This window comes from Stenotrophomonas sp. VV52, assembly GCF_002893095.1.
In the GTDB taxonomy this organism is placed as follows: Bacteria; Pseudomonadota; Gammaproteobacteria; order Xanthomonadales; family Xanthomonadaceae; genus Stenotrophomonas; species Stenotrophomonas aracearum.
The window spans coordinates 172200-227367 of record NZ_PKQQ01000002.1 but is presented as its reverse complement, the minus strand read 5'-3'; the positions used below and the strand labels follow the sequence as shown (position 1 = coordinate 227367).

Genomic DNA, 55168 nt, shown 5'->3' with positions numbered 1-55168 from the left:
CAGCGGTTCCACGAAACGGGCATGCCAGTGCGCGCGCACGGCGCTGTCGTGCAGGTCGAGCACCACCGGGCGTCCCTGCGACAGGAACGGCAGCACGGCGTCGGGCGGTGCCAGTTCCAGCGGGTCGGCCAGCAGCATCAGCTGTACTTCGTGGTGCATGGCCAGTGCGGTCCAGCGCGGAATGTCGATGGCGGCCGCGCGCGCAGGATCGGCCAGCACCACCACCCGGGCGCCGGGTCGAAGCACCCGTGCGGCCTGCTGGAGGGCGCTGTCCAGGCCGGCGTCATCGGCGGGCGGCGCCGCATACCAGCGGGTCAACGCGTCGAGCACGCGCAGCACGCCACGGGTGCCACCGGCAGGTGCGATCAGCGCTTCACTGCGGCTGCCGCGCAGGGCGCTGAGGCGGTCGCCCTGGCGCTGCGCCAGCCATGCCGCGACCGCGCCGACGCGGGCGGCCTGCACGGACTTGAAGCGCACGCGGGTGCCGAAGTACAGCACCGGGTCGGTGTCGGCCACCAGCAGGGTCAGGCGTTCGCGTTCGGCCTGGAACAGCTTGGTGTGGGCACGGCCGGTGCGCGCGGTTACCCGCCAGTCGATGTGCCGCGCATCGTCGCCGGGCACGTACTCGCGAGACTCGGCGTACTCCATGCCACGCCCGCGCATCGGCGACGGCGCCTGGCCGGCATGGGCCAGGCGTCCGCGCCGCGCCGGTGCGAGCCGGTGCGCGCTGCCGCGCAGCGCCACCAGCTCGGCCAGGCTCGGCTGCACGCCATCGCCTGCCAGCGCCGTGGCCGAAGTGTCGTCGGGACCGTGCATGCCGGGCTCAGGGCACCGGCACGCGGGCCAGCAGTTCGGCCACCAGGCGTTCGCCGTCCCAGCCTTCGGCCGTGGCTTCGTAGCTGGGCAGCACGCGGTGGCGCAGGACATCGGGCGCCACGCTGCGCACGTCGTCGGGGGTGACGAAGTCGCGGCCGGCCAGCCAGGCGCGGGCACGCGCGCAGCGCTCCAGCGCGATCGAGCCGCGCGGGCTTGCCCCCCAGGCGATGCGACGCGCCAGCGCCGGGTCGTAGCGGGCCGGGTCGCGTGTGGCCAGCACCAGTTCGATCAGGTAGCGCTCCAGCGCGGGCGCCATGTGCAGCGAGAGGATCGCGCGGCGTGCGGCGAACACATCGTCCAGCGGCATCCGCGACGGGGCGGGGGCCGGCGTGCCCAAGGCGTCGCGGGCGCGATCGCGCGCCAGCCGCAGGATCTCGGCTTCGGCGGTGGAGTCGGGGTAGCCGATCCGGACGTGCATCAGGAACCGGTCGAGCTGGGCTTCGGGCAGCGGGAAGGTGCCCTCCTGCTCGATCGGGTTCTGGGTTGCCATCACCAGGAACAGCTTGGGCAGCGCGTAGGTGTGCCGGCCGACGGTGACCTGGCGTTCGCCCATCGCCTCGAGCAGGGCCGACTGCACCTTGGCCGGGGCGCGGTTGATTTCATCGGCGAGCAGGATCGGGTGGAAGATCGGGCCGGGGACGAATTCGAAGCGGCCTTCCTGCGGGCGCCAGATCTCGGTGCCGGTCAGGTCGGCCGGGAGCAGGTCGGGGGTGAACTGGACCCGGGAGAAATCGGCCTCCAACCGCGCCGCGAGGGCGCGGATGGCGGTGGTCTTGGCCAGGCCGGGCGCGCCTTCGACCAGCAGGTGGCCGTCGGCCAGCAGCGCGGTCAGCAGGCGTTCGACCAGCGCGTCCTGGCCGACGATCTCGGCAGAGAGCGCCGTGCGCAGTGCGCGGAAGCCGTCGTGCAGGCGGTCGTGCTCCGGGGTCGGGGCAACGGGCGTGGGGTCGGGTGCGGGCATGGGGGGTGGCAGGTTCATGGGTCCATCTGACCACGCGACAGGCGTAAGGTTCCGCACCCATGATGGCAGGCCCGGCCCGGCTGCGGGATCAAGATTGCCTGAACGCGAAAAGGGCCGCACGGTGGCGGCCCTTTCGCTGTACTCCGGTGGCAGGACTCAGTTGGTCTTGGCCACGCGCAGCACCTTCGGGGTGACGAAGACCAGCAGTTCAGCCTTGTCCTTGTTGCGGCTGCGCTTCTTGAACAGGTTGCCGAGGAACGGCACGTCGCCCAGGAACGGCACCTTGTTGACGCTGTTGCGGTCGGTGAACTCGTACACGCCACCGATCACGACGGTCTGGCCATCGTCGACCAGCACCGCGGTGTTGACTTCGCGGCGGTTGATCGTCGGCACCTGGCCGTAGCCTTCCAGCACGATGTAGCTTTCGACTTCATCCTTCTTGACCGACATGTTCAGGAACACGCGGTTGTCGTTGGTGATGGTCGGGGTGACCTTCAGTTCCAGCAGCACTTCCTTGAACTGCACGTTCGGGGTCGCTGCCTGGCCGCCGGTGCCACCGGTGATGGTGACGTAGCCGATTTCCTTACCCTGCTTGATCACCGCTTCGCGCTGGTTGGTGGTGACCACGCGCGGGTTGGAGATCACCTCACCACGCGATTCCTGCTGCATGGCCGAGAGCTCCACGTCCAGCAGGTAGCCGGCGTTGAGGATCGACAGTGCCAGCGAACCCGGGTTAAGGGTGCTTGCGACCGGCAGGTTCCAGTTCAGGCCACCGGTGTTGATGGTGCGCGGCGGGCGCACCGGCACGGGACCGGTACCGCCACCTGCCGCCCACTCGTTCAGCGCTTCCTGGTACTCGGTGGCGTTCTCGCCGTCGCTGGTGATGTTGCTGTGGTTGGTGGTGGTATTGCCGCTGAAGTAGACGTTGTCGCGGCTGCCGGTGATGCCGAACTTGGCACCCAGCTCACGCGCGAAGGTGTCGGTGGCGATCACGATGCGGCTTTCGATCAACACCTGGTCGACCGGGCGGTCGATCACGCTGATCAGCTCGCGCATGCGCGCGACCTTCTTCGGAATGTCGCTGATCATCAGCGTATTGGTACGTTCGTCGGCCACCAGGCGACCGCGCGAGGACAGGAAGCCGCTGTCTTCCTGCGACGTGCTGCCACCACCGCCACCACCACCGCCACCGCTGCCGCCGCCGATGCCCTTGGCTTCGGTCAGCGCTTTGAAGATCTGCGCGGCGTTGTGATAGTTGATCTGGACGTATTCGGTGACGAGGTCCACGCGCTGGTCGATGGCGATGCGCGCGTCTTCCTTGTCCTGCTCGAACTTGGCCAGCTCCGGCTGCGGCGCGACCCAGATCACGCCGCCTTCGCGACGCTTGTCCAGGCCCTTGGCACGCAGCACGATGTCCAGTGCCTGGTCCCACGGCACGTTGACCAGGCGCAGGGTGACGTTGCCGGCGACGCTGTCGGAGGCCACGACGTTCAGGTTGGACTCTTCGGCGATCAACTGCAGCACGGTGCGCACCGGCACGTCCTGGAAGTTGAAGGTCACCGGCTTGCCGCTGTACCCGCGCTGGGCAACCGCGGCAGCCGCCTGGGTCACCGTGGTCGCGGTGATCGCACCGGTGGCCGGGGCGCTCTTGCGCGGGCTGATCTCGACCACGTACTCATTGCCGGTCTGGTAGGCCAGCGACTCGAACGCGGTGCTGGTGTTGAGCACCAGCTGGGTACCGCCGCCATACGGCTTCGGGTCGATGCGCTGCACCGGGGTGGCGAAATCGACCACGTTGATCGACTTCTGCAGGGTGTCCGGCAGGGTCGCGTTGCCGATGTCGACCACGACGCTGTTGCCCTGGGTGCGAAGGTCCGGGTTGGCGCCGGCACCGTCGAACTGCAGGATCAGGCGGCCGCTGCCGTCTTCACCGCGCTTGAAGTCGATCTTGGACACCGCCAGCGAAGCCGGTGCGACGGCCGGCGTGGCGCCGGCCCCCTGGGTGGTTGCCGCTGCGGCCGGCGTGGCCGCCAGCAGCGTGCCATTGGCCACCATGAGCGCGACTCCCAGCGCGCACAGGTGGATCAGCTTCGGGCGCCGGACGGAGCGCTGCAGCATGGCGTTGGAAAAGGTCATCGTGCTATCCCCATAATCATTCATTGATCTTCAAGCGCGATCGATGCAGGCCGTTCCAGCCAGCCGCCCGCGCCATCCGGCACCAGTTCAATCAGTTCGATCCGGTCTTCGAAGACCCCGGTCACGCGACCATCGCTCTGCCCCATGTAGACACCCGGACGCACCCGATAGGTGACCTTGTCCGGTGCCATCACCAGCGCGACCAGTCCGCCACCGTTGCCGATCGAACCGACCATGTCCAAGGCGTCCAGCGGGAAGGCTTCCAGCGGCTCCTTGCGGCGGTTCGGATCCGGGCGCAGGCCCGAGCCACCGGCCTGGGGGTTGGCCCAGGCGTCGGTGAACGGGTCACGCATGCCCTGTGCGGAGTACTCGAAGGTCTCGAACTGCTGCATGACCGGCAGCGGTTCGAGCGGCGGTGCCGGACGTGCACGCACGTCGGCGGTCCACTTTTCCAGGTTGGGCGCATCGCCGGGCGTGCTGGTGATGCTGCGTGCGCAGCCTGCCAGCAGGACCAGCATCAGCAGGCCACAGAGCCGTGCGGTACGGGCAAGGTTCATGGCTTGCCTCCGTTCGCAGCGGCGGTCTGGGCAGCGGCTTTTTCCTGCGCTTCCATTTCCACGTCGTCCAGGTACCGGTAGGTCTTGACCGTACCGGACAGCTCCAGCGCGCCACTGCGTGCGGTGATGCCGGTCTTGGGGTCCTTGGGCTTGAGGTTGATGTCGTGCATGGTCAGGATGACCACGCGCGGCAGCGAGGCCACGCCGCTGACGAAGGCACCGAACTGGTGGTAGCTGCCCACCATGCGCAGGGCGATCGGCTTCTCGGCGTAGAACTCCTTGGGCACTTCCTCACCGGGCTGGAACAGCTCGTTGACCAGGCCGCTGGACAACGCGGTCTGCGAGATGTCGATGATCAGGTCCGGCATTTCGGTCTTGCTGGGCAGCTGGCGCAGCATCTGCTGCAGCACCTGCTCCATCTGGGCCAGCTGCTGTTTCAGCGGCTCCAGGTTGACCGCGCGGCCCTGTTCCTTCTCGAAGTCCGCGCGCAGGCCGACTTCGGTGCGTTCCAGGGTCTCAAGCTCTTCGCGCTTGCCGCTGATGAGGACGAACCAGGCCAGGACGATGATCAGCAGCGACAGCAGCGCGCAGAAGACGATCTTGGCCTGCTGCGGCCAACTGCCGATGTTGTTGAAGTCCAGGTCCTTCATGTTGACTTTCTTGCTCATGCGGCCCCCTTCTGCGGCGCGCTGGACGCCGCCGGTTGCGTGGCCGGGGCAGGAACGATGCGGCTGCCAGCGGGTGCCGGTGCGGCCGGAGCCGGTGCCGGTGCATCGGCAGGTGCCGGCGCGGTGCCCGGTGCCGGGGCCAGCGGTGCCACGGCCGGCGCGGTGGCCGGTGCGGCGTTCGGGTCGGCACCCGGCGTGACCGCGCTGCCGTCCGGCGCCAGGCCGTCGACCGCTTCGCTCTGTGCCGGCAGCGTCACCTTGACCACGAACACGTACGGCAGTGCCGAGATGTCCGCGACCGGGCCCACCACCTTGTCCTTCTCTTCTTCCGGCTTGCGGGCTTCGATCACCGACAGTTCCGGCTTGGTCATCCAGCCCGAGCTTTCCAGGTTGCGCATGTAGGCGCTGACCCGGGCGTTGGACTGGGTGCGGCCTTCCAGGGTCAGGATGTCGCCTTCCTGCTTCAGCGCGGTCAGTACCAGCCCATCGGGGATGGTCCGGACCAGCGCGTCGAACAGGTGCACCATCTGCGAACGCTTGGCCTGCAGCTGTTCGATCACCTTCTTGCGGGCCAGCAGGCGATCGCGCTGGCGGTCCAGGCGGTCGATCTCCTTGTTCTGCTCCTTGACCTTGGCGATCTCGGTCTGCAGGAACGTGTTGCGATCTTCCTGGCCGCTGATCTGGCGGTCGTAGTAGAACCAGATCAGCGCCGACAGCACGACGCCGGCGATGGCGGCGAAGCCCAGCATGGTCATGAACTCGCGCTGGCGTTGCTTGCGCCGTTCGGCGCGCCAGGGCAATAGATTGATTCTTGCCATCAGTCGAAGCTCCTCAGCGCCAGCCCGGTGGCAATCATCAGCGCCGGGGCGTCCTGGGCCAGGGCATGTGCCTGCACCTTCGGGCCCAGCGTCATCTGCGCCAGCGGGTTGGCCACCACGGTCGCCACGCCCAACTGCTCTTCCACCATTTCCGGAAGGCCGGCCAGCGCCGCGCAACCGCCGGCCAGCACGATGTGGTCGACCCGATTGAACTCGCTGCCCGCGTAGAAGAACTGCAGCAGGCGGCTGATCTGCTGGACCGTGGCTTCCTTGAACGGCTCGAGCACTTCCATCTCGTAGCTTTCCGGCAGCCCGCCCTGGCGCTTGGCCAGTCCGGCTTCCTCGTAGGTCAGGCCATAGCGGCGCATGACCTCGTCGGTGAGCTGCTTGCCGCCGAACACCTGCTCACGGCTGTACAGGCTGCGCCCGCCGCGAAGCACGTTCAGGGTGGTCATGGTGGCGCCGATGTCGACCAGCGCGACCACGCCATCGCTGGCGATCGGCAGTTCGCTGGCCACCAGGGCGAAGGCGTTTTCGACCGCGAAGGCCTCCACGTCCATCACCCGGGCGGTCAGGCCACCGAGTTCCAGCGCCGACTGGCGCAGCTCCACGTTCTCCGAGCGCGAGGCCGCCAACAGGACCTGGACCATTTCCGGGTTGTTGGGGATCGCTCCGAGCACCTCGAAGTCGAGGTTCACTTCCTCGATCGGGTAGGGGATGTAGTTGACCGCTTCGAGCTCGACCTGGGCTTCCATGTCGTTCTCGTCCAGGTCGGCCGGCATCGGGATGAGCTTGGTGATGACCGCAGAGCCGGCCACGGCTGCGGCGGCATGCCGGGCCTTGGTACCGGAACGGTTCACCGCGCGGCGGATGGCCTCACCCACGGCCTCCACTTCCACGATGTTCTTTTCCACCACCGCATTCGGCGGAAGTGGTTCCACAGCGTAATGTTCCACACGGAAACGATTGCCACTGCGGGAAAGCTGCAGAAGCTTTACTGCAGTCGAACTGATGTCGACGCCGATGAGCGGCGACTGGCTTTTTGGGATAAGCCCCACGGTTTCTCCCCTGCCGACGGGCACTTGAACGCATAACCTGCGTCCGCGCATTAATAACGTTTTTTTTGCAAATGGCAACAGCCAACGTCCAAAACGCGCAACAGCGCACGCTTTGCCCGTCCCCTGACGGTCACCGAAATGCTCTCCCCGGGAACAACCCCAGCCGTTCCCTTGCGTAATCTATACTCTGCGGCCACGAAATTCGCAATCGGAATCTGTCACTGATGACTCGTCTTCGACGCTGGCTGCGCTGGATGCTGGTGGTTTTCCTGGTCCTGGCCCTGATCGGCGCAGCGGTCGCCGGCGGCCTGTACTACGCCATTTCCGCGCGGCTGCCGGACGTCCAGACCCTGCGCGACATCGAGATGCAGGAGCCGATGTACGTCTATGCGGCCGACGGCCAGCTGATGGCGGTGTTCGGCGAGTCCAGGCGGACCCCGATCACCATGAAGGAGGTCCCCGAGCGCCTCAAGCAGGCCTTCCTGGCCACCGAGGACGCCCGCTTCTATGAGCACGGGGGGGTGGACTACAAGGGCATCGCCCGCGCGGTCTGGCTGCTGGCCACCACCAACGACAAGCGCGTCCCCGGCGGGTCGACCATCACCCAGCAGGTGGCCCGGCAGTTCTTCCTGAGCTCGGAGTACAGCTACACCCGCAAGCTGGCCGAGATCCTGCTGGCGCGCAAGATCGAGCAGGAACTGAGCAAGGACGAGATCTTCGAGCTGTACCTGAACAAGAGTTTCTTCGGCAACCGGTCCTACGGCGTGGCCGCGGCGGCCCAGTTCTATTACGGCAAGACCCTGGCCGAGCTGGACCTGGACGAGATGGCCTCGCTGGCCGGCATCCCCAAGTTCCCCTCCAGCGGCAACCCGATCAGCAACCCCGAGCGCGCCCGCGAGCGCCGCGACTTCTACGTGCTGCAGCGCATGGCCAACCTGGGCTTCATCAGCCAGGCCGAGGCCGACGCGGCCAAGGCGGTACCGATGCACGCCACTGCGCATGAGCCGCCGGTGCAGGTCGACGCGCCGTACGTGGCCGAGCTGGTCCGCCAGGAAATGATCGCCCGTTTCGGCGGGGACGTGCTCAACAAGGGCTACCACGTCACCACCACCATCAACGCCGAGATGCAGGCGGCGGCGAACCTGGCGGTGCGCGACGGCCTGCTGCAGTACGACCACCGGCATGGCTGGCACGGGGTGGAACAGCAGGTGGCGCTGGGCGCGGGCGACGATGCGGCGGCGCTGGCGGCCCATCTGCGCGGGATCAGCGCCCAGTCCGGGCTGCTGCCGGCCATCGTGGCCTCCACCGGCGCCGACGGCAGCGCCACGGTGGTGCTGGCCAACCGCACCGAGGTGGTGCTGCCGGCCTCGGCGGCCAAGTGGACCAACAAGACCCCGGGCAAGCTGGTCCAGCGCGGCGACATCGTGCGCGTGCGCACCGGCGAGAAGGAAGGCCAGTGGCTGCTGGACCAGATTCCGCGCGGCCAGTCCGCGCTGGTCTCGCTGGACGCCCAGAGCGGCGCGCTGAAGGCGCTGGTGGGCGGTTTCAGCTTCTCCGGCAACAAGTTCAACCGCGCCACCCAGGCGCGCCGCCAGCCGGGGTCGAGCTTCAAGCCGTTCATCTACGCGGCCGCCTTCGACAAAGGCTTCAATCCGGCCTCGATCGTGCTGGACGCCCCGGTGGTGTTCCGCGACCGCCGCGGCAAGACCTGGCAGCCGCAGAACGACGGCGGCGGCTTCCGCGGGCCGATGCGCCTGCGCGAGGCGCTGGTGCAGTCGCGCAACCTGGTGTCGGTGCGCCTGCTCGACGGCATGGGCGTGGAGTACGCGCGCAAGTACATCAGCGAGTTCGGCTTCGCCGAGGCCGAGCTGCCGCCGAACCTGTCGATGTCGCTGGGCACCGCGTCGCTGACCCCGCTGTCGGTGGCACGCGGCTATGCGGTGTTCGCCAACGGCGGTTCGCGCGTGGATACCTGGCTGATCGACCAGGTCAGCGACCGCGACGGCAATCTGGTGTTCAAGGAAAACCCGGCCCGTGCCTGCCGCGAGTGCGTGGGCACCAGCGGCGGTGCGCCGGTCAGCCAGGTGGTGGACGGCTTCAACTTCGGCGCGGCCGCCGCGCCGGCCCCGGCCGGTGCGCCCGCACCCGAGCAGGCCGCCGCGCCGGTGGTGCCGGTCGACCCCAACGCCCGCACCGCGCCGCGGGCGATCGATGCGCGCACCGCCTACCAGCTGGTCTCGATGATGCGCGACGTGGTCCAGCGCGGTACCGGCACCGCAGCCAAGGTGCTCGGCCGCGAGGACGTGGGCGGCAAGACCGGCTCCACCAACGACCACCGCGATGCCTGGTTCTCCGGTTTCGGTGGCCCGTACGTCACCACCGTGTGGGTGGGCCGCGACGACTTCCGTTCGCTGGGCTACCGCGAATACGGCGGCCGTGCGGCACTGCCGATCTGGATCGACTACATGCGGGTGGCGATGAAGGACACCCCGGTGGCGCAGAACGAGCCGCCGACCGGGATGGTGCAGGCCACGCTCAACGGCGCTACCGAATGGGTCAAGGTGGAGGACATGGAGAAGCTCGCCGAGTACGACTTCAACACCCAGACCCAACAGGCCGACGACGCAGCGTTCGACATTTTCTGAGGATCAGGGGCTGTCCAGGTAGCCCCTGATCTCGTCTTCGGCCAGCAGTGTGCGCAACTGCGCGGCCGAAGCGCGCCGCATCGGTCGTTCGTCGATGCTCGACAGTGGTGGCTGGCGCAGTGCGTCGTAGGGCAGCACCGCCACGTCGAAGGTCAGCCCTTCGGCGCTGAACACCCATACCGGTGCATCCAGCGTGCGTTCGCGGTCCAGCCGCAGCCGCCGCATGCGCGACTCGGCAGGGATCCGGTGCTCTTCCAGGAAGCGTTGCACGGCGTCGACGTCATCGCTATGCACCTGCAGCTGCACGGGGCTGTTGGCGTCGGCAGTGCCGTCCAGGACCGGGCCGCACAGGCGCGGGGAAAAGCCATGCAGAAACTCCAGTGCGCGCAGCCCGGCCTCGCGGCGCTGGCGCAGCTGCGTGCCATGCCCTGCACCGGCAAACAGGCGCTGGTACTCGCGCAGGGCGTCTTCGATCTCGGTATTGCGCGGCAGCGAGGCATCATCATGGATGCCCAGGCGCCCGGCGGCCTTCAGTTTGGCCTGGTGGTAGTCGCGGATTCCGCCTTCGGCCATCAACCGGGCTGCCTCGTGGGCAAGCCGGTGGCGGCGTTCGCGGGTCTGGCTCTCGGCATGCTGTCGTGCACGATGCATGAGCGAATCTCCCCTTTACGACCTGCCACCGACAATACACCTTCCGTGTGACGGCCAGGACACGCATGGCGTGTCCCTACGCGGCGGGTGCAGCCAACCATCAACGTTCGACGGTCAGCGCCTGCAACCCACCATCAACGTTCGACCCCAATCCCAAGCGACCAAGGATCGTAGTGACACGCCACGCGTGTCAAAGCCATGACCCTGCGCACGTACACACGCCGTGCGCCGCGCGCCTACCACCCGATGCCCACGCCCACCGCCACGGTGCTCTCGCCGCCCTGGCTGAAGGCGCCGTTGAGGCTGAAGGTGGTGGTGGCGCGGCGGTCCAGCACGCGCTGGTAGCCCACTGCGAGCGCGGACTCGCCATCGGCATGGCCGACGCCCGCGCCGAGCCGGTTCCAGGTAGGCAGCCCGGCGGTGTTCATCGCCATCGCCGCCTGTGCGCTGCCCATCGCCGCCATGCGGTTCATGCGCCGGTCGAGCCGGTCGAAGCGGCGGTCGACGCCGACCATCGCCTGGTCGGTGTAGGCGTTGGCGCGCTGCACCGCGTCGTCCACGGCACGCGTGTCGACCGGCGGCAGGGGCGCGGTGGCCTGCTGCACGCTTACCGGCGCAGACTCGGCCGGACCTGCGCCGGACACCGGCGCAGGCGCTGCGGCCTCTGCCTCGCGGTCTGCATCAGCGGTTGGCTCCACGGACGCCGCCAGCATGGGCGCCGCCTCCACGTCTGCACTGCCCTGCCCGTCACTGCCCTGCTGCGCGGCCAGCGCGCTGACCTGCTGGTCGATCCCGCCCATCCGGTCATGCGCGGCACTCACGGCGTAGTCCAGCGCATCCAGCGCGCTGGAGACCGTGCCGTGATACCGGCCCTGCACCGCAAAGCGCAGGCCGCGCACGCCGCCTTCGGCGTTGACGCCGGTGCCGATCACCCCTGCCAGGTCCGAGAGCTGCCGTAGCGACACCACGTCGTCAGGGGCGATGCCGGGCATCGCATTGGTGATCCGCCGACGGATGCCCTGCCCGCCCACCGACACTTCGAACGGTCGCTGCACGATCGAGCCGAAGCCCAGTGCCACGCTGTCGTGGGCGCCTTCCCAGACCTGGGTGGAGGCGCCGATGGCCATGCCGTTCTCGGCCAGCACGCGCGAGCGCGAACCGAGTGCGAAGCCGTCGTGCGCCCCTTCCAGGATGATCGCGGCACGCCCGAGCGCCACCGAATTGCTGCCGCGCGCGGTGGCATAACTGCCGATCGCGGTCGAACCCGAGGCCTCTGCGCGGGCGTCGCTGCCCATTGCGGTGCTCAAGTGCCCGGCGTAGGCGGGGAAGCTCTCGTCGTCGGCACCGACCCGCGCATACAACTGGGTGTACTCCAGCGCCGCGACCCGCTTTTCGGTGGCATACAGCTGCGTTCCGTTGACCGCGTGGCGGCTGTCGGGGCCCACATCGCCCTCGCCAAGGGCGATCAGGCGTGCGCCACGCAGGTGCACGGTGGCGTCCTTGTCGAAGCGCACTACATCGCTCAGGTCGGGCACCACCGGCACCACCGCCTGCACGCTGTCGCGCAGCAGGTCGATGTCGCGTCGGTTGCGGGCGATCCGCTGGCCATTGTCGTTGACCTGCCAGAGCGCGTCGGACCATCCCGGCGGCAGCACGCCTTCGGCCGGCGTTGGCGGCGGCGGTGCCGGGCACTGGACCACGCGCTCGCGTACGTGGTCGCGGCCGAACACCCCGGCCACGCCGACCCCGACCCCCAGCCCGCCGGCAAACGACAGCGCGCGCGCAGACGCAGGCGCGTCGTCGTCGCGCACCTCCACGCCGGCCGGGCTGGATACGAGCGGCGGCGTGGCCGCGACTGCCCCCGGCAGCCCCACGATCAGCGCGGCGGCAAGGCGGGCGCGGCGGCGCCGGGAAAGTGCGTGTTCAAAACGGTACATGGTGGTTCCCTTCAAGGCAGCAGGACCTGCTGGTGTTCGCGATAGCCGTCGCGGCTGAGCCGGTAGTCCACGCGCAGCCGCGCGCCGGCTGCCGGCTGGAAAGGCAGCGCCAGCGCAGCGCCGGGATAGACGCTGCGCTCGATGTCGTGGGTGGTGCAGGCGCCGGCGACGCACTGTTCGATGCGGCGGATGCCCAGCCGCAACGTGCCGCGGTTGTGCAGGGCACCGTCGAGCAGCTGCATCGCGACGCGTCCGTCTGCGGGCAGCACGTTGACCAGCACGCCCCACACCAGGCTGACCCCGATGGTGGCGCTGGCGGTGGGCCCCACCTCCGCCGATGCGTCCGGGTCTTCGCCACGCACCCCTTCGAAGTACACACGGAACGCGGTTTCCTCGGCCACCGGCGCCAGCGCGATCGCCCGCACCAGGCGGCTGCCGCCGCCGGCCAGCGCGAACATGCCCGGGGTGACCGCAAGTGCGGCAGCATCGCCGGGCGGTTCGTCGACCTCGTGTTCGGCGTCGCCCGCGGGGTCGACCACGCGCTTGACCGTGGCGCGGACGTACTGGGTGCGCGGCGACTGCGCATGCACGCGGATGCTGGTGGTGCGCCCGCTGTCGACGTGCACGCGCATGGGGTGCACGTCCAGGTTGGCCGACACCGGAGCGGCGAACAACACGAAAAGAAGCAGGAAAACAGTACGGTGCAGGCGCATGGGAAGTCTCGATGGGATTCAGGGGCGATGGGTCGGCAGGCGCATTTCCAGGCTCAGCTCGCCCTGGTAGCGGCCATCGCGTTTGTCCGCAGCGGGAAATGGCGGGGTCAGGAAGGTCAGCGGCGTGGGCACGCAGTGCACGGCCTGCTCCATGCCCGGCAGCAGCACCGGCCGCAGCTCGGCGCTGTCGATCCCGTCCAGTACGGTGTGCTCGTCATGCGCCAGGTCGATGCGCCGGCCCGCGTGCAGCAGGTGCAGGCGGTAATCGATCCGCTCATGCGCGGCGCGCCCGCCACGCTGATGCCAGACCGAGAAATAACCGTGCGGTCGTCCCGGCGCTTCGGGGCCGCCGTCACGCGCGACCAGTACCAGCTGGCTGCTGAGCGAGCCCAGGCCGTCGTACAGGCACATGTCCAGCACCCCTTCCCCGCCGACGCTGGCTGGCAGCGGCCGGCTGCGCCTCTGCAGCTGCAGGTCCATCGGCGCGACCGAGGCGCCATGTTCGGGAAAGTGGATCGCGGCGCGCTCGGGATCGGTGACGGTCACCTCCAGCACGAACACATGCCGACCCAGCACCGCGCCGCCCAGGCCGCTGCGCACGTCCAGGTGCAGCTCGGCCCGCCAGCGGCCGGCCACCAGCTGCGCGATGTCGCGGCCCGCGATCTCCAGCGTCGCGGCGGTGCCGGCGGGCGCAACGTGGCACTCGCGGGTGGCCGAGGTCCACACCGGGTACTCCGACTTGTCCCAGTAGTCGCTGCTGCAGGCGCGCTCCCATTCGACCCGCTCCAGCCAGCCGATGACGCCGATGTCGCGGCGCTGGCCACTGCGCTGTTCGTGGAACTCCAGCTGGATCGGGCTGCGCCCGGTCGGGCCTTCGCCGCTGTCGGTGCGCGGGCAGCGGCCGCGCGCCGGCGTGTCCGTGCAGGTCACATGGATCCGTCCGTGCCCATGCTCCACTTCCTGGAAACCGAGCACGGTGCGCGGCGCCCACAGCTGCAGCGGCTGCGGCGCGGCCCGGTCGAACGCGTGGTGATGCGTGGTGACGGTGGTTCCCGGAGTCGGCAGGGTCACCGGCGGACGCTGCGCGGCGGCCGGCCCTGCCAGCAGCATCAATGCCAGGCCGAAGGCGGCCCGCCGGGACACGATGCGGCTCACCGGCTACCCAGTGCGATCGGCGCGGCCGCATCGAGCAGATGCTGGACCCGCGGCTGCTGGCTGATGTGCTCGGGCAGCGCGTCGCGCTCCAGCGGCGCGCAGGCCAGCGGCCCGACCAGCAGGACCACGCTGCGCTGTTCGCGCACCTGCAACGGGCACTGCAGCAGCTGTTGCTGCCGCAGCAGGTACAGCACCGCTTCGCGCTGCGGGAACTCGGCGATGAAGCCGCCGTCCTCCCCCAGCGGCGGCGCGGCCGCATTGAGGATGCGCGCGCCCGCCAGCGCGCTGCCAGCGGCATCGCGTGCGCTGCCGATGTAGGTGTAGGTGGCTTCGACCCCGACCGGCAGCGCGATCACCCGGCCCGGCAGCAGGAACGGCTGGTGCGCGGTGCCCGGGCGGGTCACGCGCACGCCGGCGTCCTGCACCGCGTGGGAGACATCGTGCACGTCCACGCGGTGGCGCTGGTAGCCGCTCAACGGCAGCAGGCGGCGTTGCCCGAAGCGCAGGATCTGGCGTCCCTGCGCGCCGGCCTGCACTTCGGCGGCGGCGCCCTCCAGGGTCGGCAGGTCGGCTGCGGCGACGCTCACCGCCACCCCGGCATCGGCGCCGTTGGCGCTACCCCAGAACAGGCCGCGCCGCGACAGGGCCAGCGCCGAGCCATGGCTGAGGCTGTAGGCGGTGGCCGTGGCGTGCGCCTGACGGTAGTGCGACAGCACCGCACCGGTATGCCCGAGCGGGGTGTACGTGCGCAGCGCGAGCAGCGCGTCGACAGCACCGCGGTCGTCGACCTCGAGTTCGGCGCCGGCTTCGCGCGCGCTGCCATCCTGCTCCTGCCGCCACGACTGGGCCAGCACCAGCCCGCGCTCCGGTTCGCCCTGGCGCGGCTGCCGCGCTTCGATGCCGAACCGGCGCAGCACACTGCTGCCGGCGGCGTGCTGCAGCCGCGACACGCTCACGCCGAACTGCGCGCCCTGGTCATGGCGCGCGCCGGCCTGGTGCCAGGCGCCGAGCCGGGCGCTGACGCTCATGCCGCGCCACTGCCGGGTCAGGCTGTAGTTCACCTGCACGCTGCGGGTGCGCTCGGCGATGCGCGCGAAGCCGGAGCGCACGGGCGCCGCGCTGCGCCGCCGGGTGTGGCCGAGATACAGGCTGCCGCCGGCCAGCGGCAGGCTCACTGAGGCGCTCAGGGCATCGGCACAGCCGAGCCGGTCATGGCAGCGCGCACCACGCATGCGCTGGCGGTACAGGTTCCAGGACGCGCGGTTGCGCACGCTCAGCTGCTGCTGGCTGCCACGGCTGCCGTCGCTGCCGGCGATGGCGCCGATCTCGGCCTGCAGGTCATGCGTGCGCAGGCGGTGCCGGGTACCGGTGCGCAGTTCGGCGTAGCTGCCGTCGCCGATCCGGGCGACGCCCACGCTGGCCCCGGACTGGCGCGCCAGTGGCAGGCGCAGTCCGGCCTGCAGCGCGCGCTGCCCGCTCGCGGGGTCGCGCCCGTGCGCACGCTGGCGGCCGCCCTGGACGAACCACTGCAGGCCGGGTTCGCCCCAGTCCTGGCCGCGCGAGAACGGCTGGATCTCACTGCGCACCAGCCGGCCGTCCTCATGGATGCGCAGGGTGACCTCGTAGCTGCCGGGCGGAAACTGGCGGGTGTCCAGGTCGGTGACGCCGGCAGGCAGGTAGAAGGTCTGCAGCAGGCGCTCGCCATCGAAGGCGTCCACGCGCGCCGGTCGGGACAGCAGCACGGTAAGCGGCGCGGCGCCCGGATCGGCGTCGACATCGACATAGGCCTGGGTAGTGCCCACGCGCACGCCGTCGAAACGTTCCAGCGGCAGCAGGCCCAGCCCGAACTGGCCCCCCTGGCTGCTGGCCAGGTTGCGGCGGTCCATGCGCCCCAGCTGCAGGTAATGGCGCCGGGCCAGGTCATGCCGGTAATACAGGTCGTCGAGCTGGAAGCGGTCGCGCGTGGGTTGACCGGGCCATTCCTGCCGCGCGTAGTTCCAGCTGCCCCCGAGGTGTCCGCTGCGCAGCACGCCGAGCGCGGCACTGCCATGCGCGTTGAGCGCATGGTCGCGGCCACCCCCGCTGAGGGTCAGGCTCTGCTGGTGCAGCAGCGCGTTTTCGGCGTGCTCGCTGAGGCGGTGCAGGCCATCGTCGGCCGACGCCTCGCGCGGTAGCCAGCGCAGCGCGGGGAACAGCAGCAGGGCACCGTCGCCTTCGTCGAAGATGGCATGCACGCGATGGGGATCCTCGGACGGGGCGCGCCAGCCGCATCCGGGTTGCGGCTGGGCGTGGACGCAGGCGAGATGGCTGTCGCGCGGCAGCGGCGCCGACAGCGCGGGCAGCAGGGTCTGCTGGGCGGAGCGGGACAGGCCCAGCGCTGCCAGGACCTGCGCGGGGTCTTCGAGCTGGATGTGGTCGAGCGTGACCCAGGCGGGCCACAGGCCGGCCGAGCGACCGAACGCGCGTACCTCGAGACGTTCGCGCTGGCCACTGACCAGGTCTTCGAAACCGGCCGGCACCGGGCTGCCCTGCGCCGCCATCGGGGCAAGCACGAGCGCCACCGCCAGCCGGACCAGGGCGGAAGCAGGAATTCGCATGGCGGAAGCGCCGGCACCGACCGCGCGGGCGCGGTGCCGGCATGCAGGTCAGAGGCCGCTGGCCCTCTGCGCCAGTACCAGGCTGACCGGGCCGTCATACAGGCCGGCCGCGGCGATCGGACCCGGCGTGGCCTGGGCGATGGTCAGCGGCATTTCGATGGAGGCACCGGGAATGGCGCCGAGGAACAGCTGGTCGGCAGTGAAGGCGATGGGCGCAACGCCCAGTTCGCGACCATTGAGGCTGACCGCCAGCGGGATGTCGGTGGCACCGGCGGCGGTCACCTTGGGCATCAGCACGGCCGGCTCGGCCAGGCGCACGTCGACATCCAGACTGGTGTCGTTGGAGAACACGCGCACCCGTTCGCTCCAGCTGCCCAGCCCCTGCCCTGCGCGATAGGGCATCTGCACGGCGTCGGGCAGCACGCTGCCATCGGCCTTGAGCAGCGACAGGGTCGGGTCGACGTTGGCCCAGACGGTGATGTGCGCTTCGGCGGCGTGGACGGACAGTGCGGCGGTAGACAGCGCCAGGCCCAGCGCGGCCTGTTTCAGAGTGCGGTACATGAGGTTCTCTCCCTTGATGGATGTGCACCTCGCATGAGGTTGTCGACCAAGGTAGGCAGTGCGCTGCGGTGTCCACACGCAAGCATTCTTAAAGCCGGCGCAGCGCTGCTCGATCTGCGACAGCGCGCGCGATACCGCTGCATTTCAAGCGTTCCGAGCAGTTTTCAGTCAATCACGTCGCTGCCTGTCGCTTGCTGCAAGGACAAAAAAAAACACCTCCTTTCGGAGGTGTTTTTTTGACGCAACCAGCGCTGGATCAGCCCTGGTAGTCGCGCACGTCGCTGCCGGTGTAGACCTGGCGCGGACGGCCGATCTTCATTTCCGGGTCGACCTGCTGTTCCAGCCAATGCGCGACCCAGCCGGAGGTACGGCCCAGTGCGAACATGACGGTGAACATTTCGGTCGGGATCTGCAGCGCCTTGTAGATGATGCCGCTGTAGAAGTCGACGTTCGGGTACAGCTTGCGGGCGACGAAGTAGTCGTCCTGCAGCGCGGCCTGTTCCAGCTTGACCGCAACGTCGAGCAGCGGATCCTGCACGCCCAGCTGCTTGAGCACCTTGCTGGTCATCTCACCGATGACCTTGGCGCGCGGGTCGAAGTTCTTGTACACGCGGTGGCCGAAGCCCATCAGGCGGAAGCCGGAGGTCTTGTCCTTGGCCTTGAGCACGGCCGATTCGACGTTGTCGGCCGAACCGATTTCCTCGAGCATCTTCAGCACGGCTTCGTTGGCACCGCCGTGGGCCGGACCCCACAGCGCGGTGACGCCGGCGGCGACCGAGGCATACGGGTTGGCACCGGTCGAACCGACCAGGCGGACGGTCGAGGTCGAGGCGTTCTGCTCGTGGTCGGCGTGCAGGATGAACAGCAGGTCCAGCGCCTTGACCACGTCCGGGTTCAGGTCGTACTGGCCGTCGGCCGACTCGAAGGTCTGCTTCAGGAAGCGGCTGACGTAGTCCAGCGAGGTGTCCGGCGTGTTGGCCGGCAGGCCCTTGCCGTGGCGGTAGATCAGCGCCGACAGGGTCGGTACCTTGGCGATCAGGCGCACGGCGGACTGGCGACGCTGTTCGGCGTCGGACAGGTCCAGCGAAGCATGGTACTTCGCCGACAGCTGCGCGATGGCCGCGGCCAGGATCGCCATCGGGTGGGCGTCCTTGTCGAAGCTGGCGATCAGCGCGTTGATCGAGGCGTCGACGTTGGCTTCGGCCGCCAGCTCGTCGGTGAAGGCCTTCAGCTGCTCGGCGCTCGGACGCTCGCCGTTGATCAGCAGGTAAGCCACTTCGACGTAGCTGGACTTTTCCGACAGCTGTTCGATGGGGTAGCCGCGATACAGCAGCACGCCCTTGTCACCGTCGATATAGGTGATGGCGGACTTGCAGCTGGCGGTGGCGGTGAAGCCGGAGTCGTAGGTGAAGAGACCGGTTTCCTTGGTCAACTTCGAAATATCGACGCAATCGTTGCCGAGCGTGGGTTTGATGACAGGCAGAACAACCGACTTTTCGCCGGCGTTGAGCGTGACCTGATCAAGATCGGACACTGTGTGCGCTCCTCAGGGGAAGGCGCCCACCCAAGCGCGTGGGGCGGGCACGTGAATGAAGTCCACAACCTGTGCTGTGGATCACGTCATTATCGCACAGCAACATTTGCCACGCCCTAGGACGGAAGTCGTAGACGAACAGGCGCCACGCCCTGTGCGCGCAAGCGCTGGCGGGGCAAAACGGGGCCGGAATAGACACTGCGTTCCTGCGACCGGCGCAATTTATGAACCACCGTTCATCCGGCAGCAGGGTTCAGGCAGGCAAAAAAAACAACGGCCGCCTGGGCGACCGTTGTTTTCATGCAGCAGCGTGACAGCTCAGGCGGCGGTCTTGCCGAAACGACGCTTGAACTTGTCGATACGGCCGCTGGTGTCGATCACCTTGTGCTGACCCGTGTAGAACGGGTGCGAGGCCGAGGAGATTTCGATCTTGACCAGCGGGTATTCGTTACCGTCGGTCCAGGTCGTGGTTTCCTTGGTCGCAATGGTCGAACGCGACAGGATCTTGAAGTCAGAGGTGACGTCCTGGAAGACGACGTCACGGTAGTTCGGATGGATATCGGCCTTCATGGACACACCGTAAAATTTGGAAAAGAAAAACGTAAGCGCGACATTATAGTCCCGGCGACCCCCAAGGGCAAGCCGGGACCCGCGCTACATGAACAGGCCCGCCGTGGCGGCCTTACTGGACCCCGAGCGCGCTACGGACCTGGGCTTCAAAGCGGCCCTGGTCGTAGGCCATCAGCAGCTGGGTGTTGTCCGGCTGCCCGGTCTGGCGGTTCCAGTCGACAATGGTAGCACCGCGGGCATGGCCCGGGGCCAGCTCGACATTCAGCGGCCGGGACTCGACCCGCAGCGCGCCCTCGGGCTGCAGCGCCCAGGCCATGGCCAGCGCATCGGCGGCAAACCAGCGGTCGCCGCGGCTGTCTTCCGACCAGAGCCGGGTCTGGCGCGAGATCAGCTCATAGAAGCGGGCCTTGTCGCTGTCCGCGGCCAGCCAGCCTTCGACATCCTTGTGCAGCAGGCCGTGGGCCACCGTGGCTTCCCAGTCGGCGACCTCGATGTGCGGGAAGCCGGTGAACACCACGTGCGCCGCTTCCGGATCGAAGGCGATGTTGAACTCGGCGGCCGGGGTGATGTTGCCGTGGCAGGTGACCGCCCCGCCCATCACCAGGAAGCGCTTCACGCGCTGCGGCAGGGTCGGGTCCAGCTTCAGCGCCAGGGCCAGGTTGGTCAGCGGACCCAGCGCGACCAGGAACAGCTCGCCGGCGTACTGGTGGGACAGGCGCAGGATGGCCAGCGCGGCATGTTCGGCTTCGGCCTGGCGCTGCGCGGCAGGCAGGTTGACGTCGCCGAAGCCGTCGGCGCCATGCACGTGGGCGGCGTCGACGGACGGGTGCACCAGCGGTTCGGGGGTACCGGCGAACACCGGCACGTCTTCGCGGCCGGCGACTTCGCACAGCTTCAACGCATTGCGGACGGTGTGGTCCAGGCCGACATTGCCGGCGGCAACGGTGAGGCCGACCACGTCGTGGCGTTCGTCGGCAAAGGCCATCAACAGGGCCAGGGCGTCATCGACACCCGGATCGGTGTCGATCAACAGCGGAATCTTCTTGGACATGCGTGCCGTCTTGAATTAGCGGCAAGGGACTGTCGCACCCCGGCACGACAAATACAAGGCATGGTGAAGCACCGCCTGGGCCGGCCAACGGCCGGCGCTACCGGGCCCTGGTGACGCCGGTTGGGCCGGCGGTACCCGGGCCACAGGCAACCTCGGTAGCGCCGGCCGCTGGCCGGCCCAGGCGGTGCCTGACTACGCCGACGCGTATCTGACCGCGCTGCCAATCCATCTATCCACCACCCTGTCAGCCACGTCCGGCTTCTCACCCAGCAACCGCTCGGCCAGCGCATGCACGTCCGGCAGCAGGTCGGCGTCGCGGGCCAGGTCGACCATGCGGAAGCCGGCCAGGCCGGTCTGGCGGGTGCCGAGCAGTTCGCCGGGGCCGCGCAGTTCCAGGTCCTTTTCGGCGATGACGAAGCCGTCGTTGGTCTGCCGCATGGTTTCCAGCCGCTCGCGCGCCATCGCCGACAGGCGTGCCTGGTACAGCAGCACGCAGCGCGATACCGCCGAGCCGCGCCCGACCCGGCCACGCAGCTGGTGCAGCTGGGCCAGGCCGAGCCGCTCGGCATTTTCAATGACCATCAGCGAGGCGTTGGGCACGTCCACCCCCACTTCAATGACCGTGGTGGCCACCAGCAGGTCGATCTGGCCGGCCTTGAACGCGACCATGGTGGCCAGTTTCTCGCTGGCTTTCAGCCGCCCGTGCACCAGCCCCACCCGCACGCCGGGCAACAGCGCCTGCAGCGATTCGTAAGTGGCCTGGGCCGGGGTGGCGTCGAGTTCGTCGTTCTCTTCGATCAGGGTGCACACCCAGTACACCTGCCGGCCTTCGCGGCAGGCCAGCGCGATGCGCTCGATCAGTTCCGGGCGGCGGTCGTTGTTGAGCGCCACGGTCTGCACCGGGGTGCGACCGGGCGGCAGTTCGTCGATCGCCGATACGTCCAGGTCGGCGTACTCGGACATCGCCAGGGTGCGTGGAATCGGGGTGGCGGTCATCACCAGCTGGTGCGGCACGCTGCGCCCGCCCGCGCCCTTGTCGCGCAGCGCCAGGCGCTGGTGCACGCCGAAGCGGTGCTGCTCGTCGACGATGGCCAGCGCCAGGTCATGGAACACCACCGCGTCCTGCATCAGCGCGTGGGTGCCGACCACCACCTGGGCCTGCCCGTTGGCGACCTGCTCCAGCACCTTGCTGCGCGCCTTGCCGGTGACCTTGCCGGCCAGCCACGCCACCTGCACGCCGAGCGGTTCCAGCCAGCCGCGCAGGTTGGTGAGGTGCTGCTCGGCGAGCAGTTCGGTCGGCGCGGCCAGCGCGACCTGCTTGCCCTGCTCCACCGCCAGCATCGCTGCCAGCGCGGCGACCACGGTCTTGCCCGAGCCCACATCGCCCTGCACCAGCCGCAGCATCGGGCGCGGCTTGGCGAGGTCGTCGCGGATTTCGCCGAACACGCGCTTCTGCGCGCCGGTGAGCGCGAACGGCAACTGCTTGAGCAGGGCCTTGCACAGCCGCCCGGGCCCGGCCAGCGGCGGCGCGTGATGCGCCTGCAGTGCGATGCGCTGGCGACGCAGGCTGAGGTGATGGGCGAGCAGTTCTTCCAGCGCCAGCCGACGCTGTGCGGGATGGGTGCCGGCCGCGAGTGCGGCCAGGTTGGCGTCCGGCGGTGGCCGGTGCACGGTGAGCAACGCGCTGCGCAGCGAGGGCAGCGCGAGGCCGTCGAGCCAACCGGGCGGCAGCAGTTCCAGCGTGGACTCTTCGGGCAACCGGTCCAGGGCCTGGCCGATCAGCCGGCGCAGGGTGGCCGGACCCATGCCTTCCACGGTGGGATACACCGGGTCCAGGCTGTCGCCCAGCGCGGGGTCGTCGTTGCGGCCGAGGATCTGGTAGCTGGGGTGGACGATTTCCAGGCCCAGCTGGCCCGGCTTGGGCGTGCCGAAGCAGCGCAGCCGGGTGCCGACCGCGAACTGCGCGACCTGCTGCTGGCGGAAGTGGAAGAAGCGCAGCACCAGGGTGCCCTGCCCTTCGTCTTCCACCGCGACCTTGAGCGTGGGCCGGAAGCGCATGCCGCGGTCGACCGCGACCACGCGCGCTTCGACCTGCGCCGGCACGCCGTTGCGCAGGTCCTGGATGCGGGTCAGCGCGGTGCGGTCTTCATAGCGCAGCGGCAGGTGCAGCCACAGGTCCTGCAGCGAGGCCAGGCCGCGTGCCGCCAGTTTGGCGGCCACGGCCGGGCCCACGCCAGCGAGCACCGCCAGCGCGGTGTCGCCGGACGGCGCCAGCGCCGGGGTGACCACCGACCTGCGTGCCACGTGGCGTGTCAGGCGATGACCATGACCGCGTCGACCTCGAAGTTCGCACCCTTGGGCAGGCCGGACACTTCGATGGTGGAGCGGGCCGGGAACGGCGCCTGGAAGTAGTCCTGCATGACCGCGTTGACCTTGGCGAATTCGGCCAGGTCGGTCAGGTACAGGCCCAGGCGGACCACCTGGTCGAGCGAGCCGCCGGCGGCTTCGGCCACGGCCTTGAGGTTGTCGAACGCGCGGCGGGCCTGCGCTTCGACGTCCCCGGCGCCGACGATGTCGCCGGTGGCGGGGTCAAGCGGGATCTGGCCGGAGAAATACACGGTGTTGCCGGCGCGCACGGCCTGCGAGTACGGACCGATCGCGGCGGGGGCCTTTTCGGTGTTGATGATCTGACGGGACATGGGGAATCCAGGGTCGAAAAACAGAGTCCCCATTGTACCGGCGTTATTGTCGCCGCACCGACTGCACCACCGAGAGCCGGCGCAGCCTGCGCATGACCTCGGCGAGGTGATTGCGATCGCGGACCTGGATGTTGAAGGCCAGCACTGCGGCGTTGAAGTCGCGATCCAGGTAATCCACCCGTTCGATGTTGGAATGGCTCTGCGCGATCGCCGCGGCGAGCTGCGCCAGCACGCCGGTGCCGTTCTCCACTTCCACCACCAGCGCGGTGTCGTAGTCGCCGGAGACCGTGGTGTCCCAGCCGATCGGCACCCAGCGTTCGGGCGACTTGCGCAGCTCGGCCAGGTTCGGGCAGTCCAGGCGGTGCACCACGATGCCCTTGCCGGCGGTGTGGTAGCCCATGATGTCGTCGCCGGGGATCGGCTGGCAGCAGTTGGCGAAGCTGACCACGCCGCGCTCGCTGCCGTTGATCAGGATCTTTTCCTGCGAGTGCTTCGAATGCGCGCCACCGCGCAGTTCGGCATAGGCCATCAGCGCCTGCGCGGCCTGGTTGGGCATCCAGTTGCCCAGTGCCACTTCGGCCAGCAGCGCTTCCAGGCGCGGGTAGCGGTGTTCGGCCAGGAACGCGTCCAGGCGGCCCTTGGGCAGCCGCTCCAGTGAGCTGTCCATCGCTTCGAGCGCGCGGTCCAGCATGCGGTGGCCCAGCTGCACGGCGTCTTCGTGCTCGAGCTGCTTGAGCTGGTGGCGGATCGCGGTACGCGCCTTGGAGCTGACCACGAATTCCAGCCACTGCGGCTTGGGCGTGGCCGAGCGCGCGGTGATCACTTCCACGGTCTGCCCACTGACCAGCTTGGTGCGCAGCGGCACCAGTTTCTTGTCGACGCGCGAGGCCACCGCCATGTTGCCGACGTCGGTGTGCACCGCATAGGCGAAGTCCAGCGCGGTGGAATTCCGCGGCAGGGCGAGGATCTTGCCCTTGGGCGTGAACAGGTAGACCTCGTCCGGGAACAGGTCGACCTTGACGTTGTCGAGGAACTCCAGCGACGAACCGGCGGCGCGCTGCGAGTCGATCAGTTCCACGATCCAGGCATGGGCACGGCTCTGCGCGCTGTTGGGGCTGTCGCCGCCGAACTTGTAGGTCCAGTGCGCGGCGACGCCGCGTTCGGCGATCAGGTCCATTTCCTCGGTGCGGATCTGCACTTCGATCGGCGAGCCGTAGGGCCCGAACAGCACCGTGTGCAGCGACTGGTAGCCGTTGGCCTTGGGAATGGCGATGAAGTCGCGGAAGCGCCCGTCCAGCGGCTTGAACGTGGCATGCACCGCGCCGAGGGCGTGGTAGGCGTTGGGCACGCTGCGCACGACCAGGCGGAAGCCGAACACGTCCATGACCTGGTCGAAGGATTTGTTCTCGTCGCGCATCTTGTTGTAGATGCTCCACGGGGTCTTGATCCGGCTGACCAGGCGGTGCTCCAGCCCTTCCTTGGCCAGCCGCTGCGACAACTGCACCTCCACCTGCGCCATCGCTTCGCGGCGCACCACCGGCTGGCTGCGGATGTGCTTTTCCAGGATTGCATGGCGCCACGGATAGAGCGCCTTGAAGCCGAGGTTCTGCAGCTCGCTCTTGACCAGGCTCATGCCCAGCCGCTGCGCGATCGGGGCGTAGATCTCCAGCGTTTCGCGGGCGATGCGGCCGCGCGCTTCGGTGCTCTGCGCGCCGAGGGTGCGCATGTTGTGCAGGCGGTCGGCGAGCTTGATCATGATCACGCGCAGGTCGCGCGACATCGCCAGCAGCATCTTGCGGAAGCTCTCGGCGGCCGCTTCCTGGCGGTCGCGGAACTTCAGCTTGTCCAGCTTGGTGACCCCGTCGACCAGCTCGGCCACGGCTTCGCCGAACTCGGCGGCCAGCTCTTCGCGGGTCAGCGGGGTGTCTTCGATGGTGTCGTGCAGGATCGCGGCGATCAGCGCTTCCACGTCCAGGCCGAGCTCGGCCAGCACCTGGGCCACGGCCACCGGATGGGTGATGTAGGGCTCGCCGGACTTGCGGGTCTGCCCGGCATGTGCGGACGCGCCGACTTCCCACGCACGGCGCAGCAGCGGCAGCTGCTCGGGCGGCAGGTAGTGCGCTGCGCGTTCAAGCTGGAGGACATAGTCGGGTACGGCCGCGCCGGGGGACGTGGCGACCTTGGCAGAGGGGCCTGGGTTCATGGCTGGAAGACTATTCCAGCAATGGGATATCGGCAAACTATTGCTTTTTGATCGGTGTCACGACCAGCGGTCGTGACCCACACGTTGAAATGAAAAAAGCCCGCGCAAGGCGGGCTCTTTTCCATTTCAACGGTGATCGCGGAACGCGATCAGTCGTCGTTCTTGGACATGTCTTCGTCGGCAACGACTTCGGCAGCGGCCCATTCCAGTGCTTCACGCTCGGCGCGCTCGCGTTCGGCCTTCTCGACTTCGTCGATCAGCGCGTTGTCGATCTTGCGGGCGGCAATTTCGCGCAGCGCCAGCACGGTCGGCTTGTCTTCGGTTTCGCTGTTGTCCAGGGTGGCCTGGACGCCGTTGGCCAGCTGACGGGCGCGCTTGGACGCCATCATGACCAGCTCGAAACGGTTGTTCACGACTTCCAGACAATCTTCTACGGTGATGCGGGCCATGCGGGCTCCCGGCAGCCGACGCGGGCTGCTCAATCGAATGAGGGAAAGGGGACGGATTGTACCGGCCGGGGCTGGACAAAATCAAGCCGACCGGCTACCCGCCCCTTGTGAATCAGTCAGTTGCCGTTGCCGTCCGGGGTCAGCAGGGCCTGGATCAGGCCGGCGTGGCGGACTTTCTGCGACTCACGGCGCAGGCGGCTGGCCGTGAAGATGGCGCACAGCTCGTCCACGGCGGTCTCGAATACCTCGTTGACGATGACGTAGTCGAAGTCGTTGAAGTGCAGCATTTCCTCGCGGGCGGCCGCCAGGCGCTGGGCGATCACCGCCTCGCTGTCCTGCCCGCGCTTGCGCATGCGGTCCTGCAGGGCCTGCTTGGACGGCGGCAGGATGAACACCGTGACCGTGCCCGGGACCGTCTGGCGGACCTGCTGGGCGCCCTGCCAGTCGATCTCCAGCAGCACGTCCTGGCCGGCGGCCAGCTGCGGTTCCACCGACTGCCGGGCGGTGCCCTTCCAGTCGCCATGGACCCAGGCGTGCTCGAAGAAGTCGCCGGCGGCGATCATCCGTTCGAACTCTTCGGCACTGACGAAGTGGTAGTGCTCGCCATTCACCTCGCGCGGGCGGGTTGCGCGCGAGGTGAACGAGATCGACAGGGCGATCTGCGGGTCGCGCGCCAGGGTGGCGTTGACGATGCTGCTCTTGCCGGCCCCGGAGGGCGCGGCCACGATGTACAGGGTGCCACGCGCCGGCGCGGCGCTGGGGGTGGGCTGGCTGCTCATTCGATGTTCTGCACCTGTTCGCGGATCTGGTCGATGAGCACCTTCAGCTCGACGGCGGCGTTGGAGGTGCGACTGTCCACCGACTTGGAGCCCAGCGTGTTGGCTTCGCGGTTGAACTCCTGCAGCAGGAAGTCCAGGCGGCGGCCGACCGGCTCGCGCTGCCTGAGCACGCGGCGGATCTCCACGATGTGGCTGCGCAGGCGGTCCAGCTCTTCGTCCACGTCCAGCTTCTGCAGCCACAGCACCAGTTCCTGCTCGGCGCGGCCGGGGTCGACCGGGTGCGGCAGGTCGGCCAGGCGCGCGGCCAGCTTGGTGCGCTGGCCGTCGCGGATCAGCGGGATCAGGGTGGTGACCTCGGCGGCGATGCGCTCGATCGCGTCAACCCGCTCGCTGATCGCGGTGGCCAGCTTGTCGCCTTCGCGTTCGCGCGCGGCCACGAAGCCGTCCAGCACCTGCTCAAGCAGCGACAGGGCCTCGGCCTGCAGGGCGGCGGCGTCGGTGGCCTCGCCCTGGGTCACGCCCGGCAGCTGCAGCAGGTCGGTGAAGCTGACCTGCAGGTTGGGGAAGTCGGAGGTCAGCCGGTGCGCCAGCGCGCCCAGCTGGCCCAGCAGGACCTCGTTGACCTGCAGGCTGGCGCCGCTTTCCGGCGCGCGCAGGCGCATCACCAGGTCCAGCTTGCCACGGCTCAGCCGTGCGGCGATCCGCTCGCGCAGCTGCGGTTCCAGCGCGCGCAGCTCTTCAGGCAGGCGCGTGCCGACCTCGAGGAAGCGGTGGTTGACCGAGCGCAGCTCGCACCCCAGCGTGCCCCAGGGGGTCGCCCGCTCGCCGCCGGCGTAGGCGGTCATGCTTCGAATCATTCGGGGTTTCCGATGCTCTCAAAGGGGGAATGGTACCCTAGCGGCCTTCTTCGAGCCTCCTCGCCTGCCGGTTCCCGGCCGGGCGCGGAACCGCATCCCCCGTCTTACCGGAAGCCATCCATGTCCGATCCCCGTCCCAGCGGCCGCCAGGCCGACCAGCTGCGCGAAGTGCGCATCGAACGCGCCTTCACCCGCCACGCCGAAGGCTCGGTGCTGGTCAGCTTCGGTGAAACCCGCGTGCTGTGCACCGCCAGCGTGGAAAACCGCGTGCCCGGCTTCCTGCGCGGCAAGGGCGAAGGCTGGGTCACCGCCGAGTACGGCATGCTGCCGCGCTCCACCCACACCCGCAACGACCGCGAAGCGGCGCGTGGCAAGCAGGGCGGCCGCACCCTGGAGATCCAGCGCCTGATCGGCCGCACCCTGCGCGCCTGCATCGACCGTGGCGCGCTGGGCGAACGCACCATCACCCTGGACTGCGACGTGCTGCAGGCCGATGGCGGCACCCGCACCGCCGCCATCACCGGTGCCTACGTGGCGCTGGTGGACGCGGTGAACTTCCTGCTCAAGCGCGGCGACATCAAGCGCAACCCGATCTTCGGCGCGGTGGCCGCGGTGTCGGTCGGCGTGTACCGCGGCACCCCGGTGCTGGACCTGGACTACGCCGAAGACAGCGACTGCGACACCGACATGAACGTGGTGATGAACGACGGCGGCGGCTTCATCGAGCTGCAGGGCACCGCCGAAGGCCACGCGTTCCGTCGCGACGAGCTGGACGCGCTGCTGGCGCTGGCCGAAAAGGGCATCAACGACCTGTTCGCGGCGCAGCAGGCCGCGCTGGCGCAGCCGTGACCCGGCGGCTGGCCCTGGCCACCCTCGTGGTGGCCGATTACGACGAGGCGATCGCCTGGTACACGGGCAAACTCGGCTTCCACCTGATCGAGGACATCGACCAGGGCAGCAAGCGCTGGGTGGTGGTCGGCCCGACCGACGGCAGCGCCGCGGCGCTGCTGCTGGCGCGCGCCAGCACCGACGAGCAGCGCAGCCGGGTCGGCAACCAGACCGGCGGCCGGGTCGGCTTCTTCCTCAACACCGACGACTTCCACCGCGACCATGCCGCGATGACCGCGCGTGGCGTGGAATTCCTTGAAGCCCCGCGCGAAGAGTCGTACGCCACGGTCGCGGTGTTCCGCGACCTGTACGGCAACACGTGGGACCTGCTGGAGCCCAAGCGATGAAACTGGTACTGGCCAGCGGCAACGCCGGCAAACTGAAGGAACTGCAGGCGATGCTGGCCGGCCTGCCGCTGGAGATCGTGGCGCAGGCCGAACTCGGCGTGGGCGACGTGCCGGAGACTGGCCTGACCTTCGTCGAGAACGCGCTGATCAAGGCGCGGCATGCCTGTGCCAGCACCGGCCTGCCGGCGCTGGCCGACGACTCGGGCCTGATCGTCGACGCGCTGGACGGCGCGCCCGGCCTGTACAGCGCGCGCTATGCGGGCAGCCCGACCGATGACGCGGCCAACAACGCCAAGCTGCTCGAGGCGATGCGCGACGTTCCCGCCGGCAGCCGCACCGCGCGCTTCTACGCGGTGATCGTGCTGCTGCGCCACGCCAACGACCCGCAGCCGCTGATCTGCGAAGGAAGCTGGGAAGGCGAGATCCTCGACGAGCTGCGCGGCAGCCACGGCTTCGGCTACAACCCGCTGTTCCTGGACACGGTGCTGGGCCAGACTGCGGCGGAAATGGCGCCGGACGTGAAGAATGCGATGAGCCATCGCGGCAAGGCGCTGCAGGTGTTGAAGCAGAAATTGTCGGTTATTTATTGATCCGTGCCGGGCAGAGCCCGGCACTACGCATTGCGAGGAGCCGGCCAGCGGCCGGCACTACCCAGATGTCTGAAGAACATTGCAACCACCTGCCGGGCGAATCCTGCGACCACGACCATGGCGTGTCGCTGGTGCCGCCGCCGCTGTCGCTGTACGTGCACCTGCCGTGGTGCGTGCGCAAATGCCCGTACTGCGATTTCAATTCGCACCAGGCCAAGGGCGAGCTGCCGTTCGAGGCGTATGTCGATGCGCTGATCCGCGACCTCGACCAGGACCTGCCGCTGGTCTGGGGCCGGGTGGTGAACAGCGTGTTCTTCGGCGGCGGCACGCCCAGCCTGTTCCCGCCCGAGGCGATCGACCGCTTCCTGCAGGCGGCGTCGGCACGCCTGCGCTTCGCGCCGAACCTGGAAGTGACCCTGGAAACCAACCCGGGCACGGCCGAGCATGGCCGCTTCGACCGCTACCGCGCGGCCGGGGTGAACCGGATCAGCTTCGGCATCCAGACCTTCAACGACGCCGCGCTGCAGCGACTGGGGCGGATCCACGACAGCGGCGAAGCCGAGCGCGCGGTGAAGCTGGCCCAGGACGCGGGCTACGACAACTTCAACATCGACCTGATGTACGCGCTGCCGGAGCAGACCCTGGCCCAGGCCGAGCATGACCTGGAACGCGCGTTCGCCCTGCAGCCCACCCACCTGTCGCACTACCAGCTCACCCTGGAGCCGAACACGGTGTTCTTCGCGCGGCCGCCGCAGGGCATTCCCGACGACGACGCGGCCTGGGACATGCAGGAGCACTGCCAGCGCCTGCTGGCCGAGGCCGGTTACGCGCAGTACGAGGTCAGCGCCTATGCGCGCCCCGGCCGGCAGAGCCAGCACAACCTGAACTACTGGCGCTTCGGCGACTACCTGGGCATCGGCGCCGGTGCCCACGGCAAGATCAGCAGCGGCGCCGGGCAGAACGTGCTGCGGCGCTGGAAGCACAAGCATCCGCAGACCTTCATGGACACCGCCGGTACGGCCGCCTCGCTGGGTGGCGACGAGGTGATCGACGCCGGGCGCCTGCCATTCGAGTACATGCTCAACCTGCTGCGCCTGCACGAAGGCTTTTCGCTGCGCGATTTCGAGTCGCGCACCGGCCTGGAGCGGGCGCGGATCGCCGCGCCGGTGCAGGTGGCGGTCGAGCGGGGCTGGTTGACGGTGGACGGCGACCGGGTGCAGCCCACCGAGCTGGGCCGGCGCTTCACCAACGATGTGGTGGAACTGTTCCTGTAGGGAGATCCCTTCTGGCGGGGACCTTGGGAAACCGGTAGATTCTGTGCTCTCAGGGGAGCCGGAACCTACAACGGATGTCAGCGTCCGCACCTTCATCACAGCCCGACCTGACCCGGTTCGCCGGCGTCAACGCGCCGCCGCGCGTGCGCCACCTGCTGGCCGCGCTGCACGCGCTGGCCGAGAAGACCCTGGGCACCCCGCTCAAACTGACCATCGTCGAGCTGGAGCGCGAGCTGTTCCGCGACGCCGAGCGTGCCCGCAACAGCCAGATCCAGGCCGACATCTACGCACAGACCCGGCGCCTGCACGAGATCAACGCGCAGTTCGCGCCGCGCTTCCTGGACGCGCTGGGCACGGTGCTGGCCAACCTGCGCGAACCGCGCGTGCGCCATGTGCCGGCGCCGACCCAGCCGGTCTCGGCCACTACCCTGACCCTGGTCACCGATACCGACATCGACCGCGACATCGTGCTGGCCGACATCGTCCGGCGCGAGTCGCAACGCTCGGCCGGGGCGCTTCAGCTGCTCGGGCAGCGCTTTGGCGTGCTCGCGGCGGGGCCGGCCTTCGACGTGGAAGACCTGCCGTTCGGGCCCAACGTGCTGTGCCGGATCGCGCGCGACCTGGGCGAGGAGTTCGCGCTCGGGCTGGAAACCCAGCTGGCGCTGTACCGGGTGTTCGACCGGCAGTTGATCGAGCGCCTGGGCGAGCTGCTGGAACGCGCCAACATCCTGCTGACCCACGAGGGCGTGCTGCCCGGCCTGGTCTACACCCCGTACCTGGCCCGGTCGGCCACCACCCGGCGCATCGTCACCGGGCCGGAGCGCGGCGCGGGCAACAACGCGGCCGGCGGCGCTGCCAACCGCCCGGTCACCGGCTGGAGCGGGTCGGCCGGCGCGGGCAGCTGGGCGGCGATGACCAGCGAGGCGATCGGCCCGGTCGCCGCGCCCGCCTCCACCGCGACCCCGCCGCCGCTACCCGACATGGGCACGCCGGGGCCGGGCGCGGACATGAACGCGCCAGCGCTGTCGGCCCTGCATCACCTGCTGGACGCGGCCCGCCACACCCAAGGCGCGACCGGACTTGCGGCCGCCGCTGCGGCGACCGGCACAGGCCACCCTGTCGGCGCGCCGGGTCCGGGCGGGGCGGCTGACGCGGCCGATGCTCCTGCCGACTCGAGCCGCTTGCCACCGGTGGCGGTGGACAGCAGCGCGGTGCATGCCACGCTGGCCAAGCTGCAGGCGCAGGCCGCGGGGGTCCGCCGCAGCATGGCCGACCTGCACGACGCGCTGCTGGCGCAGATGCGCGCCGAGCACGGCCCGCAGGCCAGCCTGACGGTGAAAGACACCGACACCTTCGACCTGCTGGACATGCTGTACGGGCAGATCCACCGCGAGGTGCGCCCGGATGCGGCGGCGGCGGACCTGCTGACCCGGCTGCAGGTGCCGGTGGCCCGTGCGGCGCTGTCCGACCCGGCGTTCTTCGTGCGCGACCAGCACCCGGCGCGCGAACTGCTCAATGCGGTGGCCGAAGCCGGGGCGAACTGGCTGGGCGAGGACGACGTCGATCCGCAGCTGGTGCAGAAGCTGGACCGTGCGGTGGACAAGGTGGTCACCGACTACGAAGGCGACTCGGCGGTCTTCGATGCGGCCAATGAAGAGATCCAGCAGCACTTCCGCGCGCTGGCGCACAAGGCCGAGCTGGCCGAGCGCCGGCATGTGGAAGCGGCACGCGGCAAGGAACGGCTGGAGTCGGCCAAGCAGCAGGCGGGTGCGAGCATCGAACAGCTGTGCGCGCAGGCGGCACCGCCGCGCTTCGTGCAGTCGCTGCTGAAGCAGGCCTGGTCGGACGTCCTGACCCTGACCCTGCTGCGCAACGGCGAAGGCTCGGAGCAGTGGCACGCGCGCGAGAAGGAAACGGCGCGCATCGCCGAGGTCACCTGCCAGCCGCCAGGCAGCGCCGAAAGCGATGCCGAACTGGGCCAGCAGGTGGAATCGGCGCTGCTGCAGGTGGGTTACCACCAGGACGAGGCGTCGGCGATCGCGCGGCGCCTGTCGACCCCGGGGGGCGAGGACGAGGCGAGCTCGCGCACCGAGCTCACCGCGCGCATCCGTGCGCGCTCGCGGCTGGGCGAGCAGGCCGAAGGCACCGAGGCCCGGCGCGAGGCGCCGCTGGCGCGCAGCCCGGCCGAGGAGGACTACTACCGCCAGCTGCGCACGCTTCCGTTCGGTACGTGGTTCGAGTTCACCACCAACCAGCAGGGCGACATGCGTCGCCAGCGGCTGTCCTGGTACAGCCTGATCACCGACAACGCGCTGTTCGTGAATCCGCGCGGGCAGAAGGTGGCCGAGCATTCGCTGGACAGCCTGGCCCGGTTGATGGCGCACGGGCAGGCGCGGCTGGTCAGCGAAGGCAAGAGCCGCCTGATCGACCGGGCGTGGCAGGCGACCCTGCGCACGCTGCGTTCGCTGGCCGGCACGTCGACCCCTGCGGAGTCTGAAGCATGAACGACGACACCCGCCGCGCGCCGCGCCGCAACGTCAACGACCAGGTGCCGGTGACGGACACGCTGGCCGAGGCCGTGATCGGGCGGCTGGGCAACATTTCCGAGACGGGCATGCTGATGCTGTGCTCGGTGCCGATGAACGAGGATGCGCTGTACCAGATGCGCTTTGCCATTCCCGGGGCGAATGGCCAGCCGCAGATCCTGGACGTGGGCGTGCACCTGCTGTGGAACGAGCCCAGCCATGTGACCGGGCAGAGCTGGGCCGGCTTCCGCTTCCTGACCCTCAGCCGGGAGCACAAGGAGCAGCTGCGGGCGTGGATCGCCGAGGAATCTTCGGCGGTCTGAGTGCCGGTTCCGGCACAGCACGCGCTGGCCGATTGCGGCAGAATCAGGGGCTGCATTCCGCACTGCCTGATGAGCCCCCGCGATGAACCAGTCCGACTTTGCTGCCCTGTATTCCCAGCACGTGCGCGTGCTCTGCCAACGCGCCGACGAGGCGCTGGCGCGTGGGGGGTTCGATCATCTGGTGATTCCGAGCGGGACGCTGCATTACCAGGCGTTCGACGATCGCGACTATCCGTATGCGGTGAATCCGAACTTCAAGGCGTGGCTGCCGCTGACGAAGGTGCCCAACAGCTGGGTGGTGTACACGCCGGGGCAGCGGCCGAAGGTCATCTTCCACCAGCCGTTCGATTACTGGCACGTGGTGCCGGACGCGCCCAACGGCTGGTGGGTGGCGCATTTCGACATCGAGATCATCCGCACGGCGGACGAGGCGCTGGCGTTGCTGCCGCGCGATGCGTCGCGCTGCGCGATCCTGGGTGAACCGCAGAGCGCACTGGGCGGGTTCGTGCCGAACAAACCGGAGCCGGTGATCCATTACCTGGACTGGCACCGGGCGTACAAGACGCCGTACGAGATCGCGCTGATGCGCGAGGCGCAGCGGCTGGGTGTGCGTGGGCACCGTGCGGCGGAGGTGGCGTTCCGTGCAGGGGCGAGCGAGTTCGAGATCCACATGGCGTACTGCCGTGCGGTGGGCCAGGACGCCAATGAGCTGCCGTACGGCAACATCATCGGGTTGAACGAGCATGCGGCGGTGCTGCATTACACGGACCTGGGGCGTACGCCGCCGCAGCCGCTGCGCAGTTTCCTGATCGATGCAGGCGCGAGCGCGTTCGGTTACGCGAGCGACATCACGCGTACGTATGCGGCGGGTGGCCACGATGAGTTCCAGGCGATGATCGAGGCGGTCGACGCGGCGCAGCAGCAGATGGGCGCGGGCGTGCGCGCGGGGGTGGACTACAAGCAGCTGCACGTGGACGCGCACCTGTCGTTGATGGGCATCCTGAAGGACTTCGGGGTGCTGAAGGTGTCACCGGAAGCGGCGCTGGCGACGGGGGTGAGCGCGGCGTTCTTCCCGCACGGCCTGGGCCATCTGATCGGGCTGCAGGTGCACGATGTGGCGGGCTTTGCGGCGAGCGACAAGGGCGGCCGGGTGGAGCGTCCGGAGGGTCATCCGTACCTGCGCCTGACCCGTTCGCTGGAGCCGGGCATGGTGGTGACGATCGAGCCGGGTGTGTACTTCATCGACATGCTGCTGGACGAGGTGAAGCAGCGCGGCCATGCCGACAGCATCGACTGGAACCGCGTGGACTTCTTCCGCCCGTACGGCGGTATCCGCATCGAAGACGAGGTGCTGTGCACCGAGGGCGATGCAGACAACCTGACGCGCCCGGAGTTTGCGAAGGCGTAACGGCATTCGACGCCATCCGGTAGAGCCGGGCCCTGCCCGGCTGCTGTTGGATTCAGGCGAAAAGCCGCAGGTGCACTGTTTCCCTGGCTTGGGCCGCCCGGTGCCGGTTTGCGGGGTCGCCGCAAGTACGTCCCTGTAGGCTACGCGGACGCCATCCATGGCGCCGAGTCCCCCGCAAACCGACCCCGGTCGACCCTTTGGCAGTGCGTCGGTGGCCAAGGGAAACGCGGGTGTCGGCCGTTGGCCGACCCTGCCATGCGGATGTTTTTCATGCGTTACCGAACGCGGGTGATTTCACGGCGGTCGTTTGGGAACCGACCCTACCCAAGTGGGTCCATCGCAAGGTCCCGCACCCACATCGCAATGCCGCGCACCGCGTAGGGACACGCCATGCGTGTCTGATTTCCCCACCGCACACGACCATGTATGGGGGCGGCCGCCGGGTAGCCCCCGGAGGGACGCTAGAAAACATGGATGTTTTCTAGCAGCCTACATGGACGTATTCACGGCGTGTCCCGGAGCGGGGCTGCCCGGCGGCCGCCCCTGCACGTATGAATTGAAACGCTGCCGTTGGCGCAATGCAGAGAGCAGCCGGGCAGAGCCCAGCTCTACGAGCGCTGCATTTCTGCTTCAATCTCGTCGGCGCTTCGCGCCAACCCCGCCGTCAACACGTGGTGGCCGTCATCGGTAATCACCACATCGTCTTCGGTACGGATGCCGATGCCGCGCCAGCGGGCTTCCACGCTGGTGTCGTCTGCGCCGATGTAGAGGCCTGGCTCGATGGTGAAGGCCATGCCGACTTCGAGCATGCGGGAGTCGCCGGCGAGGCGGTAGTCGCCTACGTCGTGCACGTCCAGGCCGAGCCAGTGGCCGGTCTTGTGGCGGTAGAAGCGCTGATAGTGGCCTTCGGCGATGTTGTCTTCCAGCGTGCCCTTGAGCAGGCCGAGCCGCAGCAGGCCTTCGGTGAGGGTCTGCACGGCGGCCAGGTGGCCGGCTTCGTAGGCGACGCCGGGTCGCGCCTGGGCCAATGCGGCCGCCTGCGCTGCGCCGACCAGGTCGTGCAGTGCGCGCTGCTCGGCGCTGAAGCGGCCGTTGACCGGGAAGGTGCGGGTGATGTCGCTGGCGTAACCACGGTACTCGGCGCCGGCGTCGATCAGGACCAGTTCGCCGTCGCGGCTGCGCGCGTTGTTGGCGCGGTAATGCAGGATGCAGCCGTTGCTGCCGGTGCCGACGATGCTGCCGTACGCCGCCCACGCGTCGTTGGCGCGGAACACGCGTTCCAGGTCGGCCTGCAGTTCGTACTCGTGGATGCCCGGTCGCGCTGCATGCATCGCGGCGCGGTGCGCCTGCACGGTGATGTCGGCGGCGCGCTGCATCAGTGCGATTTCCGCGTCGGACTTGAACAGCCGCTGTTCGTGCAGCAGGTGGCCCAGTTCCAGGAACTCGTGCGGCGGTTGCGCGCCGTGGCGTACCTGCGAGCGCACGCGGTTCACCCAGCCGATCAACTTGAGGTCGAACTCGGCGTCGCGACCGAAGTGGTAGTACACCCGCGAGCGGCCCTCGAGCAGGCCCGGCAGGATGTCGTCCAGGTCGTCGATCGGGTAGGCATCGTCCATGCCGTACTGCGCCACCGCGCCTTCCTGGCCGGCGCGGGCACCGTCCCAGGCTTCGCGCTCGGCGTCGCGCTCGCGGCAGAACAGGATCACTTCGCCGTGGCGGCGGCCCGGGATCAGCACCAGCACCGCGTCCGGTTCCGGGAACCCGCTCAGGTACCAGAAGTCCGAGTCCTGCCGGAACGGGTAATGCGTGTCCAGGCTGCGCACCCGCTCGGAGGCGGCCGGCAGCACCAGGATGGCGTCATCGCCGGCCATCTCCATCAGCTGCTGGCGGCGGCCGAAGTACTCGGCGGCGGAAATGCCGGTCAACGCGTGGATGTCCATCTCAGTTCAGGCGCTGCCGGTGGCGCGCGGCCATCACGCAGTCGCCGTGCAGCAGCAGTGCCGCCACGCGGATGAACTCTTCGATCTCGGCCAGCGCGTCTTCGTCGTCGTCGTTGCCGCTTTCGAAGTCCTCGCTGGAGGCCTGGGCCAGCTTGGCCAGGTCGGTGAGCGCTTCTTCGCCTTCTTCGGAGAGGGTCGGCCGCTTGCTGCCCGACCCCAGGCCGAAACCGCCGAGGAACGCGCGCGCCCAAGTGAACAGCGCGTCGGCCTGCGCGGCGGTGTCCTCGCTGTCGGTCAGCAGCAGCTCGAAGGCGAAGTCGCGGTCTTCCAGCTGCGCCACGCTGGCAACGCGGAGCTGGTCGAGCGCATCGCCGTCGACCGGCGTAGGCGCGTTGTCGTCGGCCAGCACCCGCGCCGGCCATTCGCGCACGGGTGCGCCGCCGGCCGACAGCCAGCCGCACAGGCCGCCGTGCAGCTCGGCTGCATTGGCACCCAGGCCGGCCGCCTGGCTGGCCTGGTTCACGTCGTTGACACTCGGAAGTTCGGTCATTTCAAGGCTCGATCTGGTGGGGCGCCGGGACAGCCGGCGACCCCGGGGTGGCAGCGCCACAGTGTATCAATCCGCCGGTGTTCATTATTCGCTTGACCGGCTCCAGTCCCCTTGCCTATCGTGCCGGACATGGAACCTTCCGATGCCATCGCCCAGTTGCAGGCCTTTGCCGCCCGGGTAGAGGCGTTGCTGGAGCGCAACCAGCGCCTGGCCGAGGAGAACCGCAGCCTGCGCCACCAGCAGGAGACGCTGGTCAACGAGCGCTCGCAGCTGCTGGCCAAGAACGAGCAGGCCCGCTCCCGGGTGGAAGCGATGATCACCCGGCTCAAATCGCTGGAGCAGCACACATGAGCCAGAACGAACCGGTCAGCGTCCGCATCCTGGACCGCGAGTACACGGTGGGCGTGGGCGCGGACGAACGCGAAAGCCTGACCGCCGCCGCGCGCCTGCTCGATGCCAAGATGCGCGAGATCCGCGGCAGCAACCGCATGGCTGCGGTCGACCGCATCGCGGTGCTGGCCGCGCTCAACCTGGCCCATGAACTGCAGCAGCTGCGGGATGACCACGCGCGCCAGGCGGTGGCCCTGCAGCAGACGCTTGCCGATCTGAACAGGCGCCTGGACCGCGCCATCGACGGCGCGTGATCCGTCCTTCATTGTTCTGAATTGGCCTGTAATCCAACCGACGAACGGGGTATCCGATTTCGGCGCGTTGGCTATAATGGCCTCGCGTTCTCTGCTGTGAACGACGGCGTGTGCAAACATTCGCCTTGTCCCTTAATTACGACCACGGGTGCGCGACGGCGCCGGGAGTGCAGGTCCGCCTTGTAGCGGGAAGCCCGAAGGAGTCCCAGCGTACCCACTTGAACCCCGGGTTCAAGGTCGTTTCGCACGCATCGTCACCGCGGAGAATGCAGTATTCCTGCAAGAGCGACGTTCCATCGGGACGTCGCTCTTGTTTTATCCGGCCCCAACGGACCCAGGCATGACCGACCCGCGCTCCGCACTGCGCCAGCAGCTGCGCCAACGCCGCCGAGACATTCCCGCCGCGCAGCGCCTGGCCGCCGCCGAACAGCTCGCCGATGCCCTGCTTGCCCTGCCCTTCGCGCCCACCCATGGCCACGTGGCCGGGTACTGGGCGCTGGATGGCGAGATCGCCCTGCACCGCTGGCAGATGCGCCTGCCCGACAGCGTGCGCTACTGCCTGCCGGTGCTGGACGGCGACACGCTGCGCTTCGCGCCGTGGCGCCCGGGCCAGCCGCTGACCGCCAACCGCTTCGGCATTCCCGAACCCGACATTGCCATTGCCGACACGCTGGCGCCGGCGCAGATGACGCTGGTGGCCGCGCCGTTGGTAGGCTTCGACACGCTGTGCCGGCGGCTCGGCATGGGAGGCGGCTGGTATGATCGCAGCTTCGCATTCCGCCAGCAGCGCCCGGCCCCGCCGTGGCTGGTGGGCGTCGGTTTTTCGGTGCAGCAGGTCGACGACCTGCCGGTGCAGCCGTGGGACGTCGGCGTGGATGCGATCTGTACCGACGCTGCCACCCATTTCCCCGTACCGAACGATCCCGAATGACCGCACGCAAGCGCTACTGGCTGATGAAGTCCGAACCGGACGCCTTTTCCATCGACGACCTCAAGCGCGTGGGCCAGGAACCCTGGAACGGCGTGCGCAACTACCAGGCGCGCAACTTCATGCGCGACGGCATGAAGGTCGGCGACGGCATCCTGTTCTACCACTCCAACACCAAGGTGCCCGGCATCGTCGGGCTGGCCACGGTCGCGACCGAAGCGTACCCGGACGACACCCAGTTCGATCCGAAATCCGACTACTACGACCCCAAGGCCACCCGCGAAACGCCGCGCTGGCTGCTGGTGGACGTGGCTTTCGAGCGCAAGCTGCGCGACACCATTTCGCTGGACGAGATCAAGCTGCATGCCGACGCCCTGGGCGAAGGCTTCGCGCTTACCGCGCGCGGCAACCGCCTCTCGATCATCCCGGTGACCGCCGCGCAGTGGAAGCTGCTGCTGTCGCTCGAAAAGCACTGACCCCTTTCCCGTACGAGTTTCCCGCCATGTCCGAAGCCAAACGCCTCGCCGCAGAGAAAGCCCTGGAATACGTCGAAGACGGCATGATCGTCGGGGTCGGCACCGGCTCCACCGTTGCCTACTTCATCGACGGCCTGGCCCGCATCCAGCACCGCATCAAGGCCACCGTGTCCAGCTCCGAGCAGAGCACCGCGCGCCTGCGCCAGCACGGCATCGAGGTGATGGAACTGAACCACACCGGCAACCTGTCGCTGTACGTCGACGGCGCCGACGAGTGCGACGGCAACAAGTGCCTGATCAAGGGCGGCGGCGCCGCACTGACCCGCGAGAAGATCATCGCCGAGGCCAGCGAGCGCTTCGTGTGCATCGTCGACCCGAGCAAGCAGGTGCCGGTACTGGGCCGCTTCCCGCTGCCGGTGGAAGTGATTCCGATGGGACGCAGCCTGGTCGCACGCCGGATCATGGACATGACCGGCGGCCAGCCGGCCTGGCGCGAAGGCGTCATCACCGACAACGGCAACCAGATCCTGGACATCCACCACCTGCAGATCACCGACCCGGTGGCGCTGGAACGCGAACTCAACCAGCTGCCCGGCGTGGTCTGCGTGGGCCTGTTCGCGCGCCGCCCGGCCGACGTGGTGATTGTTGGCGGCGAACCGCCGAAGGTGTTCTGATAACCCCCGCCGGCACGCCCGTGCCGGCTCCTGCCCGAGGGTCTGCCCATGCGCTTGATGCGCCTGCTGTTGCCGTTGCTGTTGCTGCTTACCTTGTCCGGCTGCGCCAGCACCGGCGCAAGCCATTGGGTGGAACTGGGCGGTGCCCGTTACCAGGTCGAACTGGCCACCACTGACGAATCGCGCGCACGAGGGCTGATGTTCCGCGACGAGATGCCGGCCGACCACGGCATGCTGTTCCTGCACGAGCGCCAGGAGCTGCAGGCGTACTGGATGAAGAACACCAAAATCGCGCTGGACATCCTGTATTTCGATGACCAGCGCCGCCTGGTCAGCCAGCAGCGCGACGTGCCGCCGTGTTCGGCCGGCGACCGCTGCCCGCCCTACCCCAGCAGCGGCCCGGCCCGCTACGTGCTGGAGCTCAATGCCGGCCAGGCCGAGAAACTGGGCCTGCAGGACGGGGCCCAGCTCACCTTCGGCCCCGGCATCGCCGACCAGCCCTGAACGCCCTGCGGTGGCGGCGCTGTTTTCACGCCGCACTGCTTGAATCGCACCGCGTTTGTCGCCAGTCTGTGTCCATGCAGGGGCACATGACATTGCCGGCGTGGGACTCCCTGGCCGAACTGGACGACGAGGCGCTGCCGCTGTTGCCCACGGCCCTGCTGATCGCGCGCGACGAGTACCCCGACCTGGACCCGCAGGTCTACGACGCGCTGGTGCAGAGCCACGCCGACCACCTGCGCAGCGAGGTGGACACCATCGCGCACTGGCCGCTCAAGATCGCGGCGGTGAATCGCCATCTGTTCGACGAGCTTGGCTATGGCGGCGACCACGGCGAGTATTACGACCCGCGCAACAGCTACCTCAACCAGGTGTTCGAACGCCGCCTGGGCAATCCGATCTCGCTGGCCATGGTGCAGATGGAAGTGGCACGACGCCTGGGCATTCCGCTGGACGGGGTGTCGTTCCCGGGGCACTTCCTGGTGCGGCTGCCGGTCGATGACGGGATGCTGGTGATGGACCCGTTCAACGGCGGCCGGCCGCTGGACGTGGAAGAGCTGCGCGAACGCGCGCGTTCGCACCTCGGCGGCGAGACGCCGGATGACCAGGTGCTGGCGCAGATCCTGGACGCGGCGCCGGCGCGCGCGATCCTGATGCGCATGCTGCGCAACCTGCACGGGGTGTATGCCGAGCGCAGCGAATGGGACCGCGCCGCGCGCAGTGCCGATCGCCTGCTGAAGCTGGCGCCGGAGCAGGACGACGCCCTGCGCGATCGGGGGCTGGCGTACCTGCAGCTGGATTACGAAGCCGGCGCCCGCCACGACCTGGGGCTGTACCTGCAGCGCAATGGCCAGGCCAATGACGCGCAGTGGGTCCGGGAGAAGCTGATCGAGATGGGTGGCCGGGTACCGCGGTTACATTAGTCGATCTCGACCATTTCGAAATCGTCTTTGGTCACGCCGCAGTCCGGGCAGGTCCAGGTGTCGGGCACGTCTTCCCACGCGGTGCCCGGGGCGATGCCCTCTTCGGGCAGGCCGTCGGCCTCCTTGTAGATGAAGCCGCAGACAACGCACATCCAGGTGCGGAAGGTGGTGGCGGTGGCGTCGGTCATCGGATAATCAGGCGTTGGACAGTACGGTCATAGGCCATTGTCCCACTCCCGCCGCGCTACCGGTAGCCATCGATGACAGCCCCTGCTTCCCCGTCCGCGCCCGTGCGCGGCGTGTACCTGATCACCCCCGACGACGCCGACACCGCCCGCCTGCTGGCGCGGGTCGAGCCCCTGCTGGCGGCCGGCCCGACCTGGCTGCAGTACCGCAACAAGACCGCCAGCAGCGACCTGCGGCACGAACAGGCGCGGGCCCTGCAGGCGCTGTGCGCCGCGCACGCGGTGCCGCTGATCATCAACGACGACCCGGCACTGGCGCTGGCGGTCGGTGCGGCCGGCGTGCACCTGGGCGGCACCGACGGCGACGTCGGCGCGGCGCGCGCCCTGCTCGGCCCGCAGGCCATCATCGGTGCGTCCTGCTACGACCAGCTGGGCAACGCCGAGCGCGCGGTGGCCGCCGGGGCCAGCTACGTGGCCTTCGGCGCATTCTTCCCGACCACCACCAAGGTCACCAGCAGCCGCGCCCACCCGGACCTGCTGCGGCAAAGCGCCGCACTGGGCGTGCCACGGGTGGCGATCGGGGGGCTGAGCCCGGACAATGTGGGCCCGCTCATCGACGCCGGCGCCGACCTGCTGGCCGTGGTCAGCGGCGTGTTCGCCGCCGCCGACCCGGTGGCCACGCTGCGCGCCTACCTCGCCCGTTTCCAGGAACCTTCCGCATGAACCACGACCAGTCCCACGCCCTGTTCACCCGCGCCCAGGCCCTGCTGCCGGGCGGCGTCAACTCGCCGGTGCGCGCGTTCAAGTCGGTGGGCGGCGAGCCGTTCTTCGTCGAACGCGCCGACGGCCCGTACCTGTACGACGTGGATGGCAACCGCTACATCGACTACGTGGGCTCGTGGGGCCCGATGATCGTCGGCCACAACCACGCCACGGTGCGCCAGGCGGTGAAGCAGGCGATCAACAACGGCCTGTCGTTCGGCGCGCCGTGCGCGGCCGAGGTGACCATGGCCGAGACCCTGACCCGGCTGGTGCCGTCGTGCGAGATGGTGCGCATGGTCAACTCCGGGACCGAGGCGACCTTGTCGGCGATCCGGCTGGCGCGCGGTGCCACCGGCCGCAACCGCATCGTCAAGTTCGAAGGCTGCTACCACGGCCACGGCGACTCGTTCCTGGTCAAGGCCGGCAGCGGCATGCTGACCCTGGGCGTGCCGACCTCGCCGGGCGTGCCGGCGGGGCTGAGCGAGCTGACCCTGACCCTGCCCTACAACGACTTCGAGGCCGCCACCGCGCTGTTCGCCGAACAGGGCGCGGACATCGCCGGCCTGATCATCGAACCGGTGGTGGGCAACGCCAACTGCATTCTGCCGCGCGACGGTTACCTGCAGCACCTGCGTGCGCTGTGCACGCAGTACGGCGCGGTGCTGATCTTCGATGAAGTGATGACCGGCTTCCGCGTGGCCCTGGGTGGCGCGCAGGCGCATTACGGGATCACCCCGGACCTGACCACCTTCGGCAAGATCATCGGCGGCGGCATGCCGGTGGGCGCCTACGGTGGCCGCCGCGAGCTGATGTCGCAGATCGCGCCGGCCGGCCCGATCTACCAGGCCGGCACGCTGAGCGGCAACCCGGTGGCGATGGCTGCGGGCCTGGCGATGCTGGAACTGGTGCAGGCACCGGGCTTCCACGACCGACTCTCCGCCGCCAGCGCGCGCCTGTGCGCGGGCCTGGAAGCGGCGGCGGCCGAGGCCGGCGTGGCGGTGACCACCAACCAGGTGGGCGCGATGTTCGGGTTGTTCTTTACTGATCAGAAGGTGGAAACCTACGCGCAGGCAACGGCCTGCGACATCGCGGCGTTCAACCGGTTCTTCCACGCCATGCTGGAGCGTGGCGTGTTCCTGGCGCCGTCGGCGTATGAGGCCGGGTTCCTGTCGAGCGCGCATGACGACGCGATCATCGACGCGACCCTGGACGCGGCGCGCGAGGCGTTCAAGGTGGTCAAGGCGGGTTGATCGCGGGTGCCACGCAGGGCGTGGCACTACCGGTCGCTACGAGGTAGAGCCACGCCCTGCGTGGCTGCACCTCAACCGAAGACGAATTTGCCTTTCATCATCGCGAAATGCCCGGGGAACGAGCAGAAGAAGGTGTAATCGCCCCCCTTGCGCAACGCGGCGGTGGAGAAGGTGACGCTGGTGGTCTGTCCGCCGCCGATCACGGCGGTGTGCGCCAGCACCCGTGCATCCTTCTTCGGCAGGTAGCTGTCGGCCAGGGTCATGCGCATGCCCGCCATTGCCACCGGCTGGTAATCGGCGGTGCGGGTCAGGACCCAGTTGTGCCCCATCGCGGTGGCGGCCAGCTTGCCGGTGTGGCGCAGGGTCAGCTTCACCTGCGTGCAGTCGCCGGCGACCTTGATCTCCTTCTGGCTGAAGCTCATCTGGTCGGTACTGTCCAGGTTCACCGCGCACATGCGCGCCTGCGCGGCAGGGGCCAGGGCGAGGCCAGCGAGCAACACGGGAACAAGCAGTTTCACGGCGATCTCCATCATCAGGCACTGCAATTCTAGGCAGGCACGCGGTGACCGAGGTGCGACGCGATGTCGCAGCAACGGCGTCCAATGCGGTAACGTCAGCCGCTACTGCACCGACAACGGACACCATGCGCGTCGCCCTGGAGTGCCTGCTGCTGGATTTCGACGGCGTGCTGGTCAACTACGCACGGCACCTGCGCGTGCGTCACCTGGCCGAAGCGTGCCGGCGTACGCCCGCGGAGGTGCAGGCCGCGTTGTTCGACAGCGGACTGGAGCGGCGCCATGACGAGGGCATGGACAGCGGCGCTTACCTGCAGGAGCTGAGCGCCGCGCTCGGTACGCAGATCAGCGTCGCGCAGTGGCAGGCCGCACGCATCGCCGCGTCACCGCCCCAACACGGCGTGATCGAGCGCGTGCAACGCATCGCCGGCGCGTTGCCGATCGCAATCCTCACCAACAACGGCGCGCTGATGGCGAAGACGATTCCGCAGATCCTGCCGGGCCTTGCCGCAGCGCTGGACGGCCGCATCCTGTGCAGCGGCGAACTGGGCGGGCGAAAGCCCCACCCGACCGTGTTCCTTCACGCGGTGGAGCGGCTCAACGCACGCCCCACCCACACCCTGTTCGTCGACGACCTGTTCGTCAACGTGCGCGGTGCCCGCCAGGCCGGCCTGCATGCCGACACCGCCCACGACAGCCGCAGCTTCGGCAAGCTCATGCACCGGTTCGGCCTGGATGCCTGACCCCTGCTGCGTGGCGCCTCAGCGCGACGCGATGTACGACTGCACCGCAGCCCGCAGGCGCTTCAGGCCTTCGGCGACTTCTTCATCGGTGATGTTCAACGCCGGCACGAAGCGCAGCACATCCGGCCCGGCCTGCAGCGTCAGCAGCCCCTGATCGGCCGCATGATCCAGGATCGCGCCGGCCTGGCCGGCGAAGTCCTTGTCCAGCACCGCGCCCAGCATCAGGCCGCGACCGCGCACCTGGCCGAACACCTTGAACTCGTCGTTGATCTTCCCCAGTCCATCGCGCAGCGCCTGCGACTGGCGGCTCACGTTGCGCGCGATCTCCGGCGAGGACAGCTTGCGCAGCGCCACCCGGGCCACCGCAGCGGCCAGCGGGTTGCCACCGAAGGTGGTGCCGTGCGCGCCGAACTGCATCGCCTCGGCCACCTTCGGCCCGGCCAGCATCGCGCCGATCGGGAAACCACCGCCCAGCGCCTTGGCCAGGGTCACGATGTCGGGTTTGACCTCGTCCTGCCAGTGCGCGAACAGGGTGCCGGTGCGGCCCATGCCTACCTGGATCTCGTCCAGTACCATCAGCGCGTTGTGCTGGTCGCACAGCTCGCGGATGCGCTTCATGAAGCCCGGCTTGGCCGGCATCACCCCGCCCTCGCCCTGGATCGGCTCCAGCATCACCGCGGCGACGTCGCCGACGGCCATCGCCGTTTCCAGCTGCACCTCGTCGTTGAAGTCGACGTAGCGGAAGCCACCGGGCAGCGGCTCGTAGCCTTCCTGGTACTTCGGCTGTGCGGTGGCGGTCACTGCCGCCAGGGTGCGGCCGTGGAAGCTCCCGCGGAAGGTCACGATCACCCGCTGGTGGGCTGGGCGTCCCTGGGAAGCGGCCCACTTGCGCACCAGCTTGATCGCCACTTCATTGGCTTCGGCGCCGGAATTGCACAGGAACACCCGCTCGGCGAAGCGCGAGGCGGTGACCAGCTCTTCAGCCAGGCGTAGCGGCGGTTCACTGTAGAACACGTTGCTGGTGTGCCACAGCTTGCCGGCCTGCTCGATCAGCGCGGCCTTCAGGTCCGGGTCGTTGTGGCCCAGCCCGCACACGGCAATGCCGGCGGCCAGGTCGATGAACTCACGGCCCTGGGTGTCCCAGACGCGGGCGCCCTGGCCGCGCTCAAGCACCACCTGGCGCGGCTTGTAGACCGGCAGGTAGTAATGCGACAGGGACAGGAGCGGATCGGGGGCAGCGGCGGTCATGGCGGTCAGGGGTCCGGGAAAGCCTCCATTCTCCCCCTCCACCGGCTGGGGCACAATGCGGCCCATGCACCCCTTCCGCGCCCCCCAGCTCAACCCCGCGACCGAGACCGGCTGGCGCCGGACCTGGTTCGACATCATTTACCGGCACGATACCCGGCCCTCGCGCAACTTCGACCTGCTGCTGGTCTACGCGATCATCGCCAGCGTGCTGGTGGTGATGTTCGACAGCGTGCAGCGCTTCCATATCGAACATGCCAGCTGGCTGTACGTGGTGGAGTGGGGCTTCACCATCCTGTTCACCGCCGAGTACCTGCTGCGCCTGGTGGTGGTGAAACGGCCACTCCGCTATGCCTTCAGCATCTGGGGCATCATCGACCTGGCCTCGATCCTGCCCACCTATCTGTCGCTTTTCATTCCCGGTGCGCAGAGCCTGCTGGTGGTGCGCGCACTGCGCATCCTGCGCGTGTTCCGCATCCTCAAGCTGACCCGCTACATCGAAGAAAGCGGCGTGCTGATGGAGTCGCTGTGGCGCAGCCGGCGCAAGATCCTGCTGTTCCTGTTCACGGTGGTCACCATCACGATCATTGCCGGCACCTTGATGTACGTGATCGAAGGGCCGAACCATGGCTTCACCAGCATTCCCAGTGCGATGTACTGGGCGGTGGTGACGATGGCGACGGTGGGGTTCGGCGACATCGTGCCGCAGACGGTGCTGGGGCGGTTCGTGACCTCGGTATTGATCCTGATCGGTTACAGCATCATCGCGGTGCCGACCGGCATCTATACCGCCGAACTGGCCAATACGATGCGGGACGCCGAACGCGCCGCCAAGCGCGATGCACGCGGATGCCCCTCGTGCGGGTTGGAAGGGCATGAAACGGAGGCGAAGTATTGCCGGCGGTGTGGGCATGCGTTGCCGGAGACGTTCAATACATGATCGGGTATACGTGGGACACGCATGGCGTGTCTCTACGCGTGCGGCCGCGGAATTGGTGTCGGACCCGATGGGCGTAGCGACACGCCATGCGTGTCCCGCGCGGTGCCAGCCATCCCATCAATCCAGAAACAGATCCGGCAACAACGGCCGAGACGGATCCACTGCGTATCCGCTCAGGTCGGTAATACCCGCCTCCGCCAACACCTCGTCATCCAACAGGAAATTCCCGCTGAACCCCGCCGCCTCGCGCGTCAACACCGCATGCGCGGCATCGGCCAGGATCTCCGGCGTGCGGCAGCCGCCCACGTCCACGCCCGGAATCATGTTGATTGCGTCAGTGGCGATCACCGTACGCGGCCACAACGCATTCACCGCCACGCCCTGCGGGCCGAACTCGGCGGCCAGGCCCAGGGTGACGAAGCTCATGCCCATCTTGGCCAGGGTGTAACCGGTATGCGGCCCCCACCACTTCGGGTCCAGGCTGGGCGGCGGCGCCAGGGTCAGGATGTGCGGGTTCGGCGCCTGCAGCAGGTGCGGCAGGCAGGCCTGCGCGCACAGGAAGCTGCCGCGTGAATTGACCTGCTGCATCAGGTCGAAGCGCTTCATCGGTGTGTCCAGCGTGCCGCGCAGCCAGATCGCGCTGGCGTTGTTGACCAGGATGTCGATGCCGCCAAAGGTGTCCACGGTGGCCGCCACCGCGGCACGCACCTGGTCTTCCTCGCGGATGTCGCACTTCAGCGCCAGGCCCTGGCCGCCGGCAGCGGTCACCGCCTCGGCCGCACTGTGGATGGTGCCCGGCAGCTTCGGGTTCGGCACCGCCGACTTCGCCGCGATGGCCACGTTGGCGCCGTCACGGGCCGCGCGAAGCGCAATGGCCAGGCCGATGCCGCGCGAGGCACCGGTAATGAACAGGGTTTTCCCTTGCAGACTGGCCATGTCGATCACTCCCGCGAATTCATGATTCGCCCAGTATGCCGCGCCTACGCGCAATTAACCGCCCCTTGACGATAGTGACACCCTGGTTACCGCTGCGAGGTCCCTGCCATGCGCCGTTCCCGCTGTCTGTTCCCCGTCCTGGGTCTGCTCGTTCTTGCCACTGCGTGCCAACGCAACCCCTCTGATGCGCCCGAGGCGCCAACACCGGCTGCCACCGCCGACGCGACCGCCCCATCGGCAGCCGCCAATGCCAACCTCCGCTGGAGCAATGCGGTGGTCTGGAGTGGTGATCTCAACAGCTGCCGCCAAGGCGAGGCCGCGGCCACCCGCGAATGCCTGATCACCGCGATGCGCAGTGCCGGCGCGAATGCAGACGCCATCGCTGCCGCCGAGCAACTGTCCAGCGGCGGCGAACTCGCCTACGCCAGCGCCTGGCACGACCAGGATGGCATCGGCGTCGCCACCGTCACCTACCCGTTCCGCGCCAACACCAACGAAGGCACGCGCCTGATCGACGCCAGCGGCAAGCGCATCGACGTGGACAACGTGCAGTTGGATGACACGCTGCGTGCGGACCCCGGCATACAGGCGCTGCTGGCCACCGACCCGCAGGCCATGCCCTTCCCACCGGCGCAGGCAGCGGCCAGTACACCGCTGGACGGCGGCGGCGTTCGCCTGCTGTACCGCACGCCCCTGCGCGAATGCCACGCCTGCGCCGATGTCGGCACCGTGCAGATCGGCTACGACTTCGATGCGCAGCGTAATTTCATCGGGCAGCAGGTGGTACCGGCAACGCCGTAGGTAATCGTCAGGGCTTTGGCCCCTGCCCTTCGTTGTCTTCCCAGTGCAGGATTTTGCGGGTGACCACGCGGTAGACCGGCTTGCCGGTGCGGAACCACAGGTCGCGCACCCACGAGTGGCGCTTGAGCACGCGCTTTTCCACCGGGGTCAGCGACTCGCGGCAGTACATGCGCTTGTGCTTGAGCAGGTGCCGCAGGTCCTCGCGGGCCAGCAGGCGCATCCAGCGCGAGCGCGGGTTGCCGATCACCGCGAGCTGGAAGTCGATCAGCGCCGGGCTGCCGTCTTCGCGCACCAGCCAGTTGGCTTCCTTGGCCAGGTCGTTGTGGGCGATGCCGTGGCGGTGCACCTTCTGCAGCAGGCGGCGCGCGGCGCGGAAGTAGGCGATGTCGGCACGCGGCGGGCGCTGGTACATGGCGTCGCCGGCCATGAAGCTGCGGTCCAGCCAGCGCCCGTTCCAGGCCAGCAGCGCCGGGGTGTCGGGCATGCCGTCCAGGTGCGCCAGCGCGCGCGCTTCGCGCCGGGCCAGCCACCAGGCCGGCAGGCGCAGCCACCACGGCGTGGCGCCCAGGTCGCGGCGGACGAAACGCCGGCCGTCCTGTTCCATCAACAGGATGCGGCCAAAGCTGTCGGCCTTGAGGGCATGTGACGCGGGCGGGAGCGGACGGTTCATGCCGGCCATTCTAGGCGGCGGACCACATTCTTTGCCGCCCCGTGACGAACGCGGGGCGGCCCTGTCGGGCAGTCAGTCACGTTGCCGCCTCTATAATCGACCGATGGACTCGTCATGGATCGATGCCACGCTTGCGTGGATATCAGCTCACCCGGTGCTCGCCGGCGCGGTCATCTTCCTCATCGCCTTCTGCGATGCGGTGATCGTGCTGGGCGCCATCGTGCCCGCCCTGCCGCTGCTGTTCGCGGTGGGCGTCTTCATTGGTCTGGGCCAGATCTCCGGACCGTACGCGGTGGCGTGCGCGGCGCTGGGCGCCTTCGCCGGTGATGGCATCAGCTATTGGATAGGCCGGCGATGGGGCGACCGGCTGCGCGGGGTGTGGCCGTTCAGCCGTTACCCGCAGCTGCTCGACCGTGGCGAAACGATGTTCCGCCGCAATGCCTTCAAGAGCATCCTGGTGGCCCGCTACGTGGGCGCGATCCGCCCGTTCGTGCCGGCCATCGCCGGAATGATGAACATGCCGGCGATGCGCTACGTGCAGGCCAGCGGCATCGCCAGCATTTCCTGGGCGGTGCTGTTCCTGGCGCCGGGCTGGGTGCTGGGCGAAGCCTACGACGCGGTCGCGGCGGTGGCCGGGCGGCTGGTGCTGGTGCTGGCGCTGGTCGGCGTGGTGATGGGCGTGGTCTGGGCGATCGTGCTGTACGGCTACCGCTGGTCGGCCGCGCGCATGGACAGCTGGCTGGCCAGCCTGCTGCAGTGGTCGCAGCGCCATCCCACGCTGGGCCGCTATTCGGTCTCCGTGTTCGACCCACAACGGCGCGAGTCGGTGCCGCTGGCGATGCTGGCGCTGATGCTGCTGTTGCTGGGCTGGGGCTGGTTCGCGCTGTTGATGGCGGTGGTCGCGCATGGCGAACCGCTGAGCCTGGACCTCGCCGTGCACCAGGCGATGCTGGCGCTGCGCAACCCGCTGGCCGATTACCCGATGGCCGCGCTGGCCTCGCTCGGCGCCTGGCAGGTGCTGCTGCCGCCGACCGTGCTGACCATGGGCTACCTGATCTGGCGCCGCCGCTGGATGGCCGCCGCGCATTGGCTGGCCGCACTGGCCTTCGGCCTGGCCCTGACCCGGCTGCTGGGCGCCACGGTGGACGTGGTACGACCGCCGGACGCGAGCAGCGGCTTCGGCTTCCCGTCGGTGTCGGTGACCATGGCCACCATCACCTTCGGCTTCTTCGCGGTGCTGATCGCACGCGAGCTGCCCGGCCGCACGCGGGTGTGGCCGTACCTGCTGTCGGGCATCATCGTCAGCCTGATCGGGTTCGCGCGGCTGTACCTGGGCGCGCACTGGCTGAGCGACGTGATCGGCGGCATGTTGTTCGGCACGTTCTGGCTGCTGGTGCTGGGCATTGCCTACCGTCGCCGCTTCAACCGCTCGTTCTGGGTCAAGCCGGTGTCGTGGCTGTTCTATGGCACTTTCGCGGTGGCCGCGCTGTGGTACGCGCCGCGCAACGTCGACCTGAAGCTGCAGCGCTTCGAACCGGCCCAGCCGGCGCCCGCCAGGCTGGTGGCACAGGCATGGTGGGGCGGCCAATGGCGCAGCCTGCCGTCGCGCCGCAATGAGTTCGACGACGACCAGCGCTGGCCGCTGGACGTGCAGGTGGCCGGGCCGCTGGAACCGCTGCGCGAGCGGCTGGAAAGCCAGGGCTGGCGCGTGCAGCCGCAGGCCGGCTGGGAGCAGGCGCTGCTGATGCTGGACAAGTCCGCCACCCAGGACGAAGTGCCGGTGCTGCCGGCCACGCTGGACACCCAGGTGGAATCGCTGCTGATGCTGCGCCCGGGCAACGCGCCCAACGAGATCTTCGCGTTGCGCCTGTGGCCGGCGCCGGTGCAGCTGCAGCCGGGCGACCAGCCGCTGTGGCTGGGCAGCGCGCAGACCCTTCACTACCAGCAGCACTTCAAGCTGATCGGGATGTGGCGGCCGATGCGCGGCATCGACCCGTCGCTGACGGCGGTGCGTGAAGCGCTGGAAGGGCTGCCGCAGGACGTAGGCAACCATCCGGATACGGGCATGCCGGTGCTGCGGGTCAGGACGTATTGAAGGAATCACGGCGGAGTGCTGTGTCTGAAGCGACCGCCGTGATTTACACCTACCAGTTTTCGTCGATCACGGTGGCGTTGGGCGGCATCCAGCGCAGCAGCGCGTCCAGGCGCTGGTGCGGGTCGTCCATCTGCAGCAGTTGCAGGCGCTGGGCTTCTTCCAGCGGCATCAGTTCGGCCAGCCGCCAGCCGACCCAGGCCGACTGATCCAGCAGGGCCGGATGGCTCGGCTCGAACGCGCTGCCGGCCTGTTCGATGATGTGGGCCAGCACGGTGGAAAGCAGCGCGTGTTCCGGGCGCAGTTCGTCGTCCGGATCAGGCGCGCTCCATTCGACCTCGGCCACGATCAGGCCGTTGTCGCGGATCCGCGGCGGGCGCGCGTGGAAACGCCGGTGGCCGCGCAGGCGCAGCACCAGGACGCCGTCGGCGCCCATGTCGAAGTCTTCGATGCGTGCTTCCACGCCATGCGCGGCCGGGGTGGCCGGGGCGCCGACCTCCTCGCCTTCGAGGATCAGGCAGATCCCGAACGGGGTGTCGTTGCGGCTGCATTCGCGCAGCATGTCCAGGTAGCGGCGCTCGAATACGCGCAGGCCCAGCGCTGCACCCGGCAGCAGCGCCGAATGCAGCGGGAACAACGGCAAGGTCGTGGTGTCGGTCATGCAGCGCTCACCGCGCCTGCAACTGGGTCAGGAACCGGCGCGGCGCGCCGTCGAAGCCCCCGTTGGACATGAACACCACGTGGTCGCCGGGCTGCACGATGTCACCCAGCTGGGCCAGCAACGCATCGGTGTCGGGCACGGCATGCGCCTGGCCGCGCACGGCGGCGATCACGCTGGCGGCGTCCCAGGCCAGTTCCGGACGGTGCAGGAACACCACCGCGTCGGCCAGCGCCAGCGACGGTGCCAGTGCCTCGGCATGCGCGCCGAGCCGCATCGAATTGCTGCGCGGCTCCATCGCGACCACGATGCGGCGAGCGCCCACCTTGGCGCGCAACCCTTCCAGCGTGGTGTGGATGGCGGTGGGGTGATGGGCGAAATCGTCATAGACGGTAATGCCGTCCGCGTCGCCGATCACTTCCATGCGCCGCTTGACGCTGCGGAAGTTCGCCAGCGCGGGAATCACCGTGGCCGGCGCAACGCCGACCGCATGCGCGGCCGCCAGTGCCGCCAGGCCATTGAGCACGTTGTGGCGGCCGAGCAGCGACCAGCGCACTTCGCCCAGCGCCACGCCACGGTGGTGCACGATGAAGGCGCTGCCATCGGCGTTGACCAGCTCGGCATGCCATTCCAGGCCGGGGTCGAAGCCGAAGCGTTCCACCGGGGTCCAGCAGCCCATCGCCAGCACTTCAGCCAGGTAGGCGTCCTCGCCGTTGACGATCAACCGCCCGCGCGCGGGCACGGTGCGCACCAAGTGGTGGAACTGGCGCTGGATCGCGGCCACGTCCGGGAAGATGTCGGCGTGGTCGTACTCGAGGTTGTTGAGGATGGCCACGAGCGGGCGGTAGTGCACGAACTTGCTGCGCTTGTCGAAAAACGCGGTGTCGTACTCGTCCGCTTCGACCACGAACTCGCGGCCCTGCCCGACCCGCGCGGAGACGCCGAAGTCTTCGGCCACGCCGCCGATCAGGAAGCCCGGCTCGCGGCCGGCCGCCTGCAGCAGCCAGGTCAGGATGGTGGTGGTGGTGGTCTTGCCGTGGGTGCCGGCCACGGCCAGGGTGTCGCGGCCCGGCAGCACCTGCTCGGACAGCCACTGCGCGCCGGAAATGTAGCGCTGCCCGGCGTCGAGGACGGCTTCGACCGCGGGATTGCCGCGCGACAGCGCATTGCCGACCACGACCTCGTCGCAGTCGCTGGAGACGCTGTCGCTGCGATAGCCCGGGTCGAGGGCGATGCCCAGCTGTTCGAGCTGGGTGGACATCGGCGGATAGATCGCCTGGTCGCTGCCACGGACCGTATGGCCCAGTTCCCGCGCCAGCGCGGCCACGCCGCCCATGAAGGTGCCGGCAATACCAAGAATGTGGATCGTGCTCATCGGACGATTGTCGCCCAAAGCCAACCATGAAGGGGAGGCGCAACGCATGCCGTAGCGTGCTGTAGGGGAATCCCTGATAGCGACGTATTGTGAATACGGACACAATTCATCGCGCCAGCCGCAGTACTCCCGATGGTCCTACTCCCCAAGAGGCCGTCCCAAGGGGGGCTCATATTGTGAGGCTCTGAGCAGGCCTGATCGCTGGCGTTCTACACCGCACGCCCGGTTCCGATAGGACCGGGCGTGCGCGTGTAGGTTGTTCAGCCCTTGATGGCTGCGTGGATGCGGCTTTCCACTTCGTCCAGCTCGCCCACGCCATCCACGCGCGCCAGGGTGCCGCGACCTGCATAGAAGTCCACCACCGGCGCGGTCTGGTCGGTATAGACCTGCAGGCGCTGGCGCACCGAGTCCGGATTGTCATCGGCACGGCCCTGCTCGGCCGCACGGCCGGCAATGCGCTGCACCAGCAGATCGCTGGCCACGTCCAGCTGCACCACCGCATCCAGCGGCTGGCCGATCTTGGCCAGCAGGCCATCCAGCGCGTTGGCCTGGGCCACATTGCGCGGGTAACCGTCGAGGATGAAGCCCTTGGCCACGTCCGGCTGGCCCAGGCGCGATTCGAGCATGCCCAGCAGGATGTCGTCGGACACCAGGTTGCCGGCATCCATCACCGCCTTGGCCTGCTTGCCCAGCTCGGTGCCGGCGGCCACTTCGGCGCGCAGCAGGTCGCCGGTGGAAATGTGGGCGATGCCCAGGTGTTCCTTCAGGCGCGTCGCCTGTGTCCCCTTGCCCGAACCGGGCGGTCCCAACAGAACCAATCGCATCAACCTGACTCCAACTTGGTAAAAAAACGGAAGGGCGCGCGCCCCGGGATTGTCCACAATCACGCTGCACCGCAATATACGCACTTTACCTCATACCGGTAATGTCCCTGCAATGTCCTTCCCCCCGACCAAGGTCCGACCATGTCCAAAGGTACCCTGCTGTACGCCCAGTCAGGCGGCGTCACCGCCGTCATCAATGCCACCGCTTCGGCCGTGATCAGTACCGCCAGGGCCAAGGGAATCAAGGTCTTGGCTGCCCGCAACGGCATCCTGGGGGCGCTGCGCGAGGAGCTGATCGACACCTCGAAGGAGTCCGCGGCGGCCATTGCGGCACTGGCCCACACCCCGGGCGGGGCGTTCGGCTCGTGCCGCTACAAGCTCAAGTCGCTGGAGGCCGACCGCGCCCGCTACGAGCGCCTGCTGGCGGTGCTGCGGGCCCATGACGTGCGCTGGTTCCTCTACAACGGCGGCAACGATTCGGCCGACACCGCCTGGAAGGTGTCGCAGCTGGCCAAGGCGTTCGATTACGACCTGACCTGCATCGGCGTGCCCAAGACCATCGACAACGACCTGGCGGTGACCGACACCTGCCCCGGCTTCGGCTCGGCGGCCAAGTACACGGCGGTGTCGGTGCGCGAGGCGGCACTGGACGTGGCGGCGATGGCCGAAACCTCGACCAAGGTGTTCGTGTACGAGGCCATGGGCC

54 protein-coding genes and 1 other RNA gene (2 of these 55 only partly in view) are annotated in these 55168 nt (G+C 68.7%); 23 read left to right on the top strand and 32 right to left on the bottom strand.

Features of this window, described 5'->3' with window-relative positions:
* From C2U58_RS07045 to C2U58_RS07015, 7 genes are all read right to left on the bottom strand, one after another.
* Positions 1–816: the 5' portion of a DUF58 domain-containing protein gene (locus tag C2U58_RS07045; RefSeq protein ID WP_102945181.1), read on the bottom strand. Its footprint begins 111 nt before the window's first position; 816 of the gene's 927 nt are visible here — the first part of the coding sequence; the start codon lies at positions 814–816; its stop codon lies beyond the left edge, outside the window.
* 7 nt (positions 817–823) lie between these two features.
* Positions 824–1855 carry a MoxR family ATPase gene (locus C2U58_RS07040; RefSeq protein WP_102945180.1) on the bottom strand — a complete coding sequence of 344 codons (1032 nt, stop codon included), beginning with the start codon at positions 1853–1855 and terminating at the stop codon, positions 824–826.
* A gap of 138 nt (positions 1856–1993) precedes the next feature.
* The gene (locus C2U58_RS07035) at positions 1994–3973 is read right to left on the bottom strand and encodes a type IV pilus secretin PilQ family protein (RefSeq protein ID WP_102945179.1); all 1980 of its coding nucleotides are present in this window, start codon (positions 3971–3973) and stop codon (positions 1994–1996) included.
* A 20-nt stretch (positions 3974–3993) separates the two neighbouring features.
* Positions 3994–4530, bottom strand: a complete 537-nt coding sequence (locus C2U58_RS07030) for a pilus assembly protein PilP (RefSeq protein ID WP_102945178.1) — start codon at positions 4528–4530, stop codon at positions 3994–3996.
* Complete coding sequence (gene pilO / locus C2U58_RS07025) at positions 4527–5198, bottom strand: type 4a pilus biogenesis protein PilO (protein WP_070207394.1); 672 nt, start codon at positions 5196–5198, stop codon at positions 4527–4529. The genes C2U58_RS07030 and pilO overlap by 4 nt, the downstream gene beginning before the upstream one ends.
* Positions 5195–6016 carry a PilN domain-containing protein gene (locus C2U58_RS07020; RefSeq protein WP_102945177.1) on the bottom strand — a complete coding sequence of 274 codons (822 nt, stop codon included), beginning with the start codon at positions 6014–6016 and terminating at the stop codon, positions 5195–5197. The genes pilO and C2U58_RS07020 overlap by 4 nt, the downstream gene beginning before the upstream one ends.
* Complete coding sequence (locus C2U58_RS07015) at positions 6016–7074, bottom strand: pilus assembly protein PilM (RefSeq protein ID WP_038686523.1); 1059 nt, start codon at positions 7072–7074, stop codon at positions 6016–6018. Before C2U58_RS07015 ends, C2U58_RS07020 begins: the two co-directional genes overlap by 1 nt.
* A gap of 224 nt (positions 7075–7298) precedes the next feature.
* On the opposite strand from C2U58_RS07015, the gene C2U58_RS07010 reads away from it, so the two are divergent.
* Positions 7299–9719, top strand: coding sequence for a penicillin-binding protein 1A (locus C2U58_RS07010; protein ID WP_102945176.1), 2421 nt, complete (start codon positions 7299–7301; stop codon positions 9717–9719).
* Positions 9720–9722: 3 nt separating this feature from the next.
* Here the strand turns inward: C2U58_RS07010 and C2U58_RS07005 are convergent, their stop codons facing one another.
* From C2U58_RS07005 to C2U58_RS06935, 15 genes are all read right to left on the bottom strand, one after another.
* Entirely contained in the window at positions 9723–10370 is a 648-nt protein-coding gene (locus C2U58_RS07005; RefSeq protein ID WP_102945175.1) for a hypothetical protein, read from the bottom strand.
* A 236-nt stretch (positions 10371–10606) separates the two neighbouring features.
* The gene (locus C2U58_RS07000) at positions 10607–12307 is read right to left on the bottom strand and encodes a YadA-like family protein (protein WP_102945174.1); all 1701 of its coding nucleotides are present in this window, start codon (positions 12305–12307) and stop codon (positions 10607–10609) included.
* An 11-nt stretch (positions 12308–12318) separates the two neighbouring features.
* On the bottom strand, positions 12319–13020 hold the full coding sequence (locus C2U58_RS06995) for a pilus assembly protein (RefSeq protein ID WP_102945173.1): 702 nt from the start codon (positions 13018–13020) through the stop codon (positions 12319–12321).
* Between the two features lie 18 nt (positions 13021–13038).
* A complete protein-coding gene (locus tag C2U58_RS19810) occupies positions 13039–14175 on the bottom strand; it encodes a CfaE/CblD family pilus tip adhesin (protein WP_253256681.1) in 1137 nt (378 codons plus the stop codon).
* Positions 14172–16772 carry a CS1-pili formation C-terminal domain-containing protein gene (locus C2U58_RS06985; RefSeq protein WP_102945172.1) on the bottom strand — a complete coding sequence of 867 codons (2601 nt, stop codon included), beginning with the start codon at positions 16770–16772 and terminating at the stop codon, positions 14172–14174. Before C2U58_RS06985 ends, C2U58_RS19810 begins: the two co-directional genes overlap by 4 nt.
* Positions 16773–16820: 48 nt before the next feature.
* Positions 16821–17333: a CS1 type fimbrial major subunit gene (locus tag C2U58_RS06980; protein ID WP_102945171.1), complete on the bottom strand. Its 513-nt coding sequence runs from the start codon at positions 17331–17333 to the stop codon at positions 16821–16823.
* Between the two features lie 256 nt (positions 17334–17589).
* On the bottom strand, positions 17590–18867 hold the full coding sequence (locus tag C2U58_RS06975; protein ID WP_102945170.1) for a citrate synthase: 1278 nt from the start codon (positions 18865–18867) through the stop codon (positions 17590–17592).
* 318 nt (positions 18868–19185) lie between these two features.
* The gene (locus C2U58_RS06970) at positions 19186–19437 is read right to left on the bottom strand and encodes a type B 50S ribosomal protein L31 (protein WP_102945169.1); all 252 of its coding nucleotides are present in this window, start codon (positions 19435–19437) and stop codon (positions 19186–19188) included.
* Between the two features lie 112 nt (positions 19438–19549).
* Complete coding sequence (locus tag C2U58_RS06965) at positions 19550–20488, bottom strand: nucleoside hydrolase (protein ID WP_102945168.1); 939 nt, start codon at positions 20486–20488, stop codon at positions 19550–19552.
* A 192-nt stretch (positions 20489–20680) separates the two neighbouring features.
* On the bottom strand, positions 20681–22792 hold the full coding sequence (recG, locus tag C2U58_RS06960; RefSeq protein ID WP_102945167.1) for an ATP-dependent DNA helicase RecG: 2112 nt from the start codon (positions 22790–22792) through the stop codon (positions 20681–20683).
* Between the two features lie 8 nt (positions 22793–22800).
* A complete protein-coding gene (locus C2U58_RS06955) occupies positions 22801–23187 on the bottom strand; it encodes a RidA family protein (protein ID WP_070207382.1) in 387 nt (128 codons plus the stop codon).
* Between the two features lie 43 nt (positions 23188–23230).
* On the bottom strand, positions 23231–25390 hold the full coding sequence (locus tag C2U58_RS06950; protein WP_070207381.1) for a bifunctional (p)ppGpp synthetase/guanosine-3',5'-bis(diphosphate) 3'-pyrophosphohydrolase: 2160 nt from the start codon (positions 25388–25390) through the stop codon (positions 23231–23233).
* 149 nt (positions 25391–25539) lie between these two features.
* Positions 25540–25839 carry a DNA-directed RNA polymerase subunit omega gene (rpoZ, locus tag C2U58_RS06945; protein WP_005410877.1) on the bottom strand — a complete coding sequence of 100 codons (300 nt, stop codon included), beginning with the start codon at positions 25837–25839 and terminating at the stop codon, positions 25540–25542.
* 116 nt (positions 25840–25955) lie between these two features.
* Positions 25956–26618 (bottom strand): guanylate kinase, encoded by a 663-nt coding sequence (gene gmk, locus C2U58_RS06940; RefSeq protein ID WP_102945166.1) that lies wholly within the window; start codon positions 26616–26618, stop codon positions 25956–25958.
* On the bottom strand, positions 26615–27475 hold the full coding sequence (locus C2U58_RS06935) for a YicC/YloC family endoribonuclease (RefSeq protein ID WP_102945165.1): 861 nt from the start codon (positions 27473–27475) through the stop codon (positions 26615–26617). The genes gmk and C2U58_RS06935 overlap by 4 nt, the downstream gene beginning before the upstream one ends.
* A 120-nt stretch (positions 27476–27595) precedes the next feature.
* Here C2U58_RS06935 and rph point away from each other — a divergent pair, with 120 nt between their 5' ends.
* From rph to pepQ, 7 genes are all read left to right on the top strand, one after another.
* Positions 27596–28324 (top strand): ribonuclease PH, encoded by a 729-nt coding sequence (gene rph / locus C2U58_RS06930; protein ID WP_102945164.1) that lies wholly within the window; start codon positions 27596–27598, stop codon positions 28322–28324.
* Entirely contained in the window at positions 28321–28710 is a 390-nt protein-coding gene (locus C2U58_RS06925) for a VOC family protein (protein WP_102945163.1), read from the top strand. The genes rph and C2U58_RS06925 overlap by 4 nt, the downstream gene beginning before the upstream one ends.
* Positions 28707–29300: an RdgB/HAM1 family non-canonical purine NTP pyrophosphatase gene (gene rdgB / locus C2U58_RS06920; protein WP_172448094.1), complete on the top strand. Its 594-nt coding sequence runs from the start codon at positions 28707–28709 to the stop codon at positions 29298–29300. The genes C2U58_RS06925 and rdgB overlap by 4 nt, the downstream gene beginning before the upstream one ends.
* A 65-nt stretch (positions 29301–29365) precedes the next feature.
* On the top strand, positions 29366–30574 hold the full coding sequence (hemW, locus tag C2U58_RS06915; RefSeq protein ID WP_253256680.1) for a radical SAM family heme chaperone HemW: 1209 nt from the start codon (positions 29366–29368) through the stop codon (positions 30572–30574).
* 74 nt (positions 30575–30648) lie between these two features.
* Positions 30649–33078: a DUF1631 domain-containing protein gene (locus C2U58_RS06910; protein WP_102945161.1), complete on the top strand. Its 2430-nt coding sequence runs from the start codon at positions 30649–30651 to the stop codon at positions 33076–33078.
* Positions 33075–33422 carry a PilZ domain-containing protein gene (locus C2U58_RS06905; protein ID WP_102945160.1) on the top strand — a complete coding sequence of 116 codons (348 nt, stop codon included), beginning with the start codon at positions 33075–33077 and terminating at the stop codon, positions 33420–33422. Before C2U58_RS06910 ends, C2U58_RS06905 begins: the two co-directional genes overlap by 4 nt.
* Before the next feature lie 82 nt (positions 33423–33504).
* A complete protein-coding gene (gene pepQ, locus C2U58_RS06900) occupies positions 33505–34830 on the top strand; it encodes a Xaa-Pro dipeptidase (protein WP_102945159.1) in 1326 nt (441 codons plus the stop codon).
* A gap of 608 nt (positions 34831–35438) precedes the next feature.
* Here pepQ and C2U58_RS06895 read toward each other — a convergent pair.
* Together C2U58_RS06895 and C2U58_RS06890 are read right to left on the bottom strand one after the other, a co-directional pair.
* Complete coding sequence (locus tag C2U58_RS06895) at positions 35439–36764, bottom strand: aminopeptidase P N-terminal domain-containing protein (RefSeq protein WP_102945452.1); 1326 nt, start codon at positions 36762–36764, stop codon at positions 35439–35441.
* 7 nt (positions 36765–36771) lie between these two features.
* Positions 36772–37320: a UPF0149 family protein gene (locus tag C2U58_RS06890; protein WP_102945158.1), complete on the bottom strand. Its 549-nt coding sequence runs from the start codon at positions 37318–37320 to the stop codon at positions 36772–36774.
* A gap of 129 nt (positions 37321–37449) precedes the next feature.
* Here C2U58_RS06890 and C2U58_RS06885 point away from each other — a divergent pair, with 129 nt between their 5' ends.
* From C2U58_RS06885 to C2U58_RS06850, 8 genes are all read left to right on the top strand, one after another.
* Positions 37450–37671 carry a TIGR02449 family protein gene (locus tag C2U58_RS06885; RefSeq protein ID WP_070207332.1) on the top strand — a complete coding sequence of 74 codons (222 nt, stop codon included), beginning with the start codon at positions 37450–37452 and terminating at the stop codon, positions 37669–37671.
* Positions 37668–37964 (top strand): cell division protein ZapA, encoded by a 297-nt coding sequence (locus tag C2U58_RS06880; protein WP_102945157.1) that lies wholly within the window; start codon positions 37668–37670, stop codon positions 37962–37964. Before C2U58_RS06885 ends, C2U58_RS06880 begins: the two co-directional genes overlap by 4 nt.
* An 85-nt stretch (positions 37965–38049) precedes the next feature.
* A non-coding RNA gene (gene ssrS, locus C2U58_RS06875) (6S RNA) lies at positions 38050–38234 on the top strand.
* A 70-nt stretch (positions 38235–38304) separates the two neighbouring features.
* Entirely contained in the window at positions 38305–38895 is a 591-nt protein-coding gene (locus tag C2U58_RS06870) for a 5-formyltetrahydrofolate cyclo-ligase (RefSeq protein WP_102945156.1), read from the top strand.
* A complete protein-coding gene (locus C2U58_RS06865) occupies positions 38892–39368 on the top strand; it encodes an EVE domain-containing protein (protein WP_070207329.1) in 477 nt (158 codons plus the stop codon). Before C2U58_RS06870 ends, C2U58_RS06865 begins: the two co-directional genes overlap by 4 nt.
* Before the next feature lie 26 nt (positions 39369–39394).
* Entirely contained in the window at positions 39395–40042 is a 648-nt protein-coding gene (gene rpiA, locus C2U58_RS06860; RefSeq protein WP_102945155.1) for a ribose-5-phosphate isomerase RpiA, read from the top strand.
* 48 nt (positions 40043–40090) lie between these two features.
* Positions 40091–40546, top strand: coding sequence for a DUF192 domain-containing protein (locus C2U58_RS06855; protein ID WP_102945154.1), 456 nt, complete (start codon positions 40091–40093; stop codon positions 40544–40546).
* Positions 40547–40620: 74 nt separating this feature from the next.
* On the top strand, positions 40621–41466 hold the full coding sequence (locus C2U58_RS06850; RefSeq protein WP_102945153.1) for a SirB1 family protein: 846 nt from the start codon (positions 40621–40623) through the stop codon (positions 41464–41466).
* Here C2U58_RS06850 and C2U58_RS06845 read toward each other — a convergent pair.
* A complete protein-coding gene (locus tag C2U58_RS06845; protein ID WP_070207325.1) occupies positions 41463–41654 on the bottom strand; it encodes a rubredoxin in 192 nt (63 codons plus the stop codon). The two genes, C2U58_RS06850 and C2U58_RS06845, sit on opposite strands and share 4 nt — an antisense overlap.
* Positions 41655–41726: 72 nt before the next feature.
* Here C2U58_RS06845 and thiE point away from each other — a divergent pair, with 72 nt between their 5' ends.
* A complete protein-coding gene (thiE, locus tag C2U58_RS06840) occupies positions 41727–42374 on the top strand; it encodes a thiamine phosphate synthase (protein ID WP_102945152.1) in 648 nt (215 codons plus the stop codon).
* Positions 42371–43663 carry a glutamate-1-semialdehyde 2,1-aminomutase gene (gene hemL / locus C2U58_RS06835; RefSeq protein WP_102945151.1) on the top strand — a complete coding sequence of 431 codons (1293 nt, stop codon included), beginning with the start codon at positions 42371–42373 and terminating at the stop codon, positions 43661–43663. The genes thiE and hemL overlap by 4 nt, the downstream gene beginning before the upstream one ends.
* A 71-nt stretch (positions 43664–43734) precedes the next feature.
* Here hemL and azu read toward each other — a convergent pair whose 3' ends face one another.
* Positions 43735–44193, bottom strand: a complete 459-nt coding sequence (gene azu, locus C2U58_RS06830; protein ID WP_102945451.1) for an azurin — start codon at positions 44191–44193, stop codon at positions 43735–43737.
* 113 nt (positions 44194–44306) lie between these two features.
* Between azu and C2U58_RS06825 the strand changes: the two genes are divergently transcribed.
* Positions 44307–44921: an HAD-IA family hydrolase gene (locus C2U58_RS06825; RefSeq protein WP_102945150.1), complete on the top strand. Its 615-nt coding sequence runs from the start codon at positions 44307–44309 to the stop codon at positions 44919–44921.
* An 18-nt stretch (positions 44922–44939) separates the two neighbouring features.
* Here the strand turns inward: C2U58_RS06825 and C2U58_RS06820 are convergent, their stop codons facing one another.
* The gene (locus tag C2U58_RS06820; RefSeq protein WP_102945149.1) at positions 44940–46169 is read right to left on the bottom strand and encodes an acetylornithine transaminase; all 1230 of its coding nucleotides are present in this window, start codon (positions 46167–46169) and stop codon (positions 44940–44942) included.
* 64 nt (positions 46170–46233) lie between these two features.
* Between C2U58_RS06820 and C2U58_RS06815 the strand changes: the two genes are divergently transcribed.
* A complete protein-coding gene (locus C2U58_RS06815) occupies positions 46234–47106 on the top strand; it encodes an ion transporter (protein WP_102945148.1) in 873 nt (290 codons plus the stop codon).
* Positions 47107–47223: 117 nt separating this feature from the next.
* On the opposite strand, the gene C2U58_RS06810 is transcribed toward C2U58_RS06815, so the two are convergent.
* Positions 47224–48042, bottom strand: coding sequence for an NAD(P)-dependent oxidoreductase (locus C2U58_RS06810; RefSeq protein ID WP_102945450.1), 819 nt, complete (start codon positions 48040–48042; stop codon positions 47224–47226).
* Positions 48043–48150: 108 nt separating this feature from the next.
* On the opposite strand from C2U58_RS06810, the gene C2U58_RS06805 reads away from it, so the two are divergent.
* Positions 48151–48843 carry a hypothetical protein gene (locus C2U58_RS06805; RefSeq protein ID WP_102945147.1) on the top strand — a complete coding sequence of 231 codons (693 nt, stop codon included), beginning with the start codon at positions 48151–48153 and terminating at the stop codon, positions 48841–48843.
* A gap of 7 nt (positions 48844–48850) precedes the next feature.
* On the opposite strand, the gene C2U58_RS06800 is transcribed toward C2U58_RS06805, so the two are convergent.
* A complete protein-coding gene (locus C2U58_RS06800) occupies positions 48851–49513 on the bottom strand; it encodes a phosphotransferase (RefSeq protein ID WP_102945449.1) in 663 nt (220 codons plus the stop codon).
* A gap of 103 nt (positions 49514–49616) precedes the next feature.
* Between C2U58_RS06800 and C2U58_RS06795 the strand changes: the two genes are divergently transcribed.
* Positions 49617–51608, top strand: coding sequence for a bifunctional DedA family/phosphatase PAP2 family protein (locus C2U58_RS06795; RefSeq protein WP_102945146.1), 1992 nt, complete (start codon positions 49617–49619; stop codon positions 51606–51608).
* A gap of 49 nt (positions 51609–51657) precedes the next feature.
* Here C2U58_RS06795 and C2U58_RS06790 read toward each other — a convergent pair whose 3' ends face one another.
* The 3 genes from C2U58_RS06790 to C2U58_RS06780 form a co-directional block, all read right to left on the bottom strand.
* Complete coding sequence (locus C2U58_RS06790) at positions 51658–52266, bottom strand: LON peptidase substrate-binding domain-containing protein (protein WP_102945145.1); 609 nt, start codon at positions 52264–52266, stop codon at positions 51658–51660.
* A 7-nt stretch (positions 52267–52273) separates the two neighbouring features.
* Positions 52274–53638, bottom strand: a complete 1365-nt coding sequence (gene mpl, locus C2U58_RS06785; protein ID WP_102945144.1) for a UDP-N-acetylmuramate:L-alanyl-gamma-D-glutamyl-meso-diaminopimelate ligase — start codon at positions 53636–53638, stop codon at positions 52274–52276.
* Between the two features lie 260 nt (positions 53639–53898).
* Positions 53899–54462, bottom strand: coding sequence for an adenylate kinase (locus C2U58_RS06780; protein ID WP_102945143.1), 564 nt, complete (start codon positions 54460–54462; stop codon positions 53899–53901).
* A 141-nt stretch (positions 54463–54603) separates the two neighbouring features.
* On the opposite strand from C2U58_RS06780, the gene C2U58_RS06775 reads away from it, so the two are divergent.
* Positions 54604–55168: the 5' end (the start) of a 6-phosphofructokinase gene (locus C2U58_RS06775; protein ID WP_102945142.1), read on the top strand. Its footprint extends 692 nt past the window's final position; the window shows 565 of its 1257 coding nt (coding positions 1–565); it begins with the start codon at positions 54604–54606; its stop codon lies off the right edge, out of view.

What these genes read in the sequence shown, in the direction of transcription:
- C2U58_RS07040 (WP_102945180.1), bottom strand. Translation starts at nt 1,855, where the DNA reads ATGAACCTGCCACCCCCCATGCCCGCACCCGACCCCACGCCCGTTGCC.
- C2U58_RS07035 (WP_102945179.1), bottom strand. Translation starts at nt 3,973, where the DNA reads ATGACCTTTTCCAACGCCATGCTGCAGCGCTCCGTCCGGCGCCCGAAG.
- C2U58_RS07030 (WP_102945178.1), bottom strand. Translation starts at nt 4,530, where the DNA reads ATGAACCTTGCCCGTACCGCACGGCTCTGTGGCCTGCTGATGCTGGTC.
- pilO (WP_070207394.1), bottom strand. Translation starts at nt 5,198, where the DNA reads ATGAGCAAGAAAGTCAACATGAAGGACCTGGACTTCAACAACATCGGC.
- C2U58_RS07020 (WP_102945177.1), bottom strand. Translation starts at nt 6,016, where the DNA reads ATGGCAAGAATCAATCTATTGCCCTGGCGCGCCGAACGGCGCAAGCAA.
- C2U58_RS07010 (WP_102945176.1), top strand. Translation starts at nt 7,299, where the DNA reads ATGACTCGTCTTCGACGCTGGCTGCGCTGGATGCTGGTGGTTTTCCTG.
- C2U58_RS07005 (WP_102945175.1), bottom strand. Translation starts at nt 10,370, where the DNA reads ATGCATCGTGCACGACAGCATGCCGAGAGCCAGACCCGCGAACGCCGC.
- C2U58_RS07000 (WP_102945174.1), bottom strand. Translation starts at nt 12,307, where the DNA reads ATGTACCGTTTTGAACACGCACTTTCCCGGCGCCGCCGCGCCCGCCTT.
- C2U58_RS06995 (WP_102945173.1), bottom strand. Translation starts at nt 13,020, where the DNA reads ATGCGCCTGCACCGTACTGTTTTCCTGCTTCTTTTCGTGTTGTTCGCC.
- C2U58_RS06985 (WP_102945172.1), bottom strand. Translation starts at nt 16,772, where the DNA reads ATGCGAATTCCTGCTTCCGCCCTGGTCCGGCTGGCGGTGGCGCTCGTG.
- C2U58_RS06980 (WP_102945171.1), bottom strand. Translation starts at nt 17,333, where the DNA reads ATGTACCGCACTCTGAAACAGGCCGCGCTGGGCCTGGCGCTGTCTACC.
- C2U58_RS06970 (WP_102945169.1), bottom strand. Translation starts at nt 19,437, where the DNA reads ATGAAGGCCGATATCCATCCGAACTACCGTGACGTCGTCTTCCAGGAC.
- C2U58_RS06965 (WP_102945168.1), bottom strand. Translation starts at nt 20,488, where the DNA reads ATGTCCAAGAAGATTCCGCTGTTGATCGACACCGATCCGGGTGTCGAT.
- C2U58_RS06955 (WP_070207382.1), bottom strand. Translation starts at nt 23,187, where the DNA reads ATGTCCCGTCAGATCATCAACACCGAAAAGGCCCCCGCCGCGATCGGT.
- C2U58_RS06950 (WP_070207381.1), bottom strand. Translation starts at nt 25,390, where the DNA reads ATGAACCCAGGCCCCTCTGCCAAGGTCGCCACGTCCCCCGGCGCGGCC.
- rpoZ (WP_005410877.1), bottom strand. Translation starts at nt 25,839, where the DNA reads ATGGCCCGCATCACCGTAGAAGATTGTCTGGAAGTCGTGAACAACCGT.
- gmk (WP_102945166.1), bottom strand. Translation starts at nt 26,618, where the DNA reads ATGAGCAGCCAGCCCACCCCCAGCGCCGCGCCGGCGCGTGGCACCCTG.
- C2U58_RS06935 (WP_102945165.1), bottom strand. Translation starts at nt 27,475, where the DNA reads ATGATTCGAAGCATGACCGCCTACGCCGGCGGCGAGCGGGCGACCCCC.
- rph (WP_102945164.1), top strand. Translation starts at nt 27,596, where the DNA reads ATGTCCGATCCCCGTCCCAGCGGCCGCCAGGCCGACCAGCTGCGCGAA.
- rdgB (WP_172448094.1), top strand. Translation starts at nt 28,707, where the DNA reads ATGAAACTGGTACTGGCCAGCGGCAACGCCGGCAAACTGAAGGAACTG.
- hemW (WP_253256680.1), top strand. Translation starts at nt 29,366, where the DNA reads ATGTCTGAAGAACATTGCAACCACCTGCCGGGCGAATCCTGCGACCAC.
- C2U58_RS06910 (WP_102945161.1), top strand. Translation starts at nt 30,649, where the DNA reads ATGTCAGCGTCCGCACCTTCATCACAGCCCGACCTGACCCGGTTCGCC.
- C2U58_RS06905 (WP_102945160.1), top strand. Translation starts at nt 33,075, where the DNA reads ATGAACGACGACACCCGCCGCGCGCCGCGCCGCAACGTCAACGACCAG.
- pepQ (WP_102945159.1), top strand. Translation starts at nt 33,505, where the DNA reads ATGAACCAGTCCGACTTTGCTGCCCTGTATTCCCAGCACGTGCGCGTG.
- C2U58_RS06890 (WP_102945158.1), bottom strand. Translation starts at nt 37,320, where the DNA reads ATGACCGAACTTCCGAGTGTCAACGACGTGAACCAGGCCAGCCAGGCG.
- C2U58_RS06885 (WP_070207332.1), top strand. Translation starts at nt 37,450, where the DNA reads ATGGAACCTTCCGATGCCATCGCCCAGTTGCAGGCCTTTGCCGCCCGG.
- C2U58_RS06880 (WP_102945157.1), top strand. Translation starts at nt 37,668, where the DNA reads ATGAGCCAGAACGAACCGGTCAGCGTCCGCATCCTGGACCGCGAGTAC.
- C2U58_RS06870 (WP_102945156.1), top strand. Translation starts at nt 38,305, where the DNA reads ATGACCGACCCGCGCTCCGCACTGCGCCAGCAGCTGCGCCAACGCCGC.
- C2U58_RS06865 (WP_070207329.1), top strand. Translation starts at nt 38,892, where the DNA reads ATGACCGCACGCAAGCGCTACTGGCTGATGAAGTCCGAACCGGACGCC.
- rpiA (WP_102945155.1), top strand. Translation starts at nt 39,395, where the DNA reads ATGTCCGAAGCCAAACGCCTCGCCGCAGAGAAAGCCCTGGAATACGTC.
- C2U58_RS06855 (WP_102945154.1), top strand. Translation starts at nt 40,091, where the DNA reads ATGCGCTTGATGCGCCTGCTGTTGCCGTTGCTGTTGCTGCTTACCTTG.
- C2U58_RS06850 (WP_102945153.1), top strand. Translation starts at nt 40,621, where the DNA reads ATGCAGGGGCACATGACATTGCCGGCGTGGGACTCCCTGGCCGAACTG.
- C2U58_RS06845 (WP_070207325.1), bottom strand. Translation starts at nt 41,654, where the DNA reads ATGACCGACGCCACCGCCACCACCTTCCGCACCTGGATGTGCGTTGTC.
- thiE (WP_102945152.1), top strand. Translation starts at nt 41,727, where the DNA reads ATGACAGCCCCTGCTTCCCCGTCCGCGCCCGTGCGCGGCGTGTACCTG.
- hemL (WP_102945151.1), top strand. Translation starts at nt 42,371, where the DNA reads ATGAACCACGACCAGTCCCACGCCCTGTTCACCCGCGCCCAGGCCCTG.
- azu (WP_102945451.1), bottom strand. Translation starts at nt 44,193, where the DNA reads ATGGAGATCGCCGTGAAACTGCTTGTTCCCGTGTTGCTCGCTGGCCTC.
- C2U58_RS06825 (WP_102945150.1), top strand. Translation starts at nt 44,307, where the DNA reads ATGCGCGTCGCCCTGGAGTGCCTGCTGCTGGATTTCGACGGCGTGCTG.
- C2U58_RS06820 (WP_102945149.1), bottom strand. Translation starts at nt 46,169, where the DNA reads ATGACCGCCGCTGCCCCCGATCCGCTCCTGTCCCTGTCGCATTACTAC.
- C2U58_RS06815 (WP_102945148.1), top strand. Translation starts at nt 46,234, where the DNA reads ATGCACCCCTTCCGCGCCCCCCAGCTCAACCCCGCGACCGAGACCGGC.
- C2U58_RS06810 (WP_102945450.1), bottom strand. Translation starts at nt 48,042, where the DNA reads ATGGCCAGTCTGCAAGGGAAAACCCTGTTCATTACCGGTGCCTCGCGC.
- C2U58_RS06805 (WP_102945147.1), top strand. Translation starts at nt 48,151, where the DNA reads ATGCGCCGTTCCCGCTGTCTGTTCCCCGTCCTGGGTCTGCTCGTTCTT.
- C2U58_RS06800 (WP_102945449.1), bottom strand. Translation starts at nt 49,513, where the DNA reads ATGAACCGTCCGCTCCCGCCCGCGTCACATGCCCTCAAGGCCGACAGC.
- C2U58_RS06795 (WP_102945146.1), top strand. Translation starts at nt 49,617, where the DNA reads ATGGACTCGTCATGGATCGATGCCACGCTTGCGTGGATATCAGCTCAC.
- C2U58_RS06790 (WP_102945145.1), bottom strand. Translation starts at nt 52,266, where the DNA reads ATGACCGACACCACGACCTTGCCGTTGTTCCCGCTGCATTCGGCGCTG.
- mpl (WP_102945144.1), bottom strand. Translation starts at nt 53,638, where the DNA reads ATGAGCACGATCCACATTCTTGGTATTGCCGGCACCTTCATGGGCGGC.
- C2U58_RS06780 (WP_102945143.1), bottom strand. Translation starts at nt 54,462, where the DNA reads ATGCGATTGGTTCTGTTGGGACCGCCCGGTTCGGGCAAGGGGACACAG.